54 protein-coding genes and 1 tRNA gene (2 of these 55 only partly in view) are annotated in these 57671 nt (G+C 37.7%); 35 read left to right on the top strand and 20 right to left on the bottom strand.

Annotated features, from left to right (window positions below; genetic code table 11):
• The 5 genes in view from EHQ43_RS15735 to EHQ43_RS15715 are tightly spaced (at most 53 nt apart) and all read right to left on the bottom strand, a layout consistent with a single transcriptional unit that may run on beyond the window.
• Positions 1–427: the 5' portion of a hypothetical protein gene (locus EHQ43_RS15735; RefSeq protein ID WP_135741525.1), read on the bottom strand. It extends 347 nt beyond the left edge of the window; the window shows 427 of its 774 coding nt (coding positions 1–427); its start codon is at positions 425–427; its stop codon lies beyond the left edge, outside the window.
• Between the two features lie 17 nt (positions 428–444).
• Positions 445–954: a TlpA family protein disulfide reductase gene (locus EHQ43_RS15730; protein WP_135754795.1), complete on the bottom strand. Its 510-nt coding sequence runs from the start codon at positions 952–954 to the stop codon at positions 445–447.
• 2 nt (positions 955–956) lie between these two features.
• Positions 957–1856, bottom strand: coding sequence for a decaprenyl-phosphate phosphoribosyltransferase (locus EHQ43_RS15725; RefSeq protein WP_135771682.1), 900 nt, complete (start codon positions 1854–1856; stop codon positions 957–959).
• Entirely contained in the window at positions 1853–2872 is a 1020-nt protein-coding gene (locus tag EHQ43_RS15720) for a hypothetical protein (protein WP_341867057.1), read from the bottom strand. The genes EHQ43_RS15725 and EHQ43_RS15720 overlap by 4 nt, the downstream gene beginning before the upstream one ends.
• Positions 2873–2925: 53 nt before the next feature.
• Positions 2926–4452, bottom strand: a complete 1527-nt coding sequence (locus EHQ43_RS15715; RefSeq protein ID WP_135754794.1) for a TrkH family potassium uptake protein — start codon at positions 4450–4452, stop codon at positions 2926–2928.
• A gap of 126 nt (positions 4453–4578) precedes the next feature.
• Between EHQ43_RS15715 and fusA the strand changes: the two genes are divergently transcribed.
• The 7 genes from fusA (at position 4579) to prmC (ending at position 11369) form a co-directional block, all read left to right on the top strand.
• Positions 4579–6699, top strand: a complete 2121-nt coding sequence (fusA, locus tag EHQ43_RS15710; protein WP_135741520.1) for an elongation factor G — start codon at positions 4579–4581, stop codon at positions 6697–6699.
• A gap of 128 nt (positions 6700–6827) precedes the next feature.
• Entirely contained in the window at positions 6828–7454 is a 627-nt protein-coding gene (locus EHQ43_RS15705; protein ID WP_425269658.1) for an LIC_10271 family cell wall hydrolase, read from the top strand.
• Complete coding sequence (locus EHQ43_RS15700; protein WP_135771679.1) at positions 7451–8680, top strand: amidohydrolase family protein; 1230 nt, start codon at positions 7451–7453, stop codon at positions 8678–8680. The genes EHQ43_RS15705 and EHQ43_RS15700 overlap by 4 nt, the downstream gene beginning before the upstream one ends.
• 25 nt (positions 8681–8705) lie before the next feature.
• Positions 8706–9758: a tetratricopeptide repeat protein gene (locus EHQ43_RS15695; RefSeq protein WP_135742439.1), complete on the top strand. Its 1053-nt coding sequence runs from the start codon at positions 8706–8708 to the stop codon at positions 9756–9758.
• Positions 9759–9769: 11 nt separating this feature from the next.
• Positions 9770–10402, top strand: a complete 633-nt coding sequence (locus EHQ43_RS15690) for a Crp/Fnr family transcriptional regulator (protein WP_035983956.1) — start codon at positions 9770–9772, stop codon at positions 10400–10402.
• Positions 10403–10475: transfer RNA gene (locus EHQ43_RS15685), tRNA-Arg, on the top strand.
• A 6-nt stretch (positions 10476–10481) separates the two neighbouring features.
• Positions 10482–11369: a peptide chain release factor N(5)-glutamine methyltransferase gene (prmC, locus tag EHQ43_RS15680; protein ID WP_135741517.1), complete on the top strand. Its 888-nt coding sequence runs from the start codon at positions 10482–10484 to the stop codon at positions 11367–11369.
• Here the strand turns inward: prmC and EHQ43_RS15675 are convergent.
• Entirely contained in the window at positions 11317–11775 is a 459-nt protein-coding gene (locus EHQ43_RS15675; protein ID WP_135771678.1) for a MarR family winged helix-turn-helix transcriptional regulator, read from the bottom strand. The two genes, prmC and EHQ43_RS15675, sit on opposite strands and share 53 nt — an antisense overlap.
• Before the next feature lie 130 nt (positions 11776–11905).
• Here EHQ43_RS15675 and EHQ43_RS15670 point away from each other — a divergent pair, with 130 nt between their 5' ends.
• Positions 11906–12760 carry an alpha/beta fold hydrolase gene (locus EHQ43_RS15670; RefSeq protein ID WP_135771677.1) on the top strand — a complete coding sequence of 285 codons (855 nt, stop codon included), beginning with the start codon at positions 11906–11908 and terminating at the stop codon, positions 12758–12760.
• A 154-nt stretch (positions 12761–12914) separates the two neighbouring features.
• On the opposite strand, the gene EHQ43_RS15665 is transcribed toward EHQ43_RS15670, so the two are convergent.
• Both EHQ43_RS15665 and EHQ43_RS15660 read right to left on the bottom strand, forming a co-directional pair.
• Entirely contained in the window at positions 12915–13898 is a 984-nt protein-coding gene (locus tag EHQ43_RS15665; protein ID WP_135771676.1) for a malate dehydrogenase, read from the bottom strand.
• A 31-nt stretch (positions 13899–13929) separates the two neighbouring features.
• Positions 13930–14979, bottom strand: coding sequence for a DsbA family protein (locus EHQ43_RS15660; protein WP_135771675.1), 1050 nt, complete (start codon positions 14977–14979; stop codon positions 13930–13932).
• Between the two features lie 163 nt (positions 14980–15142).
• Between EHQ43_RS15660 and EHQ43_RS15655 the strand changes: the two genes are divergently transcribed.
• Both EHQ43_RS15655 and EHQ43_RS15650 read left to right on the top strand, forming a co-directional pair.
• A complete protein-coding gene (locus EHQ43_RS15655) occupies positions 15143–15460 on the top strand; it encodes a hypothetical protein (protein WP_135741512.1) in 318 nt (105 codons plus the stop codon).
• Between the two features lie 2 nt (positions 15461–15462).
• Positions 15463–16101, top strand: a complete 639-nt coding sequence (locus tag EHQ43_RS15650; RefSeq protein ID WP_135741511.1) for a hypothetical protein — start codon at positions 15463–15465, stop codon at positions 16099–16101.
• A gap of 77 nt (positions 16102–16178) precedes the next feature.
• Here the strand turns inward: EHQ43_RS15650 and thrB are convergent, their stop codons facing one another.
• The 3 genes from thrB to EHQ43_RS15635 form a co-directional block, all read right to left on the bottom strand.
• Entirely contained in the window at positions 16179–17132 is a 954-nt protein-coding gene (gene thrB, locus EHQ43_RS15645; RefSeq protein WP_135771674.1) for a homoserine kinase, read from the bottom strand.
• Between the two features lie 34 nt (positions 17133–17166).
• Positions 17167–18738, bottom strand: coding sequence for a phytoene desaturase family protein (locus EHQ43_RS15640; protein WP_135771673.1), 1572 nt, complete (start codon positions 18736–18738; stop codon positions 17167–17169).
• Positions 18739–18801: 63 nt separating this feature from the next.
• Positions 18802–19986 (bottom strand): acyl-CoA dehydrogenase family protein, encoded by a 1185-nt coding sequence (locus tag EHQ43_RS15635; protein WP_135741508.1) that lies wholly within the window; start codon positions 19984–19986, stop codon positions 18802–18804.
• A 376-nt stretch (positions 19987–20362) separates the two neighbouring features.
• On the opposite strand from EHQ43_RS15635, the gene EHQ43_RS15630 reads away from it, so the two are divergent.
• Positions 20363–21835 (top strand): HD domain-containing phosphohydrolase, encoded by a 1473-nt coding sequence (locus EHQ43_RS15630; RefSeq protein WP_135771672.1) that lies wholly within the window; start codon positions 20363–20365, stop codon positions 21833–21835.
• On the opposite strand, the gene EHQ43_RS15625 is transcribed toward EHQ43_RS15630, so the two are convergent.
• Positions 21836–23188 carry an adenylate/guanylate cyclase domain-containing protein gene (locus EHQ43_RS15625; RefSeq protein WP_208731126.1) on the bottom strand — a complete coding sequence of 451 codons (1353 nt, stop codon included), beginning with the start codon at positions 23186–23188 and terminating at the stop codon, positions 21836–21838.
• 94 nt (positions 23189–23282) lie between these two features.
• Between EHQ43_RS15625 and EHQ43_RS15620 the strand changes: the two genes are divergently transcribed.
• From EHQ43_RS15620 to EHQ43_RS15550, 15 genes are all read left to right on the top strand, one after another.
• Positions 23283–24101: a prenyltransferase gene (locus EHQ43_RS15620; RefSeq protein ID WP_244242849.1), complete on the top strand. Its 819-nt coding sequence runs from the start codon at positions 23283–23285 to the stop codon at positions 24099–24101.
• A 17-nt stretch (positions 24102–24118) separates the two neighbouring features.
• Complete coding sequence (locus tag EHQ43_RS19875) at positions 24119–24418, top strand: LIC10362 family protein (protein ID WP_135741504.1); 300 nt, start codon at positions 24119–24121, stop codon at positions 24416–24418.
• Positions 24419–24486: 68 nt separating this feature from the next.
• On the top strand, positions 24487–25248 hold the full coding sequence (locus EHQ43_RS15610) for an electron transfer flavoprotein subunit beta/FixA family protein (RefSeq protein WP_135741503.1): 762 nt from the start codon (positions 24487–24489) through the stop codon (positions 25246–25248).
• 10 nt (positions 25249–25258) lie between these two features.
• Complete coding sequence (locus EHQ43_RS15605) at positions 25259–26218, top strand: electron transfer flavoprotein subunit alpha/FixB family protein (RefSeq protein WP_012388132.1); 960 nt, start codon at positions 25259–25261, stop codon at positions 26216–26218.
• A gap of 23 nt (positions 26219–26241) precedes the next feature.
• Positions 26242–26823, top strand: a complete 582-nt coding sequence (locus EHQ43_RS15600; RefSeq protein WP_135741502.1) for a LolA family protein — start codon at positions 26242–26244, stop codon at positions 26821–26823.
• Positions 26824–26825: 2 nt separating this feature from the next.
• Positions 26826–28793 carry a hypothetical protein gene (locus tag EHQ43_RS15595; protein WP_135741501.1) on the top strand — a complete coding sequence of 656 codons (1968 nt, stop codon included), beginning with the start codon at positions 26826–26828 and terminating at the stop codon, positions 28791–28793.
• Positions 28793–29761 (top strand): tryptophan--tRNA ligase, encoded by a 969-nt coding sequence (gene trpS, locus EHQ43_RS15590; RefSeq protein ID WP_135771871.1) that lies wholly within the window; start codon positions 28793–28795, stop codon positions 29759–29761. The genes EHQ43_RS15595 and trpS overlap by 1 nt, the downstream gene beginning before the upstream one ends.
• 21 nt (positions 29762–29782) lie before the next feature.
• Complete coding sequence (locus tag EHQ43_RS15585; RefSeq protein WP_244242848.1) at positions 29783–31633, top strand: ComEC/Rec2 family competence protein; 1851 nt, start codon at positions 29783–29785, stop codon at positions 31631–31633.
• Entirely contained in the window at positions 31587–32465 is an 879-nt protein-coding gene (gene rsmA, locus EHQ43_RS15580; RefSeq protein ID WP_135771670.1) for a 16S rRNA (adenine(1518)-N(6)/adenine(1519)-N(6))-dimethyltransferase RsmA, read from the top strand. The genes EHQ43_RS15585 and rsmA overlap by 47 nt, the downstream gene beginning before the upstream one ends.
• Before the next feature lie 18 nt (positions 32466–32483).
• A complete protein-coding gene (locus EHQ43_RS15575; protein WP_135771669.1) occupies positions 32484–33728 on the top strand; it encodes a sterol desaturase family protein in 1245 nt (414 codons plus the stop codon).
• Between the two features lie 239 nt (positions 33729–33967).
• Positions 33968–34753 carry a M23 family metallopeptidase gene (locus EHQ43_RS15570; RefSeq protein ID WP_135741498.1) on the top strand — a complete coding sequence of 262 codons (786 nt, stop codon included), beginning with the start codon at positions 33968–33970 and terminating at the stop codon, positions 34751–34753.
• 6 nt (positions 34754–34759) lie between these two features.
• Entirely contained in the window at positions 34760–35587 is an 828-nt protein-coding gene (locus EHQ43_RS15565; RefSeq protein WP_135754779.1) for an HAD family hydrolase, read from the top strand.
• Entirely contained in the window at positions 35584–36270 is a 687-nt protein-coding gene (rsmI, locus tag EHQ43_RS15560) for a 16S rRNA (cytidine(1402)-2'-O)-methyltransferase (protein ID WP_135741496.1), read from the top strand. The genes EHQ43_RS15565 and rsmI overlap by 4 nt, the downstream gene beginning before the upstream one ends.
• Before the next feature lie 39 nt (positions 36271–36309).
• Complete coding sequence (locus EHQ43_RS15555; RefSeq protein WP_135741495.1) at positions 36310–36933, top strand: helix-turn-helix domain-containing protein; 624 nt, start codon at positions 36310–36312, stop codon at positions 36931–36933.
• Positions 36934–36935: 2 nt separating this feature from the next.
• Positions 36936–37862: a 50S ribosomal protein L11 methyltransferase gene (locus EHQ43_RS15550; protein ID WP_135771668.1), complete on the top strand. Its 927-nt coding sequence runs from the start codon at positions 36936–36938 to the stop codon at positions 37860–37862.
• Here the strand turns inward: EHQ43_RS15550 and EHQ43_RS15545 are convergent.
• Complete coding sequence (locus EHQ43_RS15545; RefSeq protein WP_208731102.1) at positions 37859–39997, bottom strand: 7TM diverse intracellular signaling domain-containing protein; 2139 nt, start codon at positions 39995–39997, stop codon at positions 37859–37861. The two genes, EHQ43_RS15550 and EHQ43_RS15545, sit on opposite strands and share 4 nt — an antisense overlap.
• Before the next feature lie 81 nt (positions 39998–40078).
• Between EHQ43_RS15545 and EHQ43_RS15540 the strand changes: the two genes are divergently transcribed.
• Complete coding sequence (locus tag EHQ43_RS15540; RefSeq protein WP_135771667.1) at positions 40079–41455, top strand: flavin monoamine oxidase family protein; 1377 nt, start codon at positions 40079–40081, stop codon at positions 41453–41455.
• Here the strand turns inward: EHQ43_RS15540 and EHQ43_RS15535 are convergent.
• On the bottom strand, positions 41452–42564 hold the full coding sequence (locus tag EHQ43_RS15535; RefSeq protein WP_135771666.1) for an acyltransferase family protein: 1113 nt from the start codon (positions 42562–42564) through the stop codon (positions 41452–41454). The two genes, EHQ43_RS15540 and EHQ43_RS15535, sit on opposite strands and share 4 nt — an antisense overlap.
• A gap of 49 nt (positions 42565–42613) precedes the next feature.
• Between EHQ43_RS15535 and EHQ43_RS15530 the strand changes: the two genes are divergently transcribed.
• Together EHQ43_RS15530 and EHQ43_RS15525 are read left to right on the top strand one after the other, a co-directional pair.
• Positions 42614–42907, top strand: a complete 294-nt coding sequence (locus EHQ43_RS15530; RefSeq protein ID WP_135741491.1) for an HNH endonuclease — start codon at positions 42614–42616, stop codon at positions 42905–42907.
• Positions 42907–43272, top strand: coding sequence for a DUF1292 domain-containing protein (locus EHQ43_RS15525; protein WP_135754776.1), 366 nt, complete (start codon positions 42907–42909; stop codon positions 43270–43272). The genes EHQ43_RS15530 and EHQ43_RS15525 overlap by 1 nt, the downstream gene beginning before the upstream one ends.
• On the opposite strand, the gene EHQ43_RS15520 is transcribed toward EHQ43_RS15525, so the two are convergent.
• The 4 genes from EHQ43_RS15520 to EHQ43_RS15505 are packed head-to-tail and all read right to left on the bottom strand — an operon-like array spanning position 43256 to position 48417.
• On the bottom strand, positions 43256–43678 hold the full coding sequence (locus tag EHQ43_RS15520) for a MaoC family dehydratase (protein ID WP_135754775.1): 423 nt from the start codon (positions 43676–43678) through the stop codon (positions 43256–43258). The two genes, EHQ43_RS15525 and EHQ43_RS15520, sit on opposite strands and share 17 nt — an antisense overlap.
• Before the next feature lie 21 nt (positions 43679–43699).
• Positions 43700–44941, bottom strand: coding sequence for a sensor histidine kinase (locus tag EHQ43_RS15515; protein WP_135771665.1), 1242 nt, complete (start codon positions 44939–44941; stop codon positions 43700–43702).
• A 3-nt stretch (positions 44942–44944) separates the two neighbouring features.
• Entirely contained in the window at positions 44945–46519 is a 1575-nt protein-coding gene (locus EHQ43_RS15510; RefSeq protein WP_135771664.1) for an acyl-CoA dehydrogenase family protein, read from the bottom strand.
• Positions 46516–48417, bottom strand: a complete 1902-nt coding sequence (locus tag EHQ43_RS15505) for an AMP-dependent synthetase/ligase (protein WP_208731094.1) — start codon at positions 48415–48417, stop codon at positions 46516–46518. The genes EHQ43_RS15510 and EHQ43_RS15505 overlap by 4 nt, the downstream gene beginning before the upstream one ends.
• Positions 48418–48540: 123 nt before the next feature.
• Between EHQ43_RS15505 and EHQ43_RS15500 the strand changes: the two genes are divergently transcribed.
• The 6 genes from EHQ43_RS15500 (at position 48541) to EHQ43_RS15475 (ending at position 56458) form a co-directional block, all read left to right on the top strand.
• Complete coding sequence (locus EHQ43_RS15500; protein WP_135741485.1) at positions 48541–49140, top strand: CBS domain-containing protein; 600 nt, start codon at positions 48541–48543, stop codon at positions 49138–49140.
• Between the two features lie 19 nt (positions 49141–49159).
• Positions 49160–50593, top strand: coding sequence for a sodium:solute symporter (locus EHQ43_RS15495; RefSeq protein ID WP_135741484.1), 1434 nt, complete (start codon positions 49160–49162; stop codon positions 50591–50593).
• Between the two features lie 198 nt (positions 50594–50791).
• Complete coding sequence (gene leuA2 / locus EHQ43_RS15490; protein WP_135741483.1) at positions 50792–51976, top strand: 2-isopropylmalate synthase LeuA2; 1185 nt, start codon at positions 50792–50794, stop codon at positions 51974–51976.
• Between the two features lie 104 nt (positions 51977–52080).
• Positions 52081–53829 carry an N-acyl-D-amino-acid deacylase family protein gene (locus EHQ43_RS15485; RefSeq protein ID WP_135771663.1) on the top strand — a complete coding sequence of 583 codons (1749 nt, stop codon included), beginning with the start codon at positions 52081–52083 and terminating at the stop codon, positions 53827–53829.
• Between the two features lie 53 nt (positions 53830–53882).
• Positions 53883–54674: a DUF4349 domain-containing protein gene (locus EHQ43_RS15480; protein ID WP_135771662.1), complete on the top strand. Its 792-nt coding sequence runs from the start codon at positions 53883–53885 to the stop codon at positions 54672–54674.
• An 11-nt stretch (positions 54675–54685) separates the two neighbouring features.
• Positions 54686–56458, top strand: coding sequence for a TPM domain-containing protein (locus EHQ43_RS15475; protein WP_135771661.1), 1773 nt, complete (start codon positions 54686–54688; stop codon positions 56456–56458).
• Between the two features lie 30 nt (positions 56459–56488).
• Here the strand turns inward: EHQ43_RS15475 and EHQ43_RS15470 are convergent, their stop codons facing one another.
• Both EHQ43_RS15470 and EHQ43_RS15465 read right to left on the bottom strand, forming a co-directional pair.
• Positions 56489–57055 (bottom strand): TetR/AcrR family transcriptional regulator, encoded by a 567-nt coding sequence (locus EHQ43_RS15470; protein WP_135741479.1) that lies wholly within the window; start codon positions 57053–57055, stop codon positions 56489–56491.
• 30 nt (positions 57056–57085) lie between these two features.
• Positions 57086–57671, bottom strand: partial view of an alkaline phosphatase D family protein gene (locus EHQ43_RS15465; RefSeq protein WP_208731092.1) — the 3' portion only. 479 nt of this gene lie beyond the right edge of the window; 586 of the gene's 1065 nt are visible here — the last part of the coding sequence; its start codon lies off the right edge, out of view; it ends in the stop codon at positions 57086–57088.

Here is a 57671-nt window from a genome sequence, read left to right as displayed (position 1 = left end):
TATAAATATGATGGATGGACTCATGCATTGACATTGTAGAATGATAAGAATCTTCAATCAATCGGATTGAGTCTGGAAAAGATTCCATATAAGCAAAAATATCAACAATTTCTCCCTTTGATTGTGCGATTTTTCTTGCCGCATCACATTCATCATCAGTGGTTTTAGGATCCACTAACAAAATAAAGAGATACTTGGTTTCAAATGCAAAACGTGACTCTTTAGGAATGTAGTATTCAATCCAAATTGGTTCTTTATAATAATCAATGGATTCTTGGAAACTGAGTTCTGGTGTGACTTTGAGTGATTTGAGTTTCTTTACGTCATCAGTGATGACCTTTTTCCCTTCTACCCTTGTTTTACTTCGTTTGATTTGCCGGAGTTCCGACTTATTCAAAAGCGGTTTGGGTTTGAAGCTCGAGTCCATGTTATACTATCGACATTTTAAAAAAAGCGCAAAAGAAAAGAACGGATCCAAAACCCGATTGGACTCAAAATCCCCGAATCTGAAAAAATTACCTTTCCATCATGGTTGAGAAATAAAGTCGTAGGGTATGCAGAAATCCTCCACTCTTTTAACATTCGGTAATCTGCAGTGTAAATGGGATATGGTGAATCGGCTGTCAGTTGCGAAAGGATTGATTTAGTTTCTTCTGAATCTTCTGATTCTAAAACGGATAAAAACATCGTGTCTTTCGGCAAAAACTTTAAATTTGCTTCGAGGATGGGAGTGTATGCCTTACAAACAGTGCACCAAGTGGCCCAAAAGTAAACTACCTTCGGGTGTCCTTTCCAAGAATTAGCTTCAGTTGGAGTTGTCGCAAGCGCTTCAATCGGCATTGAGGGATTTGTATCCCTCGCCTTAAAATAGGCAAAACCTAAGGTTGCCGAAAAAAAGAAAACAAAGGCAAAAAACACCTTCCAACCATACGGTAACTGTTTCCAGATTTTCATCTCTAATGGTAGACTGGTGGATGGCCCGAGAAGTTCCCAAACATCAAAAATAAGATCAGAACAAGCCAAATAACTCCAGAAGCAAGCACACTCATATCGGTCAAAATGGCCATAGTTGGGTTGTGGCCCATATTTTTAATGTAAATGATGTATAAAGAACGAAAAATAGCATAAACTACAATGGGCACTGTGTACACCATATAAGGAGTCCCTAAACTTTTAGCAGTTTCAGGACTTACAGTATACATTACATAGCTAACTAATGTTAATGTAGCAACAACTGCCATCATCAAATCAAGGAATTCAATCGAATACTCTTCTAAAATTTTACGATGTTTGCCTGCATCTGTTTTTAAAATGTTTATTTCACCTCTCCGTTTCGAAAATCCCCAAAAAAGAGCTAACATAAACGTACATAGTAACAACCAATGTGAAAATTCAACACCGATGACAACTGCACCAGCAATTGCTCGGAGTACAAATCCAATGGAGATACTCATCACATCTAAAATCACAATGTGTTTTAAAACCTTACTATATAACATGTTGAACAAAAGATAAAAAATAGTTAGGTAAAAGAAAACAGGCGAAAGTTTATAAGATCCAATGAGAGCAATGGGTAGGATCACACCTGTGATCGCAAGTGCGATACCAGAATCCAAATCTCCACTTGCAAGTGGTCTGTGTTTTTTTTCAGGGTGTGTCGCGTCTTCTTTTTGGTCTAAAAAATCGTTAAAGACATACTGACAACTTGCCACTAATGAAAAAAACAAAAATGCCAAACATACTTTTGTAAGAGAGGGTATATCGAAGATCCTTTTTGAAAAAATCAATCCTGCAAACAAGATGACATTTTTGATCCACTGAGGGATCCTCATAAGTTTTAAATATAAATAAATCATTTTTTCTTCACTTTATGGGCTTCTATATATTTCATTTTGAGTTTAATCGTTTTTGCAGTTTCTAATGTAGGAAATACCAAAAGGATTTTTGGATCCCTACCAATCGAAATCATCTCAACCAACTCACCTGGTACTTGTTTGCTTGCCGTTTTAATATCATCTATTTTTAAAAAATCTTGGTAATCTTCAGGAAGTAAATTTTGGCTCACCGTAATCTTTTTAGAATATAAAACCTTTCCGTTTTTATCCAAAATTTGGATATCATCCAGAGCAAATCGAATCCCTCTTTGTTCCAAAGGATCAATCCTCAAACCTCCAAATTTTGCCATCGAATCAGGAAGTGTAAATGTATACTCATTCCAAACCCCAACTCCCGTTTTTGATACAGGCAAAGAAACCATAACTGATTCCGATGTTTGTGGATGATCTTTATCAAGGAATGGATACAACTTGATGGATTGGTCCTTCATCACAGGATATTTATATTGATAATACATTACGCTAGTTAATGCCAATATAAAGATTGAACTTAACAATACGATTCTGATTTTTCGAATGGTTTTAAACTGATCTAAACTTGTGAAAAATTTTGATCGGAATATTTTTTCCGATTCCTTAATAAGGAAATCATAAGTTAACAAACATCCATCAAATGCATCGTTTAACTTTGATTCTTCGAGCATGTTGGTATATTGATAATTCTTTAAAAATTCAAATGCCTTGGATTTTGATTCAGGAATTTGAAAGAGTGACAAATCACCATCTTTAGGGATTTCTCTATTTCCAGTTAAATTTTGGTAGAAGTTCACTAAGTCATATACAAGGTATTGCATTAAAATGTTGGCATCTTCTAGTTTATCATTGGAAATGAGAATCTCTAGCGATTCTAACCGAGACTCTATTTGGCTAAGTTTTTGTTTTTTAACTTTTTTGAGAGACTCAAATTGATTTTCTTCTTCAGACAGAACGGGTGATTTCCAATTCGAGAGGATAATTTCCTTCAATGATATTTTCACAACTACCAATCCTTACTTTCCCTATAAATACTAAAACTGATTTTTCCCTTATTTTAACCGACTTGGATTTTTACGCCGTCGTCCACAGTTCCCATTTTGGGAACGCCTGAGTGTCCAGTGGCAGCAATCAGAACAGTAAAAATGCCAACTCGACCCACATACATCACAGCAGCATAAAATATTTTTTCAATATCACCCAATTGAGAAGTTAGGTTTAAACTATAACCAACTGTCGAAAAGGATGATATCAATTCAAAAAATATGACGTGGAGTGAATGTTGGTTTTGGTCTAAAATTCCTAATAAAATAAATACAAATGCAAGCGCAACTGTCGCAAGAAAATAAACCCGAATTGCCACCGCTACAGAGTTTTTAGAAACGATTTCACCAAACAACATCACTGGTTTGGAAGGTTGGATCACATTTTTTAAATAGGCAAGTAACAATACGAATGTTGTGATTTTGATACCTCCAGCGGTACCTTGAGGTCCACCACCGATAAACATCAGTACAGTGATGATAATGACAGTTGCATCATTCAAATGACCTAAGTCCATGGTGGAAAATCCAGCAGTTCGAGAACAGACAGACATAAAAAAAGCATTGGATATTTTATCTACAAGCTCCATCCCATGAAAAGTATGTGGATTCGAACGTTCTAAGAAATATATCCCAAGAAAACCAAACAACAACAAAGCGAACGATCCGTACACCAAAAGTTTGGATTGGATCCGAGTGGTTTCTCCCCGTAAGTGTTTATTGTATTCTTCAATTCGGTTTTCTAAGATGGCAGAAAATTGTGCCGGTAATAAAAGAAATCTGGGCACATTCCCTGTTTTTAGGGCTTTTTCCATCATCAAAGTTTCAGCCACAACTTCAATGCGGTATACGATACGGACAAAAATTGTCAGAAGGACTTTTTCCAATAAGATGATTACCGGAAATCCAATCCCACCAAAAATCACAAGGCCTGATACAATATAAAGAGAAAATGGATCAAGCCTTAAAGCACTCAAATCATCTGTGATCGAAAAACCTGCGTTATTGAATGAAGAGATGGACGTAAACAGAGAAAAAAACCAACGAGTGTTTTCTCCTTCGACTCCTTCTGGCATGTGAAGGTACAATCCAATTGCGCCAAGGATTTCGATCGAAAACGAAATATTGATGATCGAAAGTAAAATCCGATTCACTTCATTGGTGGCAAGTGATTCCGTTTCCGTTTGTGTGTCAATGGCCGCTCCCACAAATGCATTAAAACGAGCATTCCTAGAAATCCCTTTGGTGATGAGAAAGCCAACAATCACAGTAAAACTGATGATCCCAAGTCCCCCCAGTTGGATAAGGAATAACATAATCCAATGGGTAGAGGCATTGAGACTGGAAAGTGGGATAGGAGAAAGTCCAGTCACACAAATCGATGAGGCTGAAAGGTAGAGACTATCTATATAAGACAACTCTCCTGCCTCGGATATGTACAAGCCAAAAGATCCTAGGAAGATAGCGGCAAAAAAACCGAGGCACACAACTCGGGCAAATGACAAAGTCCGAAAAAATCGTTTGAAACGAGCAAGTGGCATATTTCCCTATTCTCTACTTTCTCCAGGATTTTCCCTCTAACCAAAAATCCCAAGTACTTTACAAACGCAGTCCATTTCAGATTTTGGTAGAATCAATTCAACTTTAACCTTATTTTTGAGGAAAATATGACCTCTGCGACGCAAGCAACCAAACGTGATCCAAAATTGGAAAGAATCCGTAACATCGGGATTTCCGCACACATTGACTCAGGGAAAACAACCCTTACAGAACGTATTTTATTTTATACGAACAAAATCCATGCCATCCATGAAGTACGTGGAAAAGACGGTGTGGGTGCCACGATGGACAGTATGGACCTCGAAAGAGAAAGAGGGATCACAATCCAATCAGCGGCTACCTATGCCACTTGGAAAGACATCACGATCAACATCATCGATACTCCGGGCCACGTTGACTTCACAATTGAAGTAGAACGTTCCCTCCGTGTCCTTGACTCGGCCATTATGGTTCTTTGTGGTGTGGCGGGAGTTCAATCTCAGTCCATCACTGTTGACCGTCAGATGAAACGTTACAACGTTCCCCGTGTTGCCTTTATCAACAAACTCGACAGAACAGGTGCAAACCCATGGAGAGTGATCGACCAACTCCGTGAAAAACTCCACCTCAATGCACATGCTGTACAACTTCCTATTGGTTTAGAAAACGACCTCAAAGGGATCGTTGACCTCGTGGAAATGAAGGCATATTATTTTGAAGGTCCAAACGGACAAGACATCAAAATCACTGATATTCCAGATGAGTTAAAAGACCAAGCAAACGAAAAACGCGAAGCTCTCCTTGATGCAGTATCACTTTTTAGTGACGAACTCACAGAAGAGATGTTAGAAGGAACTCCATCTGAGGCACGCATCAAAGAAGCGATCCGCCGTGGTGTGCTCGCACTTAAATTTGTTCCTGTATTTATGGGTTCAGCCTTCAAAAACAAAGGTGTCCAAAGACTTCTCGATGGTGTAGCAGATTACCTCGCTTCTCCATACGATGTTGAGAACACAGCGAAAGAAATCGGAAACGAAGAAAACGAACTTATTTTGGATTCAGATCCAGAAAAACCATTAGTTTGTCTCGCATTCAAACTTGAAGACGGTCGTTACGGTCAGTTAACATATGTTCGCGTTTACCAAGGTAGACTTGAAAAAGGGATGACGATCTACAACTCATCTAACAACAAACGCCACAACATTGGACGTCTTGTTCGTATGCACTCAAACGAAATGGAAGATATTTCGAAAGCAGAAGCGGGTGACATCGTTGCTCTTTTTGGTATCGATTGTGCTTCTGGGGATACATTCACCGATGGAAAAACAAAACTCACAATGGAGTCTATGTTTGTTCCAAACCCAGTGATCTCTCTTACCATTGAATGTAAAGAATCAAAACAACTTCCTAACCTTGCAAAGGCTCTTAACCGTTTCACAAAAGAAGACCCAACCTTCCAAACAGAAATCGATAAAGAGTCTGGACAAACCATCATCAAAGGGATGGGAGAACTCCACCTCGAAGTATACATCGAACGGATGAAACGTGAGTATGGTGTGGATCTTGTGACTGGTGCACCTCAGGTAGCTTACCGTGAAACGATCACTAAGTCTGCAGAATTTGATTACACTCATAAAAAACAAACGGGTGGTCAAGGTCAGTTCTCTCGTGTGGCGGGTTACATCGAACCAATCCCACAAGAAGAAGGCAAAGATTACGAATTCGTAGATAAAATCGTGGGTGGTTCTATCCCTCGCGAATACATTGGTTCTTGTGATAAGGGTTTTCGTTCTTGTTTAGAAAGAGGATCTCTCATTGGATTCCCTATCATCGGAGTTCGTTGTGTGATCAATGACGGTGCTTACCATGATGTGGATTCATCCGATATGGCATTCCAAATTGGTGCTCGATACGGTTTCCGCCAAGGATTCGCAAAAGCAGCTCCGATCATCCTTGAGCCGATCATGCGTGTGGAAGTAGAAGGACCAACAGAATTCCAGGGAGCCATCCTAGCATCTGTCAACCAAAGACGTGGTATGATCTTAAACACAACAGAAGAGAATGGTTATGCTAAAATTGAAGCAGAAGTCCCTCTTGCTGATATGTTTGGATACTCTACAGTACTTCGTTCATCTACCCAAGGAAAAGCTGAGTTTGCAATGGAATTCTCCAAGTATGCTCCTGTTCCTAGAAACGTGGCAGAAGAATTGATGAAAAAATACAAAGTCAATAACAAAGAAGAAGATTAAAACTTCGGTTTTGAATCAGATTGATTTTGGAAAAGGCGGGTTCTCCCGCCTTTTTTATTGCCCTCTCCCTTTTTCTGGTCGATACTTGCCTTAGGGAATTTATGCAAAAACTTGGATTGTTCAGTCTGATGTATTTGGTATTGGTTTTTCTCCCACTCATCGCAAAACAAAATGCCAAGTCCAGTCCCAAACCAAACCAAGGATCAACATATCGTGTTGTAAAGGGTGATTCATGGTATGGGATATCTAGAAAATTGAATGTTTCTCCTGAAACCTTAGCGAAGTTAAATGGTAGGACGATTCAGGAAAATTTGTATGAAAATGAAAAATTACAAATCCCAAAAGATAAAGAAATTAAATCCCTTTCGTCTGACACTAAATTAAAAGAAAAGATTTTATACCCTCTAGTGAAAAAAGAAAAAATCCAAAAGAAATTTTCAGAGCTCACTTATGATCCTTACAAAGGAATTCAATTCCAAAGAGGAACTTCTTCTTTGGTCCTTGCTAGCCTTTCTGGCAAAGTAGTACATGTAGATTACATGGACGGTTACGAAAATTTTGTGATTCTTGAACATGAGAATGGACTTTATTCTATTTATGGAAATTTGGAAAGGATACAAGTCACAGAAGGCCAACAAGTGAAAGTGAAAGATCGATTGGGAATTCTTTCCAAAGACAAAGGTCTGTATTTTCAAATCAACCAAAACAAATCCAATCTCAATCCTGAACTTGTTTTAAAAAGAGGATATGAATGACTCGTCCCATTCTTTTACAATCCGCATCCATGTACCAAAATGGAAAATTGGAAACAAAGGACCTTCTTTTTTCAGGTGAAAAAATCACAAAGATCGAAGACTCCATACCAACAAACCAAGACGTGTTCACACTTTCCTTAAAAGGAAAAAAACTTTATCCCGGTTTTATCAATTCCCATGACCATTTGTTAGCGAGTTATTTGCCGAAAGTGGGTGGAACTGAAAAACATCTCTCCTGGTTATCTTATGATAATTTGTACAAAAGTTCAGGTGTGTTTGCAGAACGCCAACAAATAGATCCTGAAATTTTATACTACTTGGGTGCTTATAAAAACCTATTTGCAGGTGTCACTTCTGTATTCGATCATATTCCTCATTTTGTACAAAACCCATTCCGTGGGATTTTACCAGTGAAATTAATTTCAGATTATACCTTAGCTCACTCTGTAGGGAATTATAGTTTGGATTGGGGAGAAGGTCCTGCTTTAGAATACAGAATGGCAGAACATGCAAATTTACCTTTTGTCACACATTTAGCAGAAGGGATCGATGATGATTCAAGACAGTCTTTACGTTACTTAGAAAAAATGGATGCATTAGGCGCACATTCTGTACTTGTTCATTGTTTACCATTTGGTCCCAAAGAGGCTGATAAAATCGCTGAAAAAGGTGCTTCTGTTGTTTGGTGCCCTACTTCCAACCTACATATTTTTGGTAAAACTACCAACATCAAACTCTTTTTAGAAAGAGGAGTTAACGTTTGTTTGGGGACAGATTCTTCTCCTAGTGGGTCAGGGCATTTATTAGAAGAATTAAGAACAGCTAAATCCATTTATTTTGGTTTGTATGGGGAAGAACTGCCTGATGAAAGTTTACTCAAAATGATCACTGAAAATCCGAGAAAGGCATTTCGTTTGGGCAATCCAAATGCATTAATGCCTGGACTTAATTGTGATTTTGTTGTTGTGAATGATGAGAAAAAGAACATCGAACTAAATGTATCTGAATTACAATGGAAACACATTGATTTAGTTGTAATTGATGGTTATCCCATTTATGGATCGAGTGAATTTTTGTCACTCTTCCAAGAGTTTGGATTGAGTACAGAAGAATTTTCAATTGATGGGAAAAACATGTTGGTTGCTGGTTCTCCAAAAAAACTCATGAAACAAGTTTCCGACAGTGTCGGTTATAAAAAGAGTTTGGCTTTTTTACCTAATTTTTGAAAATGAAGCGCAAGCGAGGCAAGAGTTGTCAGGTCCTATAGTTCGTAATTACAAAGGTGGTTCCATTGTCTACTTTGAGAAAGACAAAGCTGAGGATATCTTTGTACTACAAAAAGGCAGAGTTGTACTAACTTACACGAACATCAATGGTGTGGAACTCAAAGAGGATGTCAAACTTGGTGAGTTTTTTGGTGTGAAGAGTGCTATAGGTCGTTACCCGAGAGAGGAAACAGCACAAGTCATAGGGGCTGCTACGGTTCTTGTCTTTAAAGTGCCTGAATTTGAAAAATTCGTCTCAGACAAAACCCATCTCATCATCAAAATGCTCAAAGTGTTCTCAAGCCAACTTCGGCAAGTCCACAGACAAGTTAGGGAAATCCTCGGTCAAGGGGAAGCAAAGAACCCTGCCTTCGAATTGATGAACGTCGCAGAAGTATTTTATAAAAATGGTAACTTTGATCATGCTGCCTATGCATTTGAGAAATACATCCAACATTATCCGGACGGAATGTACATTGACCGGGCCAAACAACTTATCGATTTAGCGCGTAAAAAAACTCCATTCCCTCTCACCATACAAGAGTTAGTTTATAAACCGGAGCCTGGAGCTCAATCAGGTAAATTACAAGAGATGTTAAAAACGATGGCAGTACCTGCTTCGAACACAACATCCAGCGTGGATCCAAATTCGATCCTCTCACAATATGACAAAGCTTCTACTTTGATGAATGCAGGAAAATATGCGGAAGCCATCGATATGTTCAAAACCGTTTCGGAGAGAACCGATTCTGTCACCCAAGAAGAAGAACAATTTGTAGAGAACTCCCTTTTCTACATGGGAAAATCCAGTTTCAAAGCCAAAGATTACCCTGGTGCTATTTCTCATTTTTCCAATTTTATCAAACGTTACCCAAAAGGACTTTTACTCAAAGAAAATCTCTACCACTTAGCACTTTGCACAGAAGCATCCGGTGATAAAGAAAAAGCAAAACAATTGTTCCAAAAAGTAACCCAAATGCCTCCTCTGGATGACAGCATTTCCGAAGATGCCAAATCCAAACTCAAAGGAGGTAGATAGTGAACGACCAAATGTTAGAAGCAATGTTTGGGAAATTTGGTAAGGTATTCCAACCAAACGAAGTTTTATTTTGTGAATATGAACCAGGAAACGATTTTTACCTCATCAAAGAGGGGAAGGTCAAAATCACAAAAACAATTGGAACGAGTATTAAAACCTTAGATGTTCTAGAAGCTGGGGATATATTAGGTGAGATGGCAATTCTAGAAGAACAACCTAGGTCTGCTACCGCCATTGCGGTTACAGAAGTCAAAGCTCTCAATTTCAACCGTGCCAATTTTGAGATGCTCATGACCAAAAACCCTGCACTTGCAATGAAATTATTGCATATCTTTTCATTTCGAATTTATGACCAAAAAAGGCGCCTCATGATCCTTCTAATGGATGATATCATTGGTAAGGTTTGTGACGTCTTTGTTATGTTATACGAAAAGCAGTATAATAATGATGTTTATAACGAAATCATACTCTCTGCTACTGTGGATGATATTGCCAATTGGTGTGCCCAACCTGTGGGTGAAGTCCAAAAGGTCCTCATGCAATATGTAAAAACAGGCAAACTTGACCTCTACCCAGATAAAATTGTTATTCACAATATCTCCGATTTCCAAAGGATAGTGAATCAGAAACGTAAACCTACGTAAGCTCCCATAGCTCAGGTGGATAGAGCACTAGTTTCCTAAACTGGGGACACAGGTTCGAATCCTGTTGGGGGCAAAGATTATGGCGGAACAACCAGGAACCCTACTTTATTACTTAAAACGATCGACTGAATTTCTCGAGAAAAAAGAAATTCCGAACCCTCGTGTCGATGCAGAATGGATTCTCGCTGATCTTTTGAATCTCCCTCGCATCAAACTCTATTCTCAATTTGAAATGCCTCTTTCACAAAAAGAAATTGATTTGTATAGAGAAAGAATTGTTGAACGAAGCAAACGAAAACCAGTCGCCTACATTACAGGGAAAAAAGGATTCCACCAATTTGAATACTTGGTTTCTGAAAATGTACTGATCCCAAGGCCCGAAACAGAAGAATTAGTGGATTATCTTTATAAACAAAGAGAAACACTAGCGAATGAATTTCCGAATGGTTTAGAGATTTGGGATTTATGTTCCGGGAGTGGTTGTATTGGTCTTAGTTTATCACTACTACTAAAACCAAATCTTGTGGTGTTATCGGATATATCCGAAAAAGCAATCGAAACCAGTAAATCTAATGCAGAAAAATACAATCTAACAAACGTTAAGTTTTATGTTTCGAGTTTGGACGAAACACTCCCAAGTGAAATGCAATTTGATGTCATTGTTTCAAATCCACCCTATATCCCTGAATCAGAAAAAAAAGACATTATGCCCGATGTTTTGGATTATGAACCTCATTTAGCCTTATTTGTCTCCGATATTGTTTCCTTCCATCGTGATCTATTTAACTCTGTAAAACAAAGATTAAAACCTGGTGGTTGGTTTTTAATGGAAACCCATCCAAATTACATACAGGAATTAGAAACACTCGCCGTATCTCTAGGTTTTGTGTCAACGAATCGAATCTTAGATAGTTCTAAGAAAGAACGTTTTTTGTTTCTGAAAACTGAATCGAAGTCTGAATCTTAAACAAAATCATAAACAATTCTTTTTCATTTCCCTCATTCAAATATTGTTTAAAAACTTGGTCGGCCGCTATGACAACTGGGATCCCTTTATCCCAAATGGATTTACCTTTTAACGTAAGTTTAATGACAAAAATTCTTTTATCATCAGGTGACTGATACCGTTTCACCCATCCTTTTTTTACCCAACCATCTACTAACCGTGATACGGTGGTTTTGTCTTTTGCTAACATTTCACTCAAATGTTTCTGATTGATATTCTCCTTTGATTGTAAGGGTAGGAGTTGAATCCAATCTTCAAATTTCATCCCAACTTTTTTTGTTTCAAACAAATCTGACAGATACTTCCTCATGAGAAGTAAAGTTTGGCTAAAATGAATTCCAAGTAACGAAGAAATCTCGAACATCATTCTAGTTAAAATTTTATTCTTTTTTTGGCAAGTTTTTTAGTTGCAGAATACAACCATATTGTTGCATATTACAACTATATTAGTAACTTCAAAAGACGAAGTGATTTAAAAAAGAAAACGAGGGAATGTTATGGAATGGACGTACCGAACTATCGAAAGGCATGGATTTTCCTTTCTTATCGCAAAAAACAATTCGGAGGGACCACATCTTTATTGGTTTGGAAGTGCCCTCTATTACCCAAGGGTGATCCCCGAAACATTGGCTAAAGAATTTAAAATTACAATTGTCGACCATAGAGGGTTTGCCAAACGCAATCAGGCAACGACTGAAAGTGAATCCACCTATGATTTGGAAACTGTACTCGATGATTTTTTCTTTTTCCAAAATCATCTACAAATCCCAGCCAGCTTTGTTCTTGGTCATTCAGGACACGGTTATATGGCTCTGGCTTATGCTAAAAAATACCCACAACTTGTGACAAAACTGATACTAGTCGCAACGGGCCCAAGTCATGGTGTCCCTTTACAAGAGAGGGAAATATACTTTGAAAGGTTAGCGAGCGAAGAACGGAAAGAAAAACATAAATCACTCCAATCTTTGTTTCAAAAACAAATCAATTCTTATCCAGATGGACTCGAAGATTTTTTTAATTTTTATTGTGTGAGCCAAGATGCTTTAGGCTTTTATGATTTATCTTTTGATTCTACGCTTTTTTGGCAAGGAGTGAAAACTAACAAACTCGCGTTTGACTATTTGTTTGGCAAAGTGTTTGCTGAGATCAAAGTAGAAAACTACTTACCATTCATAAAACAACCGATCCAACTCATTTTAGGAAAGTATGATTTCCAAGTCGCTCCTCATTACACTTGGGATTCTATTTTGGAAAATTTTCCACAAGTGAAACGAACCGTCTTAGACCACTGCGGCCATTTGCCATTTTTGGAAGACCCAAACAATTTTACCAAAACAATCCAGTTGGAATAAAGGATAGTTTTTCTATTATTGCTATGCATTCAGCGAGAATCTATTTCGAGAGAACCAATAAAAAAACCCACTGAAACAATATGTTCCAAGTGGGTTTTGCATCGAAAAATCATTTCCCTAAAGTGATCAATCTTTAGAGAAGATGTTTCTTGGATTAACCTAACATGTCTTTGACTTCATTTCTCTCTTCTTTTAATTCATTATGAGTGATGTCAAATTTTTCCTTTCCAAATGCGTTAATTTCAAGACCTGTTACGATCTCTACTTTTTTTCCATCCGATTTGAGTGGGTATCCAAAGATAAGACCTTTGTCTACACCATACTCACCATTGGAATTGCTTGCAGCGCTGAACCAATCTCCAGGTTTTGTAGGAGTCACAATGTTACGCACTGTATCCACAACAGCGTTCGCAGCGGATGCTGCCGAAGATGCCCCTCTTGCTGCAATGATAGCAGCACCACGTTTTTGTACTGTGGAGATAAAATCACCTTTTAACCACGCTTCGTCACTGATTAGATCCGTTGCTGGTTTTCCTTTGATTTTTGCATTGTAAAAGTCAGGGTATTGAGTCGCAGAGTGGTTTCCCCAAATGGCTACATTGGAAACATCTTTTACAAGAACTCCCGCCTTTTGTGCTAATTGAGTTTTCGCACGGTTTTCATCAAGACCAGTCATTGCAAACCATCTGTCAGCCGGAACACCTTTCGCATTGTTCATTGCAATGAGTGCGTTTGTGTTACAAGGGTTACCCACAACGAGAACCCTTACATCACTTGCTGCATTTTTTTCAATCGCTTTCCCTTGTGTTGTAAAAATTCCACCATTGATTTTGAGAAGATCTCCCCTTTCCATACCCGCTTTTCGAGGAACAGATCCTACAAGAAGAGCCCAGTTGATGTCACGAAACGCCTCATCAATGTTTGATGATACTGAAACTTTTTCAAGTAATGGAAATGCACAATCGTCCAATTCCATAATAACACCTTTTGCAGCAGGGAGTGCTTGTTCAAGTTCCAATAATTGGAGTTCTACTGCAGTGTCAGGTCCAAACATTTGTCCTGAAGCGATACGAAATAAGAGTGCGTATCCGATTTGTCCGGCAGCACCAGTTACAGCAACTTTTACTTTTTTGCTCATATAATTTTTCCTTTTTATTTATAATCTATATTTATTGTTTCAGTTCTTTTTGGATGATCTCATCGAAGTTTTCAAAAGGTAATGCACCTGATACAAAGATTCCATTGATAAAAAATGCAGGTGTACCACTCACACCTACCTTTTGGCCATCTTGGATATCGGCTTCGATTTCGTTTTTCAATTTGGCTTGGTCTTTCATACACGATGAGAATTTGTCTTTTGAAACTCCAGCTTTTAGAACCAATGTATCTACATTTGATTTGCTTAGGTTCCCACTGTTTTCAAATAATACATTAAAAACATCCCAATACTTGCCATCTTCAATGGAACAATTAGCAGCCATATGTGCATACATTGCATCCTGGTGGAAAGGGAGAGGAAAATCTCGGAATACCCAACGAATTTGACCTTTGTATTTTTCACGGAGTTGGCTGTTTACATCTTGGCTTCGTTTGCAGAATGGGCATTCGAAATCAGAAAATTCTATCACAGTAATTTTAGCATCTTTTGGACCAATACTTGGATTGTTTTTTTCATCCACAGTCACACGGATTGCTTCTGGTTCTTTAATTAAAAATTCAACAGGGTATTTTGAAATGATTTCTCTATACTTGCTTCTGCTATGTTCTTGTTCTTGTTGGTTTTTTAAAAAACCAACAATTTTGTCTCTAGTTTCGGGAAGTGACTTTCCACCTAACTGAGCTTTGTTAGATAAATATACATTTAATATTTCTTCTTCAGACGGTTCTCTTAAGACAAATCCTTCATTTAAAACTTCGGAAGGTTTAATATTTTTATCTTTGGCAACTAACTCAAATAATTTGTCTTGAGCAAATTCTCCAAACGTATTTTTGAGAAGTGATTTGTATTCGGATTGGAATTTTGAATAAGCAATCGGAGATGAGTCTTTCACATCACTGAGGTCATATTTTTTACCTCCGATGCTCACTGCATCCCGAGTGATGAATTCTTTCACAAAGGAAGGAACACTGACAAAAAAAAGCACGGCAAAGACCAAATTGGTCCCTATGAAGATTTTAGAGATGGGGTTGGCCATCCACGATTTAAAATTATTTTCCATCTCTGCCAGCTTCCCGCCCATAAAGCGGGCAATCAAACCGAAAAATCCCAAAAAAATATTCCATTTTCACTAAAGCCAACGCACAAAAGACCGAAAATCTGAGGGAGGGAAAAGGAAAGTTTTTTCTTCAATTTTCGATCCTGAACACGGAGGTTTGGGAACTATGAATACAATTAATATCCAAGGGAATCCCGGCCTATCCATTCCCCCTACTATGCCCACGCAAACGGGAAAACAGTCGGAGGAAGGAAAGGAATCTTTCCCTAAAAAAACAAACAAAGAAGAGGCACCAAACGTCGTTAAATCAAAATCCGAACTAAAGGTGAAACCAGAGGATTTGGTCCTAAAACCAACACCTGCCTCACTTGAAGAAAAATTGAACCAAATCATTTCTCCAGAAGAAGTGAAGGACCTTCTTTCTCTTGTGACAAGGACTCCTCTTTCGGATTCTAAAAACCATAAGGTTGATACGAAAAGGTAAGTTTGTTTTTAAGCATTGCCATCTTAGATAGTTTTGTCCTAGTCCTCAGTGGGGTGTTAACACTCTCTATTTTGGGACTAGGATTTGTTGTGTACAACCAATTCATCCATCCTATCTTTTTGCGAAAAGAATCGGATCGTTTTATCCCTGTCCAAACTGGCGATAAATATGATTTAGTCGTAGATGAACTGTCTCGATTTGCCAGTTTTCATGTAGGTTGCAAAACAGGACAACTAGCAACCCGATGTAATGCAATCACAGAAGACCATCTCATCTTTCAGTTGAAAAAAAGTAGAGATAGCGAAGATTATACGATTACCGTTTTAAAAAATGGTCCAAGTTTTTACAAACCGCCTAGAATGGAACATTATGGCAAAATGGAATCCAAAGAAACATTTGACTCCTATGAAATCATTGGTCACCCAGCGGAATTTCGTATCTCAGACAAAATTACCAAAGATCGTATGGTGAACTTTATCGAAATATCACTCACCTCTTCCTTTTATTTCAATCGGTCAGGAAAGGAAAGGATGAAGTTTACATTTGAAGTGGGAAAAATCCAACCAGGAATCAATCGTAAGGTTCGATTCCGTGGTGATGTATATGGATTTGGTAAAGAAGAAGGGGCAGAAGAAGACTAATCAAATCTTTGAAATTATTGAGTTAAATCGACTTCATTAACGAAACAAAAAATTTAGAAACAATCCCTTGTTAGTTTTTATTTGGTTTGGATACGTACGCCAACTCCATCTGGTTTCACACGGCGTAACGAAAATCGAATCCCTGCATCTCCCATAATCTTCGTTACCGTTTCAAACAATTCTTTTTGTTTTGAACTCACTGTTTTTCGTTCCAAAAAGATGAGTAAACTTGGGCCCGATCCAGACAAACAATACCCAATGCTATCTTGTTTCAATGTATCTGCTAATGGAAAAAGAGGTGAAGTGCTCGGAATTCTATAAGGCGTGTGCATTTTATCTTCTAATCCGACTAAAAGATCACCAAACCTACGTTTGTCTAAAAAATGCATCCATGCACCAATCCGGGAAAGGTTAAATATAACATCTGAAGTCACGTAGGACTTTGGTAGAGTTTTTCTGGATTCCTCAGTAGACACAAAAAATTCTGGAGTGAGGACAAAAATGGCTACTGAAGATGGGAATTTTTTACGAAAGAAACGTAGTTTTTCACCAAACGTAGAATAAGCGAAGACAAACCCTCCAAGATAGGCAGGCAATGTATTATCTGGGTGTCCTTCAAACTCAGCTAAAAATTGTGTGAATATTGGTTCAGTTGGAAGTGACACTACATCCAATCGTTTGTGAACTTCTCTTGCCAAACATAACCCTGCAACAATTGCAGAAGCACTAGAACCAAGCCCACCTTTCAATGGTAAGGAAAGCGTCATTTTACAATGGTAAGGTGGAGGAGTAATATTTGGTGCAAATTTTGCAAAATAAGATTTATAAGACTGTTCAACCAAATCTTCCTTTTTTGAAAAAGGTAAAGTTTGCCCATTTTTTAACTCAGTTTTTGTTTCTGTGATTTCTTTCGAAAATTGGAATTCAAATTCATTATGTAAGTCAAGGGCAAGACCCATAAGGTCAAAACCGGGTCCTAAATTGGCGGAAGTGCCTGGTACTTTGATATGAATCTTTGGTAAGCGAACCATCGTTTCGCCCAGGCTCTAAGATTCGGCTTCAAAATCAACCTCTCTTTCTTGTGTAGAATTGATCTACGGCATTGAGACCACCAAGCACTACAGCTGGGATCCCCTGTCCAGGATACACTGTATCTCCTGTTAACAGGAGACTTGGATCTTCCGATCGATTGGAAAACATGCGAAAGGGATTAAAAAAATAAGATGTTGGAATTCCTCCCACTCTTCCCCACTTGCGACCAGTCCATGTTTGCCATGTAACAGGTGTTGCAGAATGGTAGAATTGAAGATTTTCTCGTAAAAACCAAGGGAATCTTTTTTCTAATTCAGAAAGGAGAATGGATTCAATCTCCTGCTTCTTTTTAGGATAGTCGTTATTTCGGACCCAAAGTTCTGGGTTGTGTATGTGGGTAGAGAGTGAGAGAATCCGGATTTGGTCCTTTGACCTAGAGGGATCTTTTGGATGTGACAAAGAAACAAAGACAGATGTACCACCTCCATAAGGCAAAGCCCTTTCTAAATGGATTTGGTGGTGGAGGCATTCACTTACAGAAGATTCATTTTTCTCGTTGATTTTGATCGCTATTCCCATCGTAAACGCACCCCAAATCCCTTTTTCCATTCTCTTTGTTTTCTCATTCAATCGAGGAAGGTTGTCTGTGAGTTCTGCTAAATTCCAAATTGGTAGGTTTGATACAAGAATGGGTGCTCTGAATACAGAGTGGTCTCGATTTTTAGCCGTCACTTCCCAATAAAAAGATTGAGTTGAGTCATGAAATCCATCACCACCAATCGCTTGTGAGTTGGCAGACTCATTTTGATTCACGTAACTCTTTTTAGTAATTTTTTTGACTTCTTGTTTTGTGGAAAATTCTCCATCCCATTCCTTCAAACGTTGAATCATTGTGTTGGAGAGTTCCACCATCCCTCCAGATACAATATAGTTTTGTAAATTGGGATACGTGAGTCCTGCTGCTGCCATTAGAAACGGTGCATTCCGAGAAATGGTTTGGTTTGTGATCAGGAGTTGTTCATCTAAAAATTGATTCCAATTTTTGTTCTGGGACAAACATAAACATACTAGTACAAATCGTACGGAAACAAACGAAAATAGAAAAATAAGTAGGTCAGATGGTCGAAACACTAATAATGTTTTCCATACGTCACCAATATTACGAAAAGGAAACCATTTGTAACGGGCGGATAGATTCCAAAGTTGATCTGCGACAAAAAAACATAATTTCCAAAATATCTTCATTCGCAGTCCGCCACCAAATACTCGTAACGATTCTTTGATCCATAAATTTCTATCTTTAAACCTTTCGATTTCAGATCCATTCATATGGACAAACATTGGTTTTTCTAATGGAATGAGAGGGAACTTAAGTCCGAATTCTTTTGTTAGTCTATCGAGAGGGAGTCCTTTTTCAAATCCAACAAGTGTCGTGGCACCCGATTCAAATAAAAAACCTTTTTTCCAAAAACTAGAGGCGCAACCTCCAGGAGAAATACTTTTTTCAAGGACCAAAACACGTTTGCCTTTTTTGGCAAAGGCCAAGGCAGCACTTAAGCCCCCCAAGCCAGAACCAAGGACAATGACATCCCATTCTTTTTCCATCTATCCAGTAGACTGGAATCAAAAATCGAATGGGAAAAAGTTTTTTTAAATCAGTTTGTTAGTTCACTCAGACCAAAGTTTTTTTAAGTCACTCGCAATGTTTTTTTGCATCGCTTCGTTTGTTCCACCACCAATACTTAGGAGGATTGCATCTCTGTGAAGTCTTTCGACAGGATATTCACGGCAATAACCATAACCACCTAATACTTGTATCGCGTTTCTCGAAACTCGCTCAGCCATCTGAGTAGCAACAAGTTTTGCGGAGGCTGCTCCAAGTGAATTTCTGACATCTGGTCCTAGTTCACTTGCCACTTGGTAAACAAGGGCTCTTGCTGCTTGGTAATCTGCATAAGATTCAGCTACCAATCTTTGGATTTGTCCAAACTCCATTAGTTTTTTACCGAAAGCTTCCCTGTGGCGAACCGTGTAATCACACATAATATCAACACAACGACGAGCAATCCCTAACGATTGTGCAGCAAGAGTCACTCGTTCGATTTCTAAATTACGCATCATATGTGTGATGGCACCGTTTTCTTCTCCAAGTAAGTTTTCTTCTGGGACTTCCATATCTTCGAAGACTAGTTGAGTGGTAGGCGAGGAACGCATTCCCATTTTTTCTTCTTTTTTACCTACCGAAAAACCTTTGTAAGACGACTCGATCACGAATGATGTCATTTTTTTGGCGTTTTTATCCAACTTTGTATACAATACAAATACTTGTCCCACGGAACCATTTGTGATGTATTGTTTCACACCATTGATGATATAACGGTCACCCTTTTTCACTGCTTGCGTTGACATACCCAAAACATCAGTCCCTGCACCAGGTTCTGTCATTCCCATCCCACCAATCCATTCCCCTGTGATGACTTTACTCAGATAACGACTTCGTTGGGATGCATTGGAACTATAAAAGAAATTATTCACAAACAAAACTTCGTGAGCTAAATAAGACAAAGTAAATCCAGGATCAAAACGACTCATCTCTTCATGAATGATCACCGATGCAAGTGGATCAAGTCCATGCCCGCCATCTTCTTCTGGAACAGTGATTCCAAAAATTCCAAGTTCGGAACCTAGGCGTTTGAATAACATATGATTAAATGATTCTGTTTCATCATTTTCTTTTGCTTGTTCGTCTAGCTCACGTTCGGCAAAGGAAGCAACGGATTGCCTTAAGCTTAAGTGATCTTCAGTTGGATTAAATAAATCAAAAGATGATTTTTTTGTCGTAACGATACTCATGAAGAAGATTTTTTCGTACTTTTCCTGAACCTGTAAACGAAAAAATCAGAGGAAAATGCAATCGTTTCCATCATTTTGTTTCAAAAACGAACGTAATATTAAAGACTCAATCTCGCAAAAAGAATCACCTTCTAGTAGATAAACTAACTTTAATTAGCAGATGTATCGAACCTGACACATCTTTTATATACTTATTACAATTCACTAACGAAAGGAAACATCCACTACTTCATCTTAGTATTACTACTTACGGAAATTCCCTAAAGAATAAAAAGATATAACAAAACTAAGGAATGAATTTACAATTAATATAAGATAAACCATCATCGCATAAACATTCAGAAATTTTCTTCTAATTGAATGAGTGTAGATTCCAATGAGCATAAACGATACAAATATAGTACCTAGAGATAAGCTCGCCAAATTTGAGTTAACCGAAGAATCATTAAATAGTTTCCGTAAAAATCAAAACATACCTCTCGACTTATATAATAAAGACGGTCAAATTTTAATTCATAAAAAAAGAAATCCAACGGAAGCTGATTTTGGAAAACTATTGAAGTTTGAAATGCAAGGGGTTTACTTTCTCATTTCCGAACTTAAAAAAACAAAACCAAATGGCTCTGAAAAACCTTATTTAGAGCCAGGAAGAACGACAAAATTATTTGATATAGAAAAAACAGCAAGGTTTGCCAAACAATCTCAGGCGCTCATTGAAGATTTAAGAAAAACTTCCTTTTCCTCTGACCAAGCAGTCTTTGTTCAAAACTCAGTGAACGAACTTCTCACAGACTTTACAAGTAACCCTGATTTTGAACTTGGGATCTTTAATATTTTGGAAATCTTAAGTGTAGCAGGAGTTTCTGTTGAATCAGAACTGATGACCAAAAGAACTGTTGTCGCCATGGGAATGAAAGTTCGAACACGTAAGATTGTCAATGAAGGTAAGGAAGAATCTAATAAAAAAGACCACTTAAGCCTTATGATGGCAAGTTACCTAATGGATGTTGGATACTCAAGACTTGAGGTCAAACAAGCTCCCAAACTGACCAAGGAAGAGTATGCCGTTGTCCAACAACACCCCATCATCAGTTACCTCATGACACTGCCAGCACCGGAAGTGGAATCACATGTGAGAACTTTGATTTTAAACCACCACAGGCCTTACCGCGGTAATGGTGTGAATAACAATTTCCCAGACCCTCGTTCCCTTTTCACCAAACTCATGTCAGTTCGTGATAAATACAATAAAGAAGTGGGAAAAGAAAGGATAACACAAGACATCGAACTCCAACTCCATTTACAAGAGAACAATGTCACTACTTCAAGTTTCGAAGAAGACATTGCAATTTTATCTCTTGCAAGTGAATATGCATCTCTTACCTCAAACCAACCTTGGCGGCCCGCATTTAAATCATCAACAGCTCTCAAAATGATTTTAAATGATTCGTTTTTTTCTTATAGCAATAAGAACATACGACACTTACTAGATTATGTTGGAAGTTCTCTCACGAATAATGAAAACATCATTAATTTTGGAGATTTTGTCATCACTGCATCAGTTGATTCTGAAAAACGTGCACATTTTGATATTTGCCTTGTCCTTGATGTAGGTCGTTACCAAACAAGACCAAAACTCCAAAGAATTTGTAGCATCAATCCAATCTTCCAAAAAGGAATCAAATTCAAAATAGCAGATTTTGATTTAAAAAGCATCAAAATCGATAGAAGAAAAGCGATTATGGATTTGGCATTACAAGCAGGGACTACGCGTGTGATTTATACCATTGATCCAGAGTTAAACCCTGCCTTACATGAAGCGGTCTATAAACTCAATCTAAACATCTAATTAAAAATGATTTTGTATTGCATATAGATTAATTTTTTGTTCTCTACCTGGTAACAAAATCCCTTCGTTTTTTACCCACTCACTTGGGTTTCCAATTTCATTCCAAACCAATTCTGAGATAATGAGAGGAGATCCAATTTGTTTGCAAGCTGATTCAATCCTTGAGGCTGTGTTCACAGTATCACCTATCACTGTATATTCCATTCTTTCTTCGGAACCGATACTCCCACAAAATACTTCGCCTGTATGGATTCCAATGCCTATTCGGATTTCCACTTGACCGATAGATTTTCTCTCTTCGTTCCAAGTTTTTAGCTCCTCTAACATTGATTTTGCGGCATTCACTGCATTCATGGAATCTTCACCTGGAATTATCGAAGGGAGTGGTGTTCCAAAGGTTACCATGACGGCATCACCAATGAATTTATCTAAACTGCCTTTGTTTTGGAATATGACTCGCACCATGCGCCTTCGGAATTCCGTTAAAAAAATTGATAACTCTTCTGGATCGAGTAGTTCAGAAAACTGAGTGAACCCACGAATATCACTAAAAAGGACTGTGACTTTTTGGCGTTTTCCTCTACCAAGCACTTCTGGGTCCGACACAATTTCAGAAACCAAGTCAGGCGAAAAATAACGAGAGAGTGTGGTTTTTTGGGTTTCTGAAGCTGCAAATTTTAGTAACATCCTTAAGCTACGAAAAATAGCGTAGGAGATGGCAAATGCTAAAATCAAATAAATCACTGGTTTGGAAACCAAAGCATCTGAGAGAATGATCTCATCACCTAACACATAACTATACCAGTCTAAACTTGCAATCGCATCTGGATCATGTAAGGCCAAAACAATAAACGAATAATAGCTGATTAAAAAACAAACAAATGAAAAAACAACTAGTGAAAATCGGTATTGGAACAAACACAAAGAAAGAGGGAGTAAATAAAAAACCATCAGTGGAGTTTTGACCAAAAAATTCGGATTCCCATGGCCTTTGATCCAATACCAATTGAGGATTGTCATCGTAATGAGCACATTATCCACAAAAAGGCTGATGTAGTCATACTTTGTTTTCCATCTGCTATCTTTTTGTTTCAGAATATGCAAATGTACAAATGTATTCAAAAAATACATACCAATGGCGATATAATTGACCAAATAACCCCAAATGGTATCAATATTGCTCAGATTCGCAGTCGCACTTGCAAGGAGAGCAATCCCAATCACATACCGAAACCGAACCGCAAATAAAGCACCCATGGCTTCTTCTTCCGTCAGAAGATCAGACATATACCTTGGGAATTGGTCACGGATACAATATACGGAATAGATGGCGTTACGAATGGAGCGAAACATTGGCATACAGTTTCCTTTCTTTTCAGATTTTGTGGCAAGGGAATTTTCTTTTTGCCAAAGGATTCCTCTTTGTAATCTATGAACTATGTTCCGAATGACCCAACAAAATCGGACTCCGTTGGTTGTTTCTTATCTTGCCTTCGATGTAGTAATATCTGTTTTTGCAAACTTAAGTTATTTTTCATTCTACTTTCGGAATACAATGAATTTCTCACTTGTGTTATTCTATTTAATTTCAGTTTGGGCATTGTATCTCTTAGATCACTACTGGGATGCAAAAAAGAAAACCTTTCAAAAATCATCTAGATCAATTTTTTATTTACAGAACGAGATTTTGATCCAATCGATAATCGTTGGTTCCATCCTGATTGTTGGTGGTTTGGCAATTTTATCCGAATGGACTTTCATCAAACAAAACTTTGCCTTTCTTTTTTCCTTTGCAATCTGTTTGTTCCTTGTTGTCACAAACCTTTCACCCGTGCCGAAGGAATTTTTGGTTACTTTCTTTTATACTTGGGGGATATTACTCCCCTTTCCCAATTCGATGCAACACATCACCATTGTTTTTATTTTTTCCCTCCATGTGTTCAACAATGTTCTCATCACCTACCAAATGGACCGTGAATGGGACAAAGAACAAGGCACCTTCACTCTAAACCTTTGGGTCAGCCAAAAATGGATGGATCGACTGGTATCTATTTTTTTATTTTTGGGACTTGTAATCCTTACATTCCAATATGGATTCCATACCTTGGATTTTGAGTTTTTCCTTGGAATGGCACTTTCTTACCTTTGGTTACTATTTGTTTTTTATAGTTCCCGATCCCCTTCCTCAAAAAAAACCCTTTCGGAACTTTCTTACCTCCCTATGTTTGTCCCTCAGATCATTTTTTTCTTCTCTGGACTCCCCTAAAAAATAAGGTTGGGAATATGTTGTTTTTCATTTTGCATCTTGCCCTTTTTTTACTATTTAGCCTTCTTTACTCATTCCATTTCCGGGCTTTGGCAGAAGGCCCCAAAGGAAACCTTCTTGTGGAAATCCAAACTGCTGGAAAACACTGGAAATCAAAACCCCACTTGGTCCTGCTCTTGGCATTTCTCCTCTTCCTCCTCCTTCCCTTAAACATCGGATTCTATTTCTACCTCAAATCCGACGCAAACGTCTTAGTGGTCATCCTATGGATCATTTGGGCCTATAATTGGTCCAAATACAGCTTATTCCGAGAATAAATTACTTCCCTTATGACTTCCCTCTCGTTTTCTGGTCTTAAGGTAATCCACGAAAACGGGGTTAAGGAATGAAAATTGTTGTTCTAGTAAAGCAGGTTCCGGATACGGAAACCAATATCAAGGTCGGTGACAAGTCGATCAACGAAGCTGGCGTAAAATGGATCATCTCTCCTTATGATGAATTCGCTATCGAAGAGGGAATTAGAATTCGTGAAAAAAGCGGTGGAGAAGTCATCGCTGTCTCCCTCGGTCCGGACCGTGTCGTAGAAGCACTTCGCACTGCCTACGCAATGGGAGTCGACAGAGCCGTTCATGTAAAAGTGGATGACTATGTAACTTTTGACTCTACATACACTTCCGAACTCCTTGCTAATTTCATCAAAGCTGAAAATGCAGATGTAATCATCGGTGGTCGTCAATCAATCGATACTGACAGCTCACAAGTTGTGGTTCAAATTGCAGAGAGATTGAATGTCCCTCACGTAGCTATGGCCCTCAAACTTGAGTTTGACGGTAACAAAGTAACTGCCACTCGTGAAATCGAAGGTGGAACTGAAGTGGTTGAAACTTCTGCTCCTCTAGCAGTGACTGCACAAAAAGGTTTGAACGAACCAAGATACCCAAGTTTAAAAGGAATCATGTCTGCGAAGAAAAAACCAGTCGATGTGAAAAAACCAGAAGAACTAGGTGCTACTGGTTCCAAACTCGAAGTAGTATCTCTCGAACCACCTCCTCCACGTATCGCTGGTCGAAAACTGGAAGCAGCAGATGCACAAGGTTTTGCATCTCAACTTGTAAAAGCTCTTCGCGAAGAAGCGAAGGTCATCTAAGGAGACGAACATGGCTGATGTTTTAGTAGTTGGTGAATTAAAAAACGGCGAACTTAAAAAAATCTCAAAAGAACTCACTTCTGCTGCTCGCAAAATTGCGGATGCAATCGGTGGTAAAGTTCATACACTTATCATCACTGACAACGTTGACGCGTTTGCTGGTGATTTAAAAGCAGTTGGTGCTGATGCAGTGATTGGTGCAAACCTTGGTGAATTTTCACCAGAAGGTTATGCAAACGGAATTTTTGCCGTGATCCAAGAGAAAAAACCTGCGGTGGTTCTGATGCCACACTCCGCACAAGGAAAAGAATACTCTGCAAGAGTGGCGATCAAAGCAAATGCGGGAATCGTTGCGGATGCAGTGGCTCTTTCTGTTGACGGTGGAAAAGTAGTAGCAAAAAAACCAATTTACTCTGGTAAAGCTTACGCAAACTTTAAAGTTTCTTCAGACATCCAAATGTTCACTGTGCGTGCAAACTCACAAGAAGTAACTCCTAAAGATGGAGCTGGTGCTGTTGAAAAATCGGGAGCTTCTGTTGGCGAAGTGAGAACAAAATCACTTTCCAAAGACCTTTCTGGTGGAAACAAAGTGCAGTTAGCTGATGCTTCTATCATCGTATCTGGTGGTCGTGGAATCAAAGGACCTGAAAACTGGCCAATCATCCAAGACTTAGCTGACACTCTTGGCGCTGCTCTTGGTGCTTCTCGTGCAACTGTTGATGCTGGTTGGATTTCTCATTCACACCAAGTGGGCCAAACTGGTAAAACTGTCTCCCCTAACTGTTACATCGCTTGTGGAATTTCCGGAGCCATCCAACACTTAGCGGGTATGGGATCTTCCAAATACATCGTTGCGATCAACAAAGATGGAGATGCTCCTATTTTCAAAGTAGCAACTTACGGTGTTGTCGCTGATTTGTTTGAAGTAGTGCCTGCACTCACTTCTGAATTCAAAAAAGTATTGGGTTAATTCCCAATACGAACCATCTTACTTTGAGAAATTTCCTTCTCAAAATCCAGATTGTTCTCCTTTTCTCTGCCTCATTGGGTTCCCTTTGGGCAGAGGATGGACGAGACCGTCTTAACGCCGTTATTGGCAGAATGAACTCCCTTGAAAGTTTCCGAGCTTCTGTGACCTTAAATGGTGGCTTAACAGGTGTTGTTTCCTACAAAAGTCCAAACCAACTCCATGTTCGGTTCAGCGATGGAAGGATCATCTCTTCCAATGGCCGTATTTTATGGTTTTATAATCCAGATTCCTCAATTGCAGGGAAACAAGACTTAAAAGGTGTCTCCGGTGGACTTGGTGGCTTACTTTCTGGTTACGAAAACGTTACCGTCAGTGGCAGAACCTTTCGCCTCACGTCGACAACCAAACGTTATAATGAAATCATTTTAGTCGTCTCAGATAACGACCTCCCCCGTGTACTCAAAATGAAACGTTCCGATGATGAAATCACAGAAATTGCCTTTTCTGGCATTGCGACCAATATTGGTCTCGGAACAGGACTTTTTAACTTCCAACCTCCCACAAGCTCACAGATTGTTGAGAACCCTCTCAACCAAAAGGAGTGATTGTGACACCAGTTTCACGTACAGAAGCACATCGTGTGTTTGCGGATTTATACCGCAAAACAAGGACTCCCGAACACCAACAACTCATTGATGAAGCCATCTTAAAATCAAATGATGTGTTCATACGTATCGACCTCATTCGCAAAGTGGATGAAGACTACGAAAACAAAAACAAACCCAAAAAAGAAGATAGTCGTGACAGAGGTTTACCCGAAAAGGAACAACCGCGAAGAGAAGTAATCTCAAGGCCATCTACACCCGAACCAAAACCCAAACGTTCCAGTGACTTGGTCACAATCGACACCGCCAAACAAAAACAAAACCCCGCTCGGAAAAAAGCCATCGAACAGAAACAAGGTGGTGGGCTTCTTGCTGGTCTCTTTGGTGGAGGAAATAATGCCAATAGTTCCATTGGAAAATTTGCCAAAGAAACAGGAACCATTGATATAGGATTATTTGGTCGTAACCCAACCATTTCGAATAATGTAGAAAAGATTTTCCGTGGTCTCAAAGAAGATGTACTTATTCCCACCATTCAAGCCCTTCGCGTTTCCGAACAACAAGGTTGGAGGATTTGGACTCCACTCGTTTACAATATCATCAATAATTTTAATAAGTTTTTTAATTCCTTTGCATCTCTAGATGCTCTTATCTTGGATAAAATTTCTGCAGATATCTTTTTAGAAAGATCTTTAAAAATGCAGATGTTTTATGTACGTTTTTTGCAAAGAGATGATGCTAGAGATATTATATTATCCAATTTACCTGACATCGTAAAAATGGATGATAAACTCACACCAAAACTAAACAAAATCATGGAAGGTGTGAATTATGCTCTCAATTTAGAAAATAACAAACCAAAGTTATCCGATGCAATTACCGCGTTTTACATTGTTGCCAAAAAGAAAATGTTTACATGGCCTGAAATTGTAACGGACTTACGTGTTCCCCCCATCCAAGAACACAAATTCCAAGCAGCTCGTGAAATTCAAAAAGAAGTAGAAATCACTGTTGCAAAATTATCAGACGACATCAACACAAGAACGTTTAAAAAAGAAGAACTTCAAAATTTAAGAACACGATATTTTTCCATTGATGACAAAGGAAAAATTAGTTTCGATTTTTTGAATGTGGTAGTAGACGATTATATGGCTCATCATATGCCTGAATCGGCAAAAAGCCAAACCGTCAAAAATAGTTACAAATCACAACCTCACAGACTTGTTTATTTATTACTCCGTGACTTACAAACTGTTTATATCAACCTAATCGAAGGTTATGTGCGATTAGGAGACAAAAACCAAAACCAAGAACTCCTCATAATCCAACCAGGTTTATTTCGCAATGAAATCGACGCACTCAATACACTCGTTAGAACCATAGACAATTTTAACAAAAAATTCCCAAGTTTCCAATATAGTTTCCAACAATATGGAATGGATTATAGCACTGGTAATGCGGCAAATGACCAAATTGCAGGTACGATCGTACAAGCTTTACAAGATGCATCCGAATTTTTTGGAAGTTTTGCCGGCAAACTCAATATCATAGTAGAAAACCATTTGATGGCAAAGGTTACTGAATCAAAAGGCAAAACAAACGACAAAATCCTTTCTACAAAAGACAAAGTCATCGAAGAAGTAAAAATAGCTCAACGTTTCATCCCACATTATGACAAAGCTGTGGTCGCAAAAGAAAGAATTAATGGAATGAAAGTGGAAGATGTGTTCATTCAATTCACAAAATACTTATACAATTATGCAGTGATTTTTAAAGATCCAGCAACTACTTCAAAACTCACTGCCCACAGAAAAATAGAACAAGAACTCATCAAATTAAATAAAGAATACGAAAGACTTACCTACTCTACTTTTAATGGCGAAGGAAGTGTCGAAAACAAAAAAGACGAATCAATTGAAAACAATAATACTTCAGATCCAATTGATCTTTCTGATTCGGAAGGAGAATGATGAGAGTCCTGACTGGATTACAACCTTCTGGGAAATTACATTTAGGAAATTATTTTTCAGCGATCAAAAAAATCTTAGATTACCAATCCAAAGAAGAATTATTTCTTTTTATTGCAAACCTTCATGCACTCACAACGTTTCGCTCTAAAGAAGAACTGAAAGAATATACATTAGGATGTGCAATCGACTTACTTTCGCTTGGTGTTGACCCAAACAAAACTGTGTTTTGGGTTCAAAGTGAAGTGCCACAAGTCACAGAACTCACTTGGTATTTATCACAATCAATTACGGTTTCTCAATTACAACTTGCACATTCTTTTAAAGACAAAGTAGCCAAAGGTTTTGTTCCTGGAGCTGGACTTTTTACGTATCCTATCCTTATGGCAAGTGACATCTTACTATTTTCTGCCGAAAAAGTCCCTGTAGGAAAAGACCAAAAACAACATTTGGAATTTGCACGTGATATTGCTGAAAGGTTCAACTCACAATTCGGTTCGGTTTTAACCATCCCAGAACCAGACATCGATGAAAACACGGCAACGGTTCCGGGCGTGGATGGTGCAAAAATGTCCAAGTCTTACAACAACACGATCGACTTTTTTGGAACCGAAAAAGAAATCAAAAAGAAAGTGATGTCAATTGTCAGTGATTCGAAAGCCATCGAAGAACCAAAAAACCCAGAAGAATCGATGATTTTCCAAATCCATTCCTTGTTTTTATCCAATTCGGAAAAAGAAACCCAAAAACTAAAATACACAAACGGTGGATTTGGGTATGGGGATCTCAAAAAAGACCTGTTAGATGCAATCCTGGCACATTTTGCCCCTTTCCGATCAAAACGAGAAGAACTCACACAAAACTTAGATTATGTGCATTCGGTTTTAAAATCGGGAAAGGAAAAAGCCATGGAAGTGGCTGAAAAAAAATTGGATGAAGTGCGGAGAACCTTAGGGATTTATCCTTTTTAAAATTCTCGCAACCAAAATTCCATGTTTCAAACCTCACTTAATGTGAGGGTCAATACAAAACTTCTTCCTAATTCTAATCTTGGTTGGTTTTGTCTTGGGATTTGTCTGCAAGCGACGATCCTAAAAATCGGCACAAAGATACCGGGAATTTATGGCACAGCCTTTAGCTTTCTTTTCCTTTTGGTGTCTCTCTTACTTTTCCTTCCACCAAAACTGACAAAACCTTTTGAAAGAAAAATGTTTTATGCCATCCTTGCTTCCTTTTTCTTTTTACTTTTCGCTGACACCAATCAAATCTCAAACCCGAGACAACCCAATCCAACCTTTCGCAATTTTTTGCGAGAAGAATTACAAAAATCACCACTTTCACCTTTTGAAACTCGTATCGTAATGGGTTTACTTACAGGTTCCACAAAAGAAATCCCAAGAGACTTCAAAGAATTAGCAAAAGAATCTGGAATCTTACATCTGTTTGCTGCTTCAGGGCTACACTTAGGTATTTTTATTGGAAGCCTACAATTTTTAGGGAACCTTATTTTTATCAAACACCGCTGGATCTCGATTCTAATTTCACTTGGTTTTGGATTTTTATATCTATTTGTTTTGAATTTTCCTGTTTCCTTTGTCCGAGCGTATTTGTTTGTTTTTTTAACTTTAGTTTCATCTTTGTTTTATCGCAAAATTGCAGTTAGTGACTTACTTATAATATCCTCTGCTGGTATTGCTTTCTTTTTGTTTTCTGATTTTCTAAGTATAGGTTTTTTACTCTCTTTTGGTGCAGTGTTCGGTATTTTTTATCTCAAACCAAGTTTGGATCAGATGATATTTCCAAATTCAAAATCCTTATGGAAAGAAAATCTTACGCTCACAACAGTTTGTTCTCTTTGTAGTTTCCCAATACTTGTTTATTATTTCCAATCTTTTTCTTATGGAGGGGTTTGGATCAATTATTGTTTGGTTCCATTGGCAGGAATCTTACTTCCTAGTTTGTATTTTACTCTATTGATCCAAATAATCATTCCTAACGATCTGTATTCTATTGTTTCTGAATACCTTTGGTCACCCGCATGTTTTTTTACTTCAATATTTTTGAAATTTTTTAAATCCTTTGCTTTGACCGAAAGAGCATACAAAATTTGGCAAGGTGAAACTCTATTTTTCATTCTACTATCAGTCATCTTGATTTTTTCTATATGGTTACTCCATCGTTTTGAATGGCACAAAAAAAAATTCTTAAGTAGAATTGTAACCACTATCGTAATCTTATTTTTTCCATTTACTTACTGGTTTAATCGTTCTTTTGCATTACCGTTTGTGTTCCAACAAGGAAAAGGATTCTTCACGTTGGCTCTTCGTGATCGATTTTATTTATTCGGGAACTGTTCTCGTCACAAACGGATGGAACTACCCATTTTAGTATCTCCCATCAAACAGATTTTATTTGAATCTGAATCCTGTTTACAAACCGTCCTACGTTTAAGAAAAAAACACAATCTCAGCGAAGTAATCTGGTATGACCAAACTGCATCTCCTTTTGGAAATCTGATGGCAAAAGAAGGAATCCAAATCAAAACTTCGAATCATTTGGGAGGTGACATTAGTCCGAGTTTTTCTCTATTCCGATTTGACGGAAACCCGAAACGTATCAACAGTCTCATTCGTTCATTGAAAGAAACTGAAAGAGAAAGATCACAAAATAATTGGACTGGTTATTTAGTTTTGGATTTCCCACCTTGGAAAAAAAAGGAAGCAAAAGATTGGATCACCTACCAAAAACTACTTGGGATTTCTAACGCCTGGAAAATCCTCATCGTTGAGGATCAATTTGAAATCCCCTTACTCCACAATCACACAAATCCAAACCTTCTTTGACAAAAAGGGGATCCGAGCTCAAAAAAAATTTGGTCAAAACTTCCTAATCGACCAGAACATTGTAGAGTACATTGTCAATATCGCAAAACCTTCGTTTACTGAACCAGATATTTCACTGGCAGAAATTGGAATTGGTCTTGGAACCTTAACCTATCCTATTTTAAGTTTACGAAAACAAACCGATTTATTTGAAATTGACTTTGCTTACATCCAATTGGCAAAAGATGAAATTTTACCAAAATTCCCCAATGCTACCCTTCATGAAGGTGATGCTTTAGGAAATTTATTTCACATATTCCCAAAAAAAGTTTTTGTATTTGGAAACTTACCATACCACCTAACAACAGAAATCATTAATACTCTCATCATCCATTGCCAACATTTCAAAGGTGGTATCTTTATGGTGCAAAAGGAATTCGCAGAGCGACTCGTGAAAGAAACTTCTTCCTTATCCGTATTTTTATCTGCCTTCTGCGATGTTAAATACCTAAAAACTGTGCATAAAAATTGTTTTTTTCCCATTCCCAAAATCCATTCCGCATTAATTCTACTCACCCCCAAACAACAGAAAGGGGAATTGAATTGGGTTCCAAAATCAAATGTTGAAGTGGAACTTTGGTCTCGAATGTTACGTACATTGTTTTGGGGCAAACGAAAACAAATCCAAGTGAGTCTGCGAGAATCTCCGTTTTCCGATGATCCAAAATTCCGTGAGGCACTTGGCGAAGCACTCCTTAGGTCTCAAATCCCCCCGACCAAACGACCAGAAGAATTGAACCGTGAACAATTTCTGAATCTCGGTCAACATTTGCTTGACATTTTGTCAAAATGATGTCAAATCTACACCGCTATGTTCGAGAATTTCAAAGCCCCCCAAATTGTTACCTTTGCTATCCCTGTTTTCTTTTTACTGATTGGGATTGAAGTTTACATCGGTTACCGGAAAAACAAAGACCTCTACCGGTTGAATGATTCGATTGCAGACCTAAGCACAGGGATCATTTCCCAAATTTGGGGTCTCTTCCAAAAAGGTGTGGGGCTTTATGCGTATTTTTACATTTACGAGCACTTCCGTTTTTTTGAATTCGCAATGACAAACCCTTGGGCGTGGGTGCTGTGCATCTTTGGCCAAGATTTTTGTTACTACTGGTCCCACCGATTGGCGCACGAAGTGAATTTCCTTTGGGCAGGGCACGTCATCCACCACCATAGCGAAGAATACAACCTTGTTGTCGCACTCAGGCAAACAGGCCTCGGTGGTCTTGTTTCTTGGATCTTCTATGTACCTCTCGCCCTCGTCGGGTTTCACCCTTGGATGTATCTGGCGAGTGGCCAAATCAATTTGATTTACCAATTTTGGGTCCATACCAAGGCCGTTGGTAAAATTGGAAAGATTGGAGAATTCATCCTCTCGACTCCGTCGCACCACCGAGTGCACCATGCGATCAATCCTATCTACATCGACAAAAACCATGGAGGGATCTTTATCATCTTTGATCGCATGTTTGGCACGTTCCGAGAAGAAACGGAACCATGTGTGTATGGAACGGTAAAACCCCTTCGGAGTTTTAATCCGGTATATGCCAATTTCCATTATTACTGGGAACTTCTGAAACAGTCTTTCCAAGCAGAATATTTTTTAGACAAAATCCTTGTGTTCTTCAAACCCCCAGGTTGGATACCAAGGCAAGGGCAAAAAGCTGCTGGATTTTTACCAATCCCTGAGGTGAGCCCTACAACGTTCCAAAAGTATGATCCAAAACCTGCTTCAGAAGTGAAAACCTATACGACCACTTGGTTCGTTTTGGTTTTGTTACTCTCGTTTGCCTTTTTACTCTTTGTTCCAAAATTCAGTTTGGTCTCTCAAATCCTTGTGACGATCTGGGTGACCCTCTCTCTCGTCTCGATCAATGCCTTAATTGAAAACAAATCCTGGGCCGGAGCGATGGAGATCTCCAGGTTACTCTTTGGATTTTTGGTCCTAGGGTACTTCGATATGGGTTGGGCCTATTATGCCATCGGGATTGTTTGCCTAGTCGTAGCTGGGATTTACCTCTACCGGACTGGCCAGCAGAAAACCCAAGCTGTTTCCTAAACTAACCTAGCTCCAACGATAGAAGTAAGGAAAGGATCAGATACCCTCTGGTCCTTTTTTTATAATGAACGCCGTTAATATATATTACCCAAGTTGGAAAAGGAAATGACACCAATGCGGTGAACTTTCTTATGTCACATAAAAGCCATGTTTGAGGCAAGATTTCAGCCTCTTCGCCTTGACCAGGCGAGGGGTCGTGAGAATTTGGCATTGCACCATAGTTTTTGAGGCGAAATGAGATGAAGCGAAACCGCAGTTACTATATCATACTGGTCCTAATCCTCTTTGTCGTGACCTACTCGGCCTATGCGGCTTACCAAAAACAAAAAAACGGTCCTGTTTTTTTGGACAACCACGTATTCCAACGTTATAACGACCAGTGGGGACTTTGGGTGGATCTCAATGCTGAAAAAAAATCCCTTCTTGAAAAGGCTTCCGAGTTTGGGGTGCTTGCTCAGGAGGTGATGGAAATCAACCACTTGACTGACGCCGATCTCAAACGTTTGAAACGATCAATTTTTTTCCCCTATTCTGCTGAATACATGCGAAACCTCCAAGAGAAGGAACTCTTTCGCGAAACCATTGAATCACCAATTGACCAATTCATCTGGCCTGTGCTTCCCAATAACAAATCTCGGATTTCCTCTCGGATCGGAAGGCGTTGGAACACTTGGCACACGGGTCTCGATATTGCCATTCCTAAAAACTCGATTGTCCTTGCTGCAGCAGATGGTGTAGTCGAGGAAGCAGGAAGGGGTGGTGATTATGGACTAGCCGTCAAAATTTATCATCATGACATGAACCACTTCCACACTGTGTATGGACACAACCAAGAGTTACTCGTAAAACCTGGCGATGTTGTCAAAAAAGGACAGATCATTGCATTTTCTGGAAACACAGGAAAATCAACGGGCCCGCATGTCCACTTTGAAGTTCGATTCCATAATGTGTATTTAAATCCAGAAAACTTTCTCACTCCTTTTGAAGAAGGAGTTGCCACAAACCTAGTCGGATTTGCAGACTAAGAAGTTGTGACACACCTTACAAAGAACAGTTGGACGGATGAAATTTATGACCGTCTGACAACACTCATCCCTAGTAAAACAGGCATTGTTTGTTTTGATTTTGATAATACGCTGATCCGAAATGATTTTGGTGAAAAAATCATGGACCAACTCATTAAGGAAGGCCTACAATTTCTGCCTAAAGACATCTCTCTTTTTTTTCGTGATAAACATCTTTGGAAAGACCATTCCAAACTTAGTTTTTCAGAAAAGGAACACCTCGTTTGGGAAGAATATGCCTACCAATTAAAAGAGTTTGGGATTGAACGAGGGTATCGTTGGACTTCCTTTATTTTCCAAGGACTCACGAAAGAAGATTATTATGAAGTATCAAGGCGCGCTTGGGCACTTGTAAACCAACCGGATAAAGAGTCAGGTGTTTTTCCCCAAGTGGAAATGAAGGACCTCATCCAATACTTAAACCACCACAATTGGAAAGTGTTCATTGTGACAGCTTCCCCAGAACCAGGAATTGCTGCCATTGCTCACCATTTTCCTGTTTTCGAATCCCATGTGATTGGAATGAGACAAGTGTTAGACGAGAACAAGAAATACACACACGAACTCATCGAACCTTATACATATGGAGAAGGAAAAGTCAAAGCAATTGAAGAACGGATCGGTGAATACCCAGACTTGGTATTTGGAGATTCATTTAACGATTATCCAATGTTAAACAAAGCAAAAGAATTTGGTGTGGCAATTGACAAAGGTGACCCAGAATTTGTAAAAGCCTGTTCTTCCCAAGGGATACTGATCCAACCATATTTTGCCTTCCCTACACTTATAAAATGAATCGATTGTATTTAGTATCCAATTCCATTGGAAATGATTTAGACCTTCCCCCACGTACCAAACAGTTGCTAGAAGAAGCAGACTGGATTTTAGGAGAAGAACAAAGGACAACCTCCACTCTTTTAAAAAAACTAGGAATCTCAAAACCGTTCGATCTCTTAAACGAACATACATCGAGAGCAGAAATGGATGAAATTGGAATGAAGTTAGCCATGACCAAAAAAACATGCCTCATCTCCGATTCTGGTAGCCCGGGCCTAGAAGACCCTGGGAAGTGGCTTGTCCCCTTGGCCTGGGAGATGGGCGTAGAAGTTCGTTCCGCTCCGGGACCGACAGCTCTTGTCTCGGCACTCACAAGTTCTGGTTTTGCTACTTCTCCATTTTTATTCCTCGGATTTTTACCAAGAGAGGAAAAAGAAAGAGAACGCACTCTCAAACAATACTTAGGCCTTGGGATCACTTTGGCATTTTATGAAACTCCATACCGGGCCAAACATTGTTTGGAAACATTGGCCAAAATCCTTCCTCATGACCGCCGGATTTTCCTCTCGCTTGGGATCTCATTTGCCCATGAAACTTCTTTCCGGGGACCGGCAAAGGAAGTCCAAAAAAAATTCCCACAAGGGATGAAACTACCCCCCGTCTTTGTGATCGAAGAGAAAAAAGAAAGACCAAATCGATAGTTTCTTGACAATACCTCTGTTATATTGGACGCTTGGTCAATGGTCAGTAAAGTAGAACAAACAAGTGACGGATTAGATCAACTCATTTCAGAATCAGGCGACTATATAACAGATGTTGTCAAAGAAAACCTGAAACTCATTCGTCATACCAAAGGATTTTCTTTGGACAAACTCGCAAATCGATGTGGTGTCAGCCGCGCGATGTTGTCCCAAATTGAACAAGGGAAATCAGTACCGACCATTTCAGTTTTATGGAAAATCGCAAACGGACTCAACGTTCCTTTTTCGGAACTGCTCAAAGAAAAAAACCAAGACGGTATCCATATCCTCAAAGCGGAAAACTCAAAGGTATTGTATTCCAACTCGAAGGTTTTTGCGAGTCGGGCCCTATTCCCTTTCCTCGGTAACCGCAAAACAGAATTCTACGAACTCATTTTGAAACCTGGCGGTCATGAAGTGGCAGAACCACATAAAACAGGGACAACAGAAAACCTAGTTGTGGTTTCTGGAAAACTTCGTTTGCGTGTGGGCGAAAAGGTAGTCGAACTCGAACCCAAAGATTCAGTATTCTTTAAGGCCGATGTATCCCATGAATATTCCAACCCAACTGACCAAGAAACACTCATGTATCTAGTCATGGATTATACGGATGAAATAGGTTAAGTTTGGAATATAGAGAACTAAAAGTCAATTTACCAAAAGAATTATCAGATCCAATTTACGAACTCCTAGATTCTTTACAATGTGCGGGGTATTATGAAATCCTTTTTGATGGGGAAGCTCCCAAAGAAAAAGACCAAGGTCTAATCCGTGACAATACAAATATACGGATTTATTTACAAACGGATGAAGTAGAAAAAGAATTAAAAATTTTAATATTTTTAAAATTAAATGCACCTAACAATTCTAATTCGGAATCTAGAATCATTGAGACAAGAGATTACGAAGAAGCATATAAAGAATACTACAAACCTTTCCCAATTGGAAACAAACTTTGGGTGATCCCTACTTGGGAAAAAAAAGAGCCTAATACCATCGCTTTATGGGAACCCACTGGAGGGATTCCACTTTTTATCAATCCTGGTGTTGCCTTCGGAACAGGACACCACGAAACCACCAAACTCATCTTAGAACATTTGGATACTTTATATTCTGAAGGTAAGTTTTCGTTTCAATCCGCCTGTGATGTGGGAACTGGGTCAGGAATTTTATCTATCGGTCTTGCAAAGTTTGGTGTCTCCAAAATTTTTGCTTTGGACATAGACCCAAATGCTGTAAAAGCTGCTTGGTCAAACTGGACAGAAAACGAATACCCAATAGGTTTTCAATTTACTGTAGAAGAATCAGGGATCGACAATCCTAAATTATCAAACGAACACTATGATTTAGCAATTGCTAATATCACGTTTGCCGTATTATCGCAGAACATCCGCCACTTGGCAAAAATCAATGCACCTAGGATTATTTTTTCAGGGATCATCACTGAAAAAAAAGACGATTTTTTAAGTTTATTACAAAGCCATTTACCAGGAAAACTTCTATACTCTAAGGAATGGAACGAGTGGTGGGTTCTTGACTGGCAAAGGAATTAACTCCGATTTAAAAACTTAATCAAACTTACTTGATTTCCCTTATCGTTGTATTCGATTCGATCGAATACCGATTTGGTCATTAAAATTCCGCGACCATGTTGCACGTGTGCTTCATTCATATCATCAATAGATTTTTCCATGTGTTTTTTATGATCAAACCCTCTCCCTTCATCAGTTATCCGAAAGGCAACAAATTCACTGCTAAACGAATATTCGATTTTCACTTTTTTATGACGATACCTTGGGTCTTCCTGTCTCTTTTGTAAAAACTCTAAATAATTCCCCTCCGTTAGTGCTTTTGATTTTTCTTCAAAACTAATATTCAAATTTCCATGTTCGACTGCATTGATGATAATTTCACGAACTGAGGATCTAACTTCAGTTTGTTCAATTGTTGAAAGATATTTTGCCAATTGCGCTGTGATTTTTTGTGAAACAAGTTCGGCATTACGTAAATAATTATTCATCGATAATTCAATTTTTTCAGAATCGATCAATTGGATGATGGTATCTTCATACTCAGGGGATAATGTCATCAGCACTTCCCTTGTTTCATCAAAATCTATGTATTGGATACGACAAACCATCTCCTTTGGTTCTTTCACATACTTTTGCGAGAGTTCGGTTTTAAAATTGATCGCCGATCCTGTCATTTTTAGGTCAGTGAGTTTGTCATTCACAAACATCACATTATAATCTGATTTTTGATCACGACCCGTATAAAGAATCTCTGTGATTTTTTTGTTTTTTAAATCATCTAGGCGGTATCCGAGATGTTTGGACAATGATCTGTTAGCATTGATGATTTGGAATTCCTCGTTCATCATGAGAATCACTTCATCTGATCCTTGGAAAATTTCTCGAAATCGTTTTTCTGATTCTTCAATTTTGATTTTGGCATGCGATAAATCTCGTAAATTTTCCCTCAGGCTTCGAGTTAAAAAATTGATTCTATCAGCAAGACCAAGTGATAACAAAATGGTTTGTAAGGCAGTCCCAATTTGGATAGTCCACCTAGTGATGTTGTTGTCCGACAAAAACCCTAAACTTTTTAATGAATATAATAAAACACCTAAAAGAAAAAATAACCATGAGATCAGATAATATCTTGCTGTTCGCACATTTGCTAAATAGGTATATGTACCACTATAAACGAGCAGAAGAGCAGTAGGAACTGTTAACAAGATGGATGTCACCATCGCAATACGGTAACTTAAGAAAAAAGTAACACCGGAAAATAAAACTAAAATCCCAACCCAAACCCACATCAATTTGGAAACTTTTGGTAGGTGTTTTTTTAAACTTAGGTAATTATTGGTGAAAATAATTCCTGTGATGCAGGACAAACAAATAAAAAACGGTAAGGAATAATTTGCCCAAAAAACCCAATTCGGCCAAATGTATTGAAACGCAAATCCATTGTTAACTAAATGAAAGAAAAAAATGGAACTAATAAAAAATAAATACAGCAAATAACTTTTTTCATAAGTAAAAATATAAATGAAAAAATTATACGCAATCATCACAAACAAAATCCCGTAAAATAGACCGAATATCATTTGTTCTTTATTCAATTTTTCATAAAATTCTTTTTCAGTCCAAAACTCTAACAGTAAAGGAATTGTAGATTCTGATTTTATCTTTAGATAGTAGACAGAAGATGAATTTGCCTGTGTTTCCAATTGGTAAACTGGATTACGATAATCTACATTACGTTCTGAAAATATGAAAGTATCACCAAGCGCCCGTTTGGCATCCTTTAGCATGGGTTCGCCAAAAATCTGAATTTCATCAATCAGAGGGAAATCATACAATAAATTCCATCGAATCAAAGCGGATGTTGGATTTGTAATTTCTATCCTTACCCAAAACACGGATTGCGAAAAACCCAGATTAGGGGAAACGAGCGGTTTGAACTCATGATCCTTTTCACCAGAGACGATCGTTGAGTTGGGTATCGACTGTGTTTGGTCTTCCAAAACTAACACTTGGTTCCAAACAGAAATCCCAGACATTTCAGTTGCCAAATTGATTTTTGGAGCTGCACCTAATATTCCTGGCACAAACAAAAAGAAAATGAATGTACAAATGTACGAAAAAGTTGGGAAGGAAAACTTAAATCTTCTATTTCGCATAAAAAAGCCAAAGTCAATAGATTCTATTTTTGTAATTTTTCTAGCCTTTTTTGTTTTGGGTGTTAAAATAGGGAAAGTTCTATGAATCGAAAAACATTCCTAAAAAATTTGACTGCTACTGCCGCTGGAGTAACCCTCCTCTCCCCTAAAAAATTCTACGGACAATCCACAGGTGTGGTCACATCAGAATCAAAAGTTCGCACATCTGGGTCCAAAAAAGCAATCGTCCTTGGTGGTGGATTGTCTGGTCTTTATTCTGCATATTTACTCAAACAAACAGGATATGATGTAACAGTCATTGAACGAGGGGAAAATTTTGGCGGGAGGATATCTACTTATACAAACTCAGAATTGGGAATTGTACAAGACTTAGGTGGTGAATGGATAGGAGAAAACCAAACTGACATAAAAAGTTTAGTCAAACAACTTGGGTTAGAACTTGCAAATGCTAATGTATCTGAAAGATTCTCACTCTCCAAAAACAATACCGACCTTCATAAGATATCCGGCCCTTCGATTGATACTTTGGATAAAGTCATTGACTTACATAAATCACTTGGAACTTCCCAAAAACAAGGGCTTGATAAAATCAATTTTTCTTCTTATGCAAGATACCAAGGTTTATCAGAAGAAGAAATTCGTTCTATGAACGAACTCTACCGGATCATTTTAGGAGCAGATTTGAACCAAATCTCAAGTGAATCTGTACTTGATGACTTATCAGCACTTCAATCCGCTCTCAAACCAAAATACCAAGTAAAAGGTGGAGCAGAACAAATCATCCAATCCCTTTTGGTACAATTAAAAGGACAAGAATTACTATTAGGCGAAACGGCAATCAAAGTATCCCAACAAAAAAACCAAGTGAATGTAGAACTTTCATCTGGAAGAACCATCAAAGGAAATTTGGTAGTTTGCACCCTTCCTTCGGCTGCAGTGCTCGAAATCAAATGGACTCCAACACTACCAAAAGATTTGATTTATTCTGCACTTAGAATGCAGACAGGTAAAATTTCAAAAAACATTTGTTTTGTAAAATCAAACGCAAGTCTAACAAATTTTTTCCAACACACAACTACTGCCGCGGAAACTTTTTACGTATCCGACCTTGCCATTGGACAAAATGTAACCGCTGTCACATCCATCACAACAGGAGACAAAGCTTCCCTGTTTGATAAAGGAAGTGAACGTCAGAAAAAAAATCTAATGGTCTCTGCTCTAGAGGAGTTAGGTAATTTTGAACTTGTTCTTGAAAAACCATTTTACTTTCATAGTTTTCAAAAATCAACAGGTCGGTCAGGTTTTGTTTCTCTCTTTCCACCTGGAAGTTTTGGAATCAAAGATGTATGGAATGAACCATTCGAACGTGTGTTTTTTGCAGGTGAACACTTGGCGTTACATACAGGGAGTATGGATTCGGCTGTTGCCTCATCCATCCAAGCAATTAGTAAGACTTAACGAATTTTTAAACCAAACAAAAATCGCAAAGGTTTTGACCTTTGGATTAAAAATTCATAAAGTAAAAAACTGAACCATAACACGACCAAATTGTGAAAGATAAACTTGCACCACAATGGATATGGCAGGTCTTTCACAATGTATGCATAAATTAATGAAATTGGATGGTGCAATAAATAAATTGGTAAACTTGATTCAATGATATAAGCTCCAATTTTTCCTTCCTGATTCCCCCATTTCACAAAAAATGAAACAAAAAACATTGTCCATAAAAATGGGGAAAGAACCCATAAAAAAACATGGATTGACCTAAACCAAGGATTTACATAGGAAAAGTAGATCCATAGTGGGTCTGTAATTTCAAAATCCATGAAGACAATACTCACTATAATTGACCAAATCAAAATGGCAATAGGTTTGAATTTTGATGAAGGATGTAAGATCAATAGATCTTTCCAATGATAACAAAATACTCCTGAGAGAAAAAAAACAAACTGATACATAAACGTAAGTTTAAAAATCCCATAATAAGACTCCCCTTTCCCAATCTGTGTATGCGTCAGTAGTACAAAAAGGAAACAAAGACCAAATAAAAATAAAAACCTAGCTCTCAAATCCAACCATTGTTTCCAATGAGATAACTTATGAATCCATTTGTGTAACAAAACATAAATCATACTAAAACAAAATAGATCTACCAAAAACCAAATATGCGAATGTTGAAAATTTTCTTTTGTAAAAAATGAACTCAAAAATTCTATTAAACCAATGTTCGGTGAATTTAATTTATTCATTAAAAAGTATTGGATTGGTGCGAGAAAAAGAAGACCAAAAATTGTTGGAATTAGAACTCTTTTGAATCTTCCTTCGCAATAAAAATTGATCCCTTTTTTCTCAATCACCATGGCAGAAAAAAATCCGGATATCATATAAAACATGGGCATCCGAAAACTATGGATCCAATAACAAAAATAAGATAAAATCTGACTTCTATCTTCCGTTTGGATGGCATACTTGATATCGGCAGCATACACAATGGCGGAATGAAAAACGATCCCAAGCAATAATGCAAAAGATCGTAAATTATCCAGGTAAATGAGTCGTCCCATTCATCCATCTTTTTCTTGACGAAGAGAAAAAAACAGATTTTTTTAAATTATGACCGAACCACCTCTCGAGCCATTTTTTTCAGATGTCACCGATGAAGAATTACGCCGGGAACGAAAAAAAGCAAAGGACCTTAAAAATACTGCTTGGTGGAAAAATAAACGAGCTTCTGGAATTTGCCATTATTGTGGGCAAAAATTCAAAGTGGAAGAATTAACAATGGACCACTTAATTCCTATTATACGAGGTGGAAAATCTGTCAAAGCGAACTTAGTACCAGCTTGTAAAGAATGTAATTTTAAAAAGAAACACAGTCTACCTTTTGAGAAGGAATTTTTTAGCTAATGGATATCAAAGATCTCGGATTCCAAGCAGATGATTTTTTACCCAATCGATCTACTGAAGAAATCGATTTAGTGGATGAAAAAGGAAACAGCTACCAATGGGAAGTTTTCTACTCATTTTCACAAATGGGAAATGACTATTTGGTATTCTTACCAAATACTGAACAAGAATACCAATTCGTGAATGTGGAAATGGATGATCCCGACTCTGAGGTTCCAGGATACATCGTTATGCGCATTGGTCAAGATGAATCAGGAGAGGAGATATTAGAAGAAATTTTAGATGAAGACGAATTGGAAGAAATCCGTGAATTTGTTGAAGATGAAATTGGACTTGTTGGCCAATTCCTCAACCGGGAGGAATGACCAAAGTCTCACCTTTACTCACGACTTCCCCTTTCTGATTTGACCAAACAATTTTCATTTTGATCGCTTTGATTCGTTCTACTTTTTCAACTACTTCCACCAAACACGTGATTGTATCTCCGAAATAAACCGGTTTACGAAACTTCGTAGTGGTTTCTAATGCAACGGTTCCGAGTCCAGGTAATTTCATTCCGAGTACAGGAGCAAGCAATGAAGCCGCAAGTCCACCGTGGGCAATCCTTGTTCCAAAGTTGGTGGTTTTTGCATATTCTTCATCTACATGTAACGGATTAAAATCTCCACTGATTCCTGCAAAAAGATAAACATCTGTTTCGGAAATTGTTTTTGTAAAAGAAGCTTTTTCTCCTATTTGGATTTCAGAAAAACTTTTACCTTTATTATACATACAAACCTTTTTCGATTCTAATTATTTTGAATTTGTTTTTTTGGGTGAAAATGAAAAATGATAAAAAACACCCTGATTGGGACTAGATGAACATTCAATCTCTTGGCCATTTAGCTGGCTACTCAATGAAAAAATCACGGACAATCCAATTGTTTCTGCCTTTCGATGATCAAATCCAAGAGGAAAACCAATTCCATTATCTCTATATTTTAATTCAAATTGACCTATTTCTTTTACAATAAACTCAATCTTTATTTGTGCTTCTGGCTTAGGAATTTTGAAGGCATGCCGAAAACTGTTAGTTAACATCTCCGTTATCATAAGCCCCATTGGGATCGCATCAATGATGTTAAATTCCATCTTTTGAATATCCAATTCGATTAAAATATCAGACCTCATATACATGAGTTTGATATTTTCAACTAAACTAGTGATATAATCAACCGAACTTAATCCAGATAAATTTTTTCCACTATATAATTTCTCGTGAACAAGTGCTATTGCTTTGATTCTTACGATACTTTGTTCCAAAATATCTGCAGTTTCTTGTGGAGATGAATATACTTGTAATTGCAAAAAAGAAATGATCACTGCTAAGTTATTTTTTACACGATGGTGAACTTCAGTTAACAAAGTTTCATTTTCTCTTAACGACTGCTCCAGTTTTGTCTGATTTTCCATATAACTCGTCATATCAGAAATTACAGCAACAGCTTTGTTTGGACTTCCATTTTTAGAGGGAATAAATAAACGATGTTCCAATGCCCATTTCAATTTCCCATCTAACATCTGAATTCGATAAAGTAATCCTGTATGATTTTCCCTTAATCTGTTGATCCAAATATTGGACATCCTCTGCCGGTCACCTTCAAACACTCGATCAATAAGCAATTGTGGATTTGCCATTATGTCTTTGGTTTTGATCTCAAATAATCGACATACTTGCTCACTTAAAAAATCAATCTTCCAAGTATCTAAATTGAAGACAATCACAGCATCTTCAATCCGTTCTAGGATCACTTGGAATAATTGATCCGATTCAAATTTTTCAGATAAAACTTTTTTTTGGTATTTTAACTCTCTTTCAAGGAGAAGATAAATACTAAAAGCGGAAACAGTGACAAATCCCCAACCTTTAAAACTTTGTAATTCTCTCGTATCTTCTGGTGATAAAGAAAATAATGAAATCGCATAATCAGAAAAGTAAATCCACAGATACCCGAAAAACAGATAAAATATTGCAATTCGGGCGGCTGCTTTCACAATTTAGGCGAACTCCTGGAGGATACTAAATCTAGAATGAACGGTCTCTTCAATCGAAGAACCCAATTTTGTATACTGAGCCCAAAGGTCAGTTAATTCTTTTGATACATATGGGTTCAATCGGCTCATGGACATTAAATACTTACCCACAAGATAATACGAAAGTAACTTCCGATCTATCATTTTTTCTTCTTTTGGATAAGAATCTATCGTTTTCTTAGTATCAATTTCAGATAAATAGAGGATTACGAATACCGATAATACATCGGCAAATGCAAATTCAATCGACTGTTGTTTCTTTCGATTTGGTTCCGCATCCATTTTTAATATAATCTCAAATAATAAATTTTGAATTAAATCTGATTCGTTATTAGGATTTTCGATTCTACTAAATTCTTTTTGGAACTTTTCTTTACCAGGATACAACGAAGAGATGATCGATCTCTGAATTTCACTTGTCCCTCCGCCAATTGTCCCCAATTTTACATCTCTGTAAAAACGTTCAACAGCGTATTCTTTCATGTATCCATATCCAGCAAACAACTGTACGGTGTCTTTTGCTACATCTTCAGCAAGTTCTGAAGAAATCAATTTTCCCAAACTGCTTTCTAGAGGTGATGGAATACCTTTATCTTTTCTTTCTGCAACCCAATAAATCAACCTTCGTGCAGCTTGAATGTATACCCAGTTACGGACTAAAATATCTCTCATTCCATAGAAACTTGAAATTGATTTTCCAAATTGAATTCGTTCGTTTGCGTAACGCAAACCTTTCCTGAGACAAAACTCCATTGCTCCAGCAAGTCCTGCCACAAAAACAGTTCTTTCCCACTCTAAAGTTTCTTTACCAATTCTCATAAAACCAGTGTTTAGTGGTCCTAAGAGATTTTCCTTGGGTATGATCATATCTTCGAATACCAATTCCGCAGTCATTGAAGTATGATGGCCTAATTTTTTTAAAACCTTACTTACCTTAAAACCAGGAGTATGACTTTCCACAATAAATGCGGAAATACCCATTGGTCCCCTGCCTTTCTCAGAAGTTCTTGCCATTACGATGAAAACTTGGCCAACCGGACCATTTGTGATGAAGGTTTTGGATCCATTCAATTTCCAACCTCCCTCTACTTCTTCTGCTTTCGTAAGGAGTGAAGCCGCATCCGATCCCGATGCAGGTTCAGTTAGTGCAAAACCTGCCATCCATTCACCTGTTGCCAGTTTGGTGAGATATTTTGATTTTTGAGCTTCCGTACCTTGAAACACAATTGGCATAGTTCCAATGACAAGGTGAGCTACCCATGACAACCCAATTCCACCATCTAGTGAACCTGAGGCAAATGCATCAGTTGCAATGGAGCATAACAAACAACTTGCACCCTCACCGCCATACTCAGCGGGAATCGTAAGTCCTGTTAAACCTGCTTTCGAAAACTCTTTCCAGAGTTCGTCAGACCAAATTTCTTTTTCGTCTCTTTCTTCCGAAGATGGAAAAACTTTTTCTTCCGAAAACTGAAAGACAGTATTGTAAAAACTTCTTTCATCATCATTCAGATATGGATTTAGTTTTGGATTGATCATTGGTAAATTCCTTCTATTTGTTTTGAAAATACTTCCGAAATTATATTTCGTTTCATTTTCAGAGTACGAGTCATTTCTACGTCAGGATCGAAAGGTCGAGGGACAACATAGAAATTATTTGCAGGTATCATTTCGAAGGACTTAAATCCATTCTCACGGGAAATGATTTTAGAGATTTCAGATCGAAATAGTTCTCTTACCTTAGGATTTGTATTCCAATCGCTAGCTTTATCCTTTGAAATTCCTTGTATTTTGGCCTCTACAGATTCGAAGTTGGGAACAATGAGGGCAGCCAATGTTTTTTTATCATGTCCAACAACCATCACCTGGTCTATATAAGGAGATGTTAAAAGTTTGTCCTCGATTGGAATTGGTTCAACGTTTTCACCACCAATCAGTGCGATTGTATCTTTTGATCTTCCAGCAAAAACAAGTTCGTTCCTATGTGAAATCATCATAAGATCCCCGGTATCAAAAAATCCATCTGCATCAAACACAACTTGATTGAGTTCTGGTCGTTTATAATATCCTTTTAAAATTTGTTTGGATTTGATCCAAAGAGTACCTTTATCTCCAGTTTTTGTTAATATTTTTCCTGTATCATCTTTTAATCGAATGGAATAACCATCAATTGGAATCCCAACTGTTCCTTTTGTAGGTTTCGTATTGGAGCGGATTGAAACAACAGCAGAAGTTTCAGTCATTCCATAACCTTCCAAAACTTTCAAACCTATTGCTGACAAAAATCCATCGACTACACTTGGTAAGGCGGAACCAGCAGAAATACAAATCCTAATCCTTCCACCGAGTGCTTTGTGGATCGTCGAAAATATTTTAATACTTAATAGTTTTAGAGGAGAGAGTAAAATTAAAATTAAGAACGCATATGTACGTTTACAGAATGAAATGATAAAATTTGGTTTTTTGATTTCAAATTCAAATCCTCTAAACATCGCATAATATTTTGCCCAAGTTTCACCGACTTTTAAGAAAAAATGAAATAATTTTTCTTTGAACCCTCCTTCTTTAGCAACTTTTGCCATAATCCCATTGTAAACAGATTCCCAAATCCTTGGAACTGATGGAAAAATAGTAGGACGAAAATCGCGAAGGTCATCTTTGAGATTTGTCATATTAGAAATTAAAAAATCCAAACCAAGAAAGATCCCTGCATACTCAATAGCTCTTTCGAATGCATGCCATGGTGGTAATAAACTCACTGCATTATCATTGGAATTCATATCTAACCTTGCGATTGTATTCCGAATGGCAGTGATCCATCCTTTTTGAGATAACATCACACCTTTTGGATTTCCCGTAGTTCCGGATGTATAAATGAGAGTGGCAAGTGCATCAGGGTCAATTTGTTTGATTCGATTTTCTATGTTTAGTTTTCCATTCGAATTCCAAATATCTTTTCCTTTTTCAGCAAGCGAGAGAATTGAATTTGGTCCTGCTATGAGTTCACCTTGTTCATTTTCTAAAACAAAAATCTGTTTTAAATGCGGGAGTTCACCTAACAAATCTTCGATTCTTTTTTTATCTTTTGGTTTTTGAACCACCAAAAACTTTGCTTCCGAATGGTTTAGGATGTATAATATTTCTTCTTTGACAATATCTGTCCCTCTAGGAACAACAACTGCACCTGCAGTGAGAATGGAAAGGTCAGTGCGTAGCCAATTGACCGAAGCGTCACAGAAAAAACCAATCCGATCCCCAACTTCTACACCTAAGTCGATGAATCCGAGAGTCAAGTGGTCGACAAACTCCTTCAATTCTCCAAAACTGATCCCAGGAAATTCGGTAGGCGACTTTCGCTTTCGAAACGAAACTTTGTTTGGGAATTTGGACGCAACGGTTTCCAATGCATGGTAAAGGATTTGGTAGTTCTCGTTCATGGGTTTTTGCCTTTTCATTTGGTACTTTTTACAGGAAATGTAGGATGGATAAAAAATCACTGTTCGTTTTTTGCAAGTTTTTTCTTATTTTTGACAAACTTTTCAGAAAGGTAGGGCATAATTATGTTCTTTTGGATCCATGACGGTCGAATTTCTCCCAATCCACCCACTTCCTACCCTGACCGTGTCCCCAAAATTCACGCAAGTAGCCAATCGGCGCCAAGTGAAATTGGGGATGGCGAACCCGGGACTTCCCCCACTGGATCCTTCCTCCATAGAAATCCGAAAGATGTTTACAAAGAATCTGCTGGACCGACGGAAAAACCGGTATTTTTCCTCCACGAAATGATGACGTCTCCCGTGTACACAAAGGGGATGGAGGAAAACATTGAAACTTGTCTCGACTTTATGTTGGAAAAGGGAATCCGACACTTGCCGATCACGGGGAGAATGGGAGAAATTGTGGGATTTGTTTCAGACAGAGATTTATTAGATAAATCAAAATCCTACGAAAGGGATATGCCTGTATCAGATATCATGATCAAACGAGTATTAGTTGGAAGTCCAGGGGCAGAAATAAGGCAAGTGACTAAAGTGTTACTAGAAGAAAGAATTGGTTGTTTACCGATTGTAAATGACGATAATTTACCTATTGGAATCATCACGAGATCCGATTTGCTTCGTCTTCTTTTGAAATATCCTAATTTGAGTTTGATTGTATAAAATAGTATAAAGGAAATTTATGATTTGGGATCTTTTTGTCTTAATATTTTATTTTTTAGTCGTATTTTATTTTGGCTTCCACTTTGCAAAAAACACACAAAAAGAAGATGATTTTTATTTAGCTAAAAAAGAAATCCATTGGGTATTTCTCTTATTATCACTTGTTGCCACCGAAACATCGAGCTTAACTTTTTTAAGTATTCCTTCTTTATCATATAAAGGAGATTTTCGATTTTTGGAAATTGCGATTGGTTACATTTTTGGAAGGACAATCGTTGCTTTGTTTCTACTCCCATCCTATTTTTCTGGTAACACCATTTCTGTGTATGAATATGTCGGAAATCGTTTTGGCAAATCACCTCAAAAAACATTATCATTTGTATTCACTATTTCTAGACTATTAGGGGATGGAATTCGATTGTACGTAAGTTCCTTACCCATTGCTTTTCTTATGGAACGAATGGGAATTTCTATTTCTCCAGAGATATTAGGAATCATTGCTCTTTCCATTTTAAGTTTTGTAACAATCATATATTCGGTATTTGGTGGTTTTAGAGCCATTGTATTTACAGATGTATTACAATGGATCATTTATATTTTCGGTGGTATTTTTGCTCTTGGTTTGATTGTAAATCAATTTGGTACCACAACATTATTGGAACAGATCCAACATTTAGAAACTTTAGGCAAATGGAAGGTATTTGTTTTTGATTACAACCAAACCGGTGACAATAGTTATTTTATCTTATTTGCGATCATTGGTGGTGCTTTTATCTCAATAGGTTCCCATGGAACAGACTTGATGCTTGTCCAGAGAGTCATCGCGACGAAAAATTTAGTTTCTGGACAAAAGATTTTAATAGGAAGTGGGATTGTTGTTTTCTTTCAGTTTTTACTTTTTTTATGCATAGGATCTCTGCTCTATGTTTTTTATGAAGGGAAATCAATTCCTCCCGATAAGGTATTTAGCCATTTCATCATCAGTGAAGTTCCCTCTCCTTTTTTAGGAATCCTAGTTGCCGCGATTCTTGCCAGTGCCATGTCTACTTTGAGTTCCACGATCAATTCACTTTCTTTGACTTGGGCGAGAGACTGGGAAATGGACAAATGGTTTAGTCCAAGAATTTTATCTTTGTTTTTTGGAGTTCTATTATTTTTTGCAAGCCTCATCCCTTACTTCCTAGTCGAAACTTGGGAAAAGGGAATTCTAGAAATGGGTCTCACGATCTTTTCTTATACACTTGGCCCTTCGATTGCTGTCTTTTTTCTCGCAAAAGACAAACAAAACCTTCCTATATCAGGTTTTGTTTTTTCTCTATTTTTCCTATTCAGTATCGTCATAACCGTTGCGATTGGAATCGGCTGGAAACTTTCATTTACCTTACTTGTCCCCATCGGATTTGGTTGTTTGTATGGTTTGGTTTCTTTGAGTCGATTCTTAAAAAAAAATTGACAGATTTCGTCAGTTAAGATCGTCTAAAAATTAACAATGAAATCATTTGCACACATTCAGCTTCTCCTCCTCCTCGAAATTTTATAATTCGAGGGAGAAAGAGCTATGTGACAAAGCCCACTCCCAACCGGGACGTGGGCTTTTTTATTTTTGGTCCCCCGGTCGGAAGTGGAAACTTTTTGCGGATACGGAGGAACCATGAAACCAAAAACCATTCACATCCAAGACGTTACCTTAAGGGACGGAAACCAAGCGTTAAAACGACCGTGGACCCTTGACGAAAAAATCGAAGTCTTCGACTTACTTGTCGAATTAAATGTCGATGGTATCGAAGTGGGATTCCCTTCTTCTAACGAAGCAGAATTCCATACCTGTCAGGTTTTAGCCAAACGTGCTCCCAAAGGAAAACCCATTGCTGCCTTATCAAGAGCCAATGAAAAAGAAATTGCAATCACTTGGGACTCCATCCAAAAAGCGGATACTCCACGAATGCACATTGTGTATCCTGTTAGTGACTTTTCAATCAAACATGTGTTAAAGATTTCTGAACAAGAAGTTCTTCAAAAAATTTATACTTCGATTAAGTTTGCACGTTCCATTGTGGGCCCTGATGTGCAAATCCAATTTTCAGGGGAACATTTTGGTGATGCATTAGAAAACTTTGAATTCACAAAACTTGCATTTTTAAAAGCAATAGAAGCTGGTGCAAATATCATCAATTTACCAAATACTGTAGAACGTTATCGACCAATGGTCTTTGTAAATATGGTAAAGGAGATCAAACAAACGGTTGGTGATCAAGCCATCATATCAATTCACACTCATAACGATTTAGGAATGGCAACCGCAACTTCGGTAGAATCGGTCTTTGTCGGTGCAGAACAAATTGAAGTGGCATTAAATGGACTTGGAGAACGAGCAGGAAATACTAATTTATATGAAACGGTGATTGCCTTACACCAAAATGGTGAAAGATTGAATACAAACTTTCATAAGATTTATCCCACAGCAAAACGTATCTCTGAATTAACTGGTATTCCCATTGGAGAAAAAACACCAATTATTGGAGATGATATTTTTTCACACCGATCAGGAATCCACCAAGATGGAGTCACTAAGACTCTACACCAATCAAAAGGTGCCTATCGTACTTTTTCTCCTGAATTTGTAGGAAGAAGTGACAAAGAAACCATTTCCTTCACCAACCAATCGGGACACAAAGCGATTGAATTTTTATTAAACCAAAAAGGAATCCAAGTTTCCAAAGAAGAGATTCACAATTTATTTTCAAAAGCCAAAATGATCTCATCGAGGGAGAATAACAGAGAAATCACCGAAGCAGAGTTAGTGGCACTAAGCCAATCTATCCTCACCTATCAGTGAACAAAGAGGCTTTTTGTCCAGAGAAACTTAAGGCAGATGATAGGGAATCGTTGACAAATCTTTGTCAATCTGCCATAATTTCGTTTGGTTTTTCTGGAGGTATCATGGCAGAGACTCTTATCAAACAAGCGCGTATCTTTGATGGCAGCACAAATCCATCTTTTGTTGGGGATGTGCGTATTAAAGACGGAATCGTGGAAACGATTTCAAAGACAGAATTGAGTCCAAAACAAGGAGAAACGGTTATCAACGCCGAAGGTCAGTGGCTTACACCTGGATTTATTGATTTTCACACACATTATGATGCAGAAATTGAAGTGGCACCAGATCTTTCAGAATCGGTTAGGCACGGAATCACAACGATCTCACTTGGAAGTTGTTCTCTAAGTTTGGCGTTAGGTGACCCAACCGATCTAGCTGATATGTTTAGTCGAGTAGAAGCTATTCCAAGAAAAAACGTCTTATCAATATTAGAGAGTAAAAAAAATTGGAACTCTGCCTTTGAATACAAAAAACACTTAAACTCTCTCCCTCTTGGACCCAATGTTACTTCTTTTGCAGGGCATTCTGCAATACGAGCACACGTAATGGGATTAGAAAGATCCTTAACAAAAGGAGAAAAACCAACCAAGCAAGAGTTAGATAAAATGAACCAACATCTTGAGGAAGCTTTGGATGCGGGATTTATGGGTTTATCTATTAATACTCTTGTTTGGGATAAAATGGATGGTTCACGATTTAGATCAAGGCCACTCCCTTCCACATTTGCCAATTGGAGTGAATACGAATACTTAAACAAAACACTTAGGAAACGAGGAAAAATATTTCAAGGAGTACCCAACGTTTCAACAAAAATAAATGTTTTGATGTTTTTAAAGGAAGCCTTTGGTATTTTTAGAAAACCATTAAAAACAACGATCATATCTCTAATGGATGTTAAATTTGATCCAGGTTTATACAAACTATTAGGTGTGATCGGTCGGATTACAAATAAAGTATTCAGATCTGATTTCAGATTTCAGGCTCTACCCGAACCATTTGATTTATATGCAGATGGTATGGATGTAGTTGTATTTGAAGAGTTTGCCGCAGGTGCAAAAGCTAATCACATTGAAGATGAATTGGAACGAAAACAACTCATGAAAGATCCTAAGTATCGTTCATGGTTCAAACGGCAATGGACAAATTGGTTCCTTCCAAGAGTGTTCCATAGAAATTTCCGAGAAACAAAAATTGTGGATGCACCAGATAAATCATTAATTGGAAAATCAATTGATGATGTCGCAAAAGAAAGAAGAGTCCACTCAGTCACAGCTTTTTTGGATCTTGTAGCAGAACATGGAAACAATGTTAGGTGGTATACTGTGATGGCAAACCATAGAAAAGAACCTTTACAAAAAATTGTTTCCTATCCTGATATCCTCATTGGATTTTCTGATGCGGGAGCCCACTTACGAGGGATGGCTCATTATAATTTTCCGCTTCGTATGTTAAAGCTTGTGCGAGATGCGGAACTAGAAAACAAACCATTCATGACAATGGAAAAAGCAGTCCACAGATTGACTGGCGAAATTGGAGATTGGTTCGGAATTGATGCAGGTTACATTAAAGAAGGTAAACGGGCCGACCTTGTCCTCATCGATCCAAACAAATTAGATGATTCACTAGCAAAGGATGTGGAAGCGCCAATGCCATTTATGGAAAATTTCAATCGATGGGTGCGCCGAAACGATGACACGATCAAAAAAGTATTCATCAATGGAAAAGTTGCAGTGGATGATGGGAAACCCGTCAATGGCTTAGGAAAAGAATCGGGTTACGGTCGCTTTTTAGAATCCCAAATCGGAGTCTAAAAAAGGTTTGAAGTTGGATACTGTTTTCGATAGATTCAGTATCCAACCAAACCATGAAACTAAATTTTTTCACTTATACAAAACCAGTTGTAATCACCCTTCTCCTTTGTACCATCCATTGCTCTAGTTCTAAACATTTAGAACGGGAATCTGCTTCAAGAAATATGGCAGATGATTATTCGGAAGCAAAAGTTTCACCCTCGGCATCACCTGCTGCGCTTCCCAAGTCAGAAGTAAAACTACAGGAAAACAAATCGCAACGTCGAATGATGGTGTATACAGTGGTTGTGAATTTGCAATCCAAAGAAATCGAACCCAAAGTCACAGAAATAATCAAACTTGCTGAGTCATTCGGAGGTTATGCATTACAATACAGCTCGCAAGGGACCATTCAATTGAAGATCCCTCAAGAAAATTTAAAAACATTTTTACAAACCTTAAAGAAAGAATCTCACAACTACTCCGAAGATGTTTCCGCTAAAGATGTCACGGAAGATTATCTAGATACTGAAATTCGATTGGAAAACGCTCAAAAAATGCGAACACGCCTTTTAGAAATTTTAAAATCAGCGAAAACATTGGAAGAAACTTTAAAAGTGGAAGCGGAACTTAGCAAAATTTCGGAATCCATTGAACGATGGGAAGGAAAACTAAAGTATTTATCATCAGCAATTCAACTTTCTAGTGTTACAGTGCATGTAAGGCAAAAATGGGAACCTGTTGTACAAAAAGATTACAAACCTGGACCACTAGGTTATCCTTTTTTTTATTTATACCTTGGGTTAGGCAAAGTTAAAGATGGCCTAATATGGTTGTTTGTTCAGGAAATTCCTAAAGAAAATTAATCTTCATTTGTATGAAACAGTTATTAGTTGGAATTATATTTTTTTCGATATTTTCATGCAATCGTCACTTAGATCCTTATCCAGATCTCACTGGTCCAGTCATTGATCCAAGTGGATACCTTCCAGGAGAAGTCAAATCTAGGTTGGAAACGATGCTCCTTGAGGAAGAAAAAATCACAACGAATCAGGTTGTGGTTTATATCACTGACAAATTAAAGGAAGATACAATCGAAAAGGAATCCACTGCAGTATTCGAAAAATGGAAACTAGGACAAAAAGATAAAGATAATGGAATATTGTTTTTACTCGCTCCGAATGATAGAAAAGTAAGAATCGAAGTTGGGTATGGTTTGGAAGCTGTTATCACCGATTTAATCGCCAAAAGAATTATCGATGAAATTGTAATTCCAAACATTAAGTCGGGAAACCCGTCACTTGCAATGTTGTCTGGTACGAGTGCCATATTAGAACAATTACGGACTAACTCACCTACTCTCACCAATATCAATTGCCCAAAACCATTTAGTGATACTCAAAATGATTTACACCACGATACAATCCCATTCCTTTTAAAAGAAATCAAACCAATCAAATCGGTTGATTTTTTCTTTTGTATCGTACCTTCTGAAACACAATTTGGTATCGAAGCAATCACAAACCAAATATATTTAAACCGACAAAAATCTAATTCCAATTCAAAATCGATTGTATTCGCAACTTCACCCAATTCTGGGTATATTGGTTCGATTACTACAAGCCCCGAACTCAATTGGTCTCTTAGTCAAAATAAAATCCGATCGATTTTTCGAAATCGATATAAGGAAAAACATAGTGGTGATTTTACTAATTTCACTTACCTTGCTTTTCTCGATATGTTAGATCATATCAAACATAACCAAAAAATTGTCTTAGAAAAAGGGACAGGTATATATGATCCCTTTGATTCCTTAGAAAGTTTTTCTTATGAAAGAGCCGGAGAAACCATCCGCCAAATAGAAACTGATTATAAAATAGGAATTCAAATTCTATTTTTAGATACTAAACCTAAACTTTTATCTGAAGCAAAAAAATACCACGATTTAGCATTTGGAAAATCCTCAGGGATTACATTGCTCTTCTCGCTGAACCAAAAAGAACTTATAGTCTATACAGATGAAAATTCAAAGATACAAGGTCTTAATCAAACGAATTCCATTCCCATCGTTAATCGAACATTATCAGAAATTGTATCAAATGCGATTGCATCAGATTTAAAAATTGCGGATATCGATTGGATGTGTATCAGAAGTGCAGAAGGAATCGATACATATCTAAATATGTTGCGTTACCAACAAGACTTAGGAAAAGAGGAAATTTCAAACTCGGCATCATTCAATGGTGATTCAAAAAATAAAATCAAAGAACCTCACTTTTTATTCCAATTTTTCTTTATGTTAATGTTTTTTGTCACATGGGTTGGATTAATCGCTGGTGAAGGAATTTTATTTTTTTATGGTTTGATCTTTATCGTAGGGCAAATTCTAAGAAGTAAAGTAACGATATTGAATGATTCACCAAACCTATACAATACAGTTCTCATATTTTTAGCCGCAATCTTATGTTATCTAATCGTTTCATTTTTTCGTAAGATCGGTTGGGCATCCAAAGTGAGCTCAGGGACACAAGGTTTTTTCACTCCGTCCTCCTCTGGATCTAGTTCCAGTTCAGGTTACCGATCTTCTAGCAGTTCCTACTCAGGAGGTGGGGGAAGGTCTGGAGGTGGGGGAGCTAGTGGGAGTTGGTAACTTTACCATCAAACTAAGTTCATTCAAATATTATGCTTTGATCAATCTATGAGCAGAATGAATCATTTGTGATTTCATTCTTTCTATGACTTTTCTGTCTTTGGTTAAGGCATATAACCTTAGACCTCCCAAATAACTCATATACAATTCATAACTTAGCGATTTGACAAGATCAGAACGAAGATCTGGCTCGAATTTTAATATACATATTTCAACTGTCTCTAACACGTGTTGGACGGCCCGATTTCGATACGTATCAAATTGATTTAAATGAGAAATCTCACCAGAAAACAATGCAATTGGACAGTCTTTCCTGGAAGTATTCCTTTGATTCCGAACAATAAAATTGACCCATTTATCTATGAAATCAGAGAGATCACTTGCCTTTCCAAGAACCTTCAACATGACGATCCTTTGTTGTTCAGATAAATAGTTTAAATATTCAAATCCAATATCATCTTTTGATTTAAAATGATCATAAAGTGTTTTTTTATATGCACCGGCCTTTTCTAAAATCTCAGCAATCCCAGTTGCCTGGAAACCCTTTTCTCGAAATAATGCAAATGAACTTTCTAATATTTTTTCTTTTGGTTTCAAAATGAACTCTCCTTGAACATTCGATCATTGTTATTTGAGACTTAAATTTTTTAAGGGGTCATATTCTAAAACTATATCCCCATTTTTATCTCTGATTGTAGATTTCCATTGTAATGTTCCATCTTTCCAACTGATTAGCAGTGTTCCAAAGTTTTCCAGATTGTAAGCATTCCCCAATTTCCATTCAGAATCATATTCCAATGGCAATAACGGGAGTGGTAAGTTAAGGGAACTTGAAGTCACTTCGATTAAGGTTTTTTTGTTTGGGGATTTGTATTCATGAATCTCTGCAATGTGGCGATCTCCAGAAAGGATGACTAAATCTTTTGTATTTGCATTGTATAAACTTTGGATTAATTTTTCTCTCTCATGAGGCAAATTATTCCACTTTTCAAAAGGTTGTTCAGTAGGTATCACTTGGATGCTTGATACAAATATAAGTAAATCAGATGGTTTTGCAAACTCTTCTTCGAGCCATAACCACTGTTCGTTGCCAAGAATACTGAAACTTGATTCAGATGAAGGTTTGTAGTGACTTTTGCCTGTAAAATAAGATAAAAAAGTTTTTTGTAATGGTGATCGGAAATACCTTGTATCTGGTATCACTATATGAATT

The organism is Leptospira bouyouniensis (genome assembly GCF_004769525.1).
In the GTDB taxonomy this organism is placed as follows: Bacteria; Spirochaetota; Leptospiria; order Leptospirales; family Leptospiraceae; genus Leptospira_A; species Leptospira_A bouyouniensis.
This window is presented reverse-complemented; position numbering and strand designations above follow the sequence as displayed.

Coding starts and splice junctions, on each gene's coding strand:
- EHQ43_RS15730 (WP_135754795.1), bottom strand. CDS start 954: ATGAAAATCTGGAAACAGTTACCGTATGGTTGGAAGGTGTTTTTTGCC.
- EHQ43_RS15725 (WP_135771682.1), bottom strand. CDS start 1,856: ATGATTTATTTATATTTAAAACTTATGAGGATCCCTCAGTGGATCAAA.
- EHQ43_RS15715 (WP_135754794.1), bottom strand. CDS start 4,452: ATGCCACTTGCTCGTTTCAAACGATTTTTTCGGACTTTGTCATTTGCC.
- fusA (WP_135741520.1), top strand. CDS start 4,579: ATGACCTCTGCGACGCAAGCAACCAAACGTGATCCAAAATTGGAAAGA.
- EHQ43_RS15705 (WP_425269658.1), top strand. CDS start 6,828: ATGTATTTGGTATTGGTTTTTCTCCCACTCATCGCAAAACAAAATGCC.
- EHQ43_RS15700 (WP_135771679.1), top strand. CDS start 7,451: ATGACTCGTCCCATTCTTTTACAATCCGCATCCATGTACCAAAATGGA.
- EHQ43_RS15690 (WP_035983956.1), top strand. CDS start 9,770: ATGTTAGAAGCAATGTTTGGGAAATTTGGTAAGGTATTCCAACCAAAC.
- prmC (WP_135741517.1), top strand. CDS start 10,482: ATGGCGGAACAACCAGGAACCCTACTTTATTACTTAAAACGATCGACT.
- EHQ43_RS15675 (WP_135771678.1), bottom strand. CDS start 11,775: ATGATGTTCGAGATTTCTTCGTTACTTGGAATTCATTTTAGCCAAACT.
- EHQ43_RS15670 (WP_135771677.1), top strand. CDS start 11,906: ATGGAATGGACGTACCGAACTATCGAAAGGCATGGATTTTCCTTTCTT.
- EHQ43_RS15665 (WP_135771676.1), bottom strand. CDS start 13,898: ATGAGCAAAAAAGTAAAAGTTGCTGTAACTGGTGCTGCCGGACAAATC.
- EHQ43_RS15660 (WP_135771675.1), bottom strand. CDS start 14,979: ATGGAAAATAATTTTAAATCGTGGATGGCCAACCCCATCTCTAAAATC.
- EHQ43_RS15655 (WP_135741512.1), top strand. CDS start 15,143: ATGAATACAATTAATATCCAAGGGAATCCCGGCCTATCCATTCCCCCT.
- thrB (WP_135771674.1), bottom strand. CDS start 17,132: ATGGTTCGCTTACCAAAGATTCATATCAAAGTACCAGGCACTTCCGCC.
- EHQ43_RS15640 (WP_135771673.1), bottom strand. CDS start 18,738: ATGGAAAAAGAATGGGATGTCATTGTCCTTGGTTCTGGCTTGGGGGGC.
- EHQ43_RS15635 (WP_135741508.1), bottom strand. CDS start 19,986: ATGAGTATCGTTACGACAAAAAAATCATCTTTTGATTTATTTAATCCA.
- EHQ43_RS15630 (WP_135771672.1), top strand. CDS start 20,363: ATGAGCATAAACGATACAAATATAGTACCTAGAGATAAGCTCGCCAAA.
- EHQ43_RS15625 (WP_208731126.1), bottom strand. CDS start 23,188: ATGTTTCGCTCCATTCGTAACGCCATCTATTCCGTATATTGTATCCGT.
- EHQ43_RS15620 (WP_244242849.1), top strand. CDS start 23,283: ATGACCCAACAAAATCGGACTCCGTTGGTTGTTTCTTATCTTGCCTTC.
- EHQ43_RS19875 (WP_135741504.1), top strand. CDS start 24,119: ATGTTGTTTTTCATTTTGCATCTTGCCCTTTTTTTACTATTTAGCCTT.
- EHQ43_RS15610 (WP_135741503.1), top strand. CDS start 24,487: ATGAAAATTGTTGTTCTAGTAAAGCAGGTTCCGGATACGGAAACCAAT.
- EHQ43_RS15605 (WP_012388132.1), top strand. CDS start 25,259: ATGGCTGATGTTTTAGTAGTTGGTGAATTAAAAAACGGCGAACTTAAA.
- trpS (WP_135771871.1), top strand. CDS start 28,793: ATGAGAGTCCTGACTGGATTACAACCTTCTGGGAAATTACATTTAGGA.
- EHQ43_RS15585 (WP_244242848.1), top strand. CDS start 29,783: ATGTTTCAAACCTCACTTAATGTGAGGGTCAATACAAAACTTCTTCCT.
- EHQ43_RS15575 (WP_135771669.1), top strand. CDS start 32,484: ATGTTCGAGAATTTCAAAGCCCCCCAAATTGTTACCTTTGCTATCCCT.
- EHQ43_RS15570 (WP_135741498.1), top strand. CDS start 33,968: ATGAAGCGAAACCGCAGTTACTATATCATACTGGTCCTAATCCTCTTT.
- rsmI (WP_135741496.1), top strand. CDS start 35,584: ATGAATCGATTGTATTTAGTATCCAATTCCATTGGAAATGATTTAGAC.
- EHQ43_RS15555 (WP_135741495.1), top strand. CDS start 36,310: ATGGTCAGTAAAGTAGAACAAACAAGTGACGGATTAGATCAACTCATT.
- EHQ43_RS15545 (WP_208731102.1), bottom strand. CDS start 39,997: ATGCGAAATAGAAGATTTAAGTTTTCCTTCCCAACTTTTTCGTACATT.
- EHQ43_RS15540 (WP_135771667.1), top strand. CDS start 40,079: ATGAATCGAAAAACATTCCTAAAAAATTTGACTGCTACTGCCGCTGGA.
- EHQ43_RS15535 (WP_135771666.1), bottom strand. CDS start 42,564: ATGGGACGACTCATTTACCTGGATAATTTACGATCTTTTGCATTATTG.
- EHQ43_RS15530 (WP_135741491.1), top strand. CDS start 42,614: ATGACCGAACCACCTCTCGAGCCATTTTTTTCAGATGTCACCGATGAA.
- EHQ43_RS15525 (WP_135754776.1), top strand. CDS start 42,907: ATGGATATCAAAGATCTCGGATTCCAAGCAGATGATTTTTTACCCAAT.
- EHQ43_RS15520 (WP_135754775.1), bottom strand. CDS start 43,678: ATGTATAATAAAGGTAAAAGTTTTTCTGAAATCCAAATAGGAGAAAAA.
- EHQ43_RS15510 (WP_135771664.1), bottom strand. CDS start 46,519: ATGATCAATCCAAAACTAAATCCATATCTGAATGATGATGAAAGAAGT.
- EHQ43_RS15505 (WP_208731094.1), bottom strand. CDS start 48,417: ATGAACGAGAACTACCAAATCCTTTACCATGCATTGGAAACCGTTGCG.
- EHQ43_RS15500 (WP_135741485.1), top strand. CDS start 48,541: ATGTTCTTTTGGATCCATGACGGTCGAATTTCTCCCAATCCACCCACT.
- EHQ43_RS15495 (WP_135741484.1), top strand. CDS start 49,160: ATGATTTGGGATCTTTTTGTCTTAATATTTTATTTTTTAGTCGTATTT.
- leuA2 (WP_135741483.1), top strand. CDS start 50,792: ATGAAACCAAAAACCATTCACATCCAAGACGTTACCTTAAGGGACGGA.
- EHQ43_RS15485 (WP_135771663.1), top strand. CDS start 52,081: ATGGCAGAGACTCTTATCAAACAAGCGCGTATCTTTGATGGCAGCACA.
- EHQ43_RS15480 (WP_135771662.1), top strand. CDS start 53,883: ATGAAACTAAATTTTTTCACTTATACAAAACCAGTTGTAATCACCCTT.
- EHQ43_RS15475 (WP_135771661.1), top strand. CDS start 54,686: ATGAAACAGTTATTAGTTGGAATTATATTTTTTTCGATATTTTCATGC.